The following is a 54904-nucleotide window of genomic DNA, read 5'->3' on the forward strand; positions in this document are numbered from 1 at the left end:
GTACGACAGCGACGCGCTCCCCACGGACGACCCTTCCCAGGTTGATCAACCAGAAGATCATCCCACCGGTCAGCCAACGTGACAGTGCCTCCGCAAGTCCATCCAGGCCATGGCCTCTCGTCTGCCGGACGGCAACGAGCAGAACCTGCAGCAGTTCGTGAACCAGTCCACCTGGGATCCGGTGCCGGTGCGCCGGCGGATCGCCGAGCGGCTGGTGCCGCGGATCGCCCCGGACGCCTGGGCGATCGACGACGTGTCGTTCCCCAAGGACGGAAAAGCCGACACACCGGACTCACCCTCTAGCAGATCCTTGACGCTCTCCAAGACCTGCTGAACTGCTGGACCGGCATCTGTAGCACATGCCACCAACCTCTGACCAGCAGGAAGACACCAAGATCAAGACGGACCTAACGGAGTCCTACTAGTGGTCGGCTCCGGAAGTCCTTCGGGGGTTGACCCGAGTTCAGGCGGATGCTGCTTTGAGGAGGGTTTCGGCCGCAGTGGTGCGGGCGTAGAGGACGGAGCGGCTCGCGCGGTGGGCGCTGACCAGGCCCGCGTTGCGTAGCGCGGTGAGATTTTGGGATACCCCGGCTGGGGAAAGTCCGGTGCGGTGGGCCAACTGTGTGGTGGAGGCCGGGGTTTCGAGTTCGGTCAGCAGTAGGGTTCGCGAGCGGCCGAGTACGGCGGCGAGGGTGTGGGCCCGGGTGGCGGGCCGGACCTGCCATAGTGTGCCGACGCCGCGGGCCGGATAGACGAGTTGCGGTGGATCCGGCAGCGTCGTCCGGGTGCGCAGCCCCGGCCCAGTGAAGGCCGACGGGATCAGCAGCAGTCCTGTCCCTGCCGTCTTGCGGGTCAGCGGCTGCTTTCGGCGCGCCATCCGCAGCGCGTTGTCGTCCCAGCGCACCGAGGTGTGCAGGTCGTTGAAGAGGCGGCCCGCGCCGTGCTCGGCGACCATGCGGGCCCGGTAGAAAATGTCGGCGTCCAGCACTGTCCGCATTCGGTCCCAGTAGGGGGCGAGTGCCAGCTCCCAGTACGTTTCGATCTCTTCGGTGACCTTGGCCAGGCGGGTCTGCGGGTCGCCGTGCAGAGTCCGCAGCCGAGGACCGAGTTTGCCTTGGTGGCGGGCGAGGTGATCGAGGTCCTGGCGCACCCGGTCCACAGGCGAGGCCCGGACCGCATCACACTCTGCCGCCGGTGTGGGGGCCGGCCCTGCGGGGGCCGGGTTGAGGAAGTCGGGGACGTAGCCGGTGGGCGGAATCAGCTCGGACAGCCAGCCACGGTCCAGACCGGCGGCCACCACTCGCGGCCTGACCTGGTCGACCCAGGGCTGGTGGACCGGATGCGCGGCGGCGGACCTCAAGAGCCGAAAGCTGGGCGCCACCTCCCACATCGGGGAGACGGCGAACCGCACCTGCGCCAGATCACTCGCCGAGAACGACAGCTCCGCCAGGATGACCACTCCTCAATGGATTCAGGCATGTGTGAATCAATGGCGGGCCAGCCTACCGTGCCCAGATCATCCTGCCCATGACCTCACAGACGATCAACGCGGCGGCGTCGGGCATCTGGACGCTCGGCGACCGCACGGTCAACCGGATCGGTTTCGGCGCGATGCGCCTGCCCCAGACCGGCGAGGCGTTCGCGGCCGACGCCGTCCCACGCGATCGCGATCAGGCGATAGGGGTGCTGCGCCGGGCGGTCGAACTCGGCGTGAACCACATCGACACCGCCGCGTTCTACTTCTCCCCGCTGCGCAGTGCCAACGAGCTGATCAACCGGGCACTGGCCCCCTACCCAGACGACCTCGTCATCGCCACCAAGGTCGGCCCCGGCCGCGATCCCTCGGGTCAGTGGCTGCCGCACGCCACCCCCGAGCAGCTGCGCGGCCAGGTCGAGGAGAACCTGCGCCAGCTCGGCCGTGACCACCTCGACGTGGTGAACCTGCGCATCGTCGGCACCGATTCGATCGCCGAACGCTTCGGCGCACTCGCCGAACTGCGCGGCGCCGGACTCATCCGTCACCTGGGCCTGTCCAACGTCCGCCCCCACCACCTCGCCGAGGCCCAGGCCATCGCGCCCGTGGTCTGCGTCCAGAACATGTACGGAATCGGCGCATCACCTGAACAGAAAGAGTTCCTGGACCTCTGTGGTGAACAGCGCATCGCGTTCGTGCCGTTCTACTCGATCGCCGGCACCGGACGCACGGCTGGCGCGACCACCGATGACAGCGACGAGATCCTCGCCATCGCCCGCGCCCGCGGGGCGAGCACGGCCCAGATCCGGCTGGCCTGGACACTGCACCAGGGCCCCCACGTCCTGGCCATCCCCGGCACCGGCGACCCCGGCCACCTCGCCCAGAATGTGGCCGCTGGCTCCCTGCTTCTGTCCGAGTACGAACTCACCGCCCTGGACTCCCTTCGCCACGAAACGGTATGAACAAGCTCCTCGGCACTGTGATCCGCTTCCGCTGGTCGGATTGGCTGTCGTGTCTGTTCCTGCCGCGCGTCCAGTAGTGAAGTTTCCCCGTGATGTTGGACACTCGATGCTTACGCTGCGAGGGCGTGTTCTTGCTCGTGTCGCTGCCGGGTCTCCAGCGGGGTGAGGTAGCCCCCCAGACTGGATGCCTGCGCAGCCGCTAGCGGTTGTAGAAGGTCTCGATGAAGGTGAAGATCTCAGCGCGGGCAGTGGTCCGGTCGGGCCAGCGGCGGGTGCCGATCTCCGCTTTCAGCAGCGCGAAGAAGCTCTCGGCGGCGGCATTGTCGTAGCACGAGCCGGTTCGTCCCATGCTCTGCCGCAGCCCCAACCGGCGTATTTCCCGGCGGAGTTCGCCAGCGGTGTACTCCGCTCCGCGGTCCGAGTGCACGATGCATCCGAGCTGGAGGTCGCTGCGGCCGACGGCCATCGTCAGTGCGTCGACCACCAGGGATGCGTGGTGGTGGTCCGCCATCGAGTAGCCGACGATCTCGAGGGTCGCCAGATCCAGCCTGGTCACCAGATACAGCCAGCCCTCGTCGGTGGGGATGTAGGTGATGTCACCGACCAGTTTCCGCCCCGGGGCGGCGGCCGTGAGGTCGCGGCCGATCAGGTCGTGAGCGGGCACCGCCTTCTTCGCCGGACGGGTCAGCGACCGGCGCTTGCGCTGGGCGACCCCGGTGATGTCACGCTCACGCATGATCCGCTCCACTCGCTTGCGGTCGACCCGCCGGTCCAGTCTGCGTAGTTCGGCATGGATGCGCGGCACCCCGTAGGTGCACCGGGAGGCGATGTGCAAGACGGTGATCTCGTGGGCCAGTACGTCGTCGGCGGCCCGGCGGGCGGCGCGGTCCTGCTCGCCGGCCATCCAGGCGTAGAAGGAGGAGCGGGCCACCTTCAGCAGCCGGCACAACAGAGCGACTGGGTGGGTGGTCTTCTCCGCCTCGATGAACGCATACACGTCGCTCATCGATCGCTCTCCTTCACGAAGAAGACCGCCGCTTTCCGCAGCACCTCGATCGTCTCGGCCTGCTCACGGTTCTGCCGCCGCAGCCGACGCAGTTCCTCCCGCTCCGCGCTCGTGAGCCCGCCCGACGCCCCCTGCCCGCGGTCGATCGTGTCCTGCTTGACCCAGTTCCGCAGGCCCTCGGCGCTGACCCCGATCTCCCGGGCCACCTCGGTGACGGTCTTGCCGGAGGAGTTCAAGCGCGACCGCGTCGCGCTTGAACTCCTCCGAGTACCGCCTGCTGCGGTTGCTCTTGCTTCCCACCTGGCACTACTTCCTCTGGAACCTCACGTCCCAGTCTCCAGATGTCCAACATCAAGGGGAAGCTTCAATACCAGGAGTCCTCCGGTTCCAGGTGCAATGGCTGCTTCCCAACCCGCCGGACGTCGCCGAGGACAACTCCCCTGTCGAAGTCGGCGTTGTAGGCACAGATGACCTTCCCCTTGGTGACCTGGCGCAGCCGCGGGAGGATCTTCTGGGAGGGCCGGGCGTCGGCCACCATCGCGTCGGTGATGCCATGGACCCAGCGGGCACCGTCGCTGATCGGCTCGATCGGCTTGACCAGAGTGTCCATCAGCTTCTTCCCGGTGGCCCCGTCGATCACGGCCAGCTCGACGGTCTGCCCGGGCAGGTCGGTCGTCTCGGTGTCGAGGATGACCGCGGCGCCCGGCTCCAGGAGTTCGCGCGCCCGGCGGGTCACCTTGCCCCATGTCGGACACAGAGTGATGCGCGTACGTCGGCGAGCCGATACAGCGCCACGGTGACGGTGCGGTGCCGGCCGACCTCGCGCTCGTAGGTGGCCGCGGGCGTGATCCACCCGGCGGCCTCCACGTACTTCCAGTCGGCCGGGTGCCAAGCCGACGGGTTCGCGGATTCCTGGAGGGGAAATCCAGGAAACCGGAGGGTGGCTGGGCTCCTGGAGGCAGAGTAGCCCGCGGGTTCCGGGCCTCCAACTGGCCTCGACAGCGTGAGGTGATCCCAGCTGTCAGTGGGGTATCGCCGAGAATGGGTCAAAGGGGCGAGTTGCCGACGGGTCGACGCCTGGCTGCGCGAGCGGCGGGTTTGAGCGACCGAGGCAGTCAGGACAGGCGAAGAGGCCGTGACCCTGCCGGGGATGTAGCAGGGGCACGGCTCTCTCGCTGCGGGGGACGGCTGGTCCTGAGGCCGAATCAACCGGCGGGTGTCTCAAAGGAGACCGGTTCACTCCGCGCGTGGATCCCAGCGGAACCGCCGCACCGCCACCACCGCGCCGACCGCGCCCCACAGCAGCAGGACCCCGAGGTCCCGCCAGGGAAGGCCGGTGTGGTCGGTGGTGAACGCGCGGAGGAGGGCATCGTTGAACGGTTTCACCGGCAGCGCGTCGGCGATGCCCTTCAGCAGACCGGAGTGGATCGGCATGTAGGTGCCCGAGATGAACACCAGAGGGAACAGGACGAACTGCACGACCGACGGCGCGGCCTCCGCGTTGCGGATCAGCGATGCCACCGCGACCCCGAGGGCGCAGAAGGCGGCGGCGCCGAACACGAGCGTCAAAACCAGCGCGGGCAGCTGCGAGGAGGCGGGCAGCGAGACGCCGTAGAGCCGGCCGACCACGGTGATGAGCAGGACGTCGACGACGCTCACGACGACGCAGTGCGCCAGGAGTCCCACGAAGTACGCGGAAGCGGGCAGCGGCGTCGCCCGAACCCGTTTCAGGATCCCGTTCTGCCGCCGTGCCGCGAGCACGATCGCCAACTGGCTGTAGCAGGAGCCCAGGACTGACACCGCGGCGATCGTCGACACGTAGTACTGGAGCGCGGACCGGCCGTAGTAGAAATCGCTCTTGCCGATGCCGCCGAACAGACCCCCGAAGATCGCGATGACGACGACCGGGAAGACGAACGTGAAGAACGCGCTCTGCGGATTGCGCCAGAACGTCAGCTGCTCGTAGCGGGTCTGATGCCACAGCAGGGCGAGTCCGCGGCGCCGGACCTGCCGGCCCGCATCGCGGGGAACGGCGATGCTCATGAAGCGCTCCTTTCCAGCATGCGTTCGGGCGCACTCTGGTCCTGGGCGGTCAGGCGCAGATAGACATCCTCCAGGCTCGGCCGGCCGACCGTCAGCCCGGCGAGCACGGTGCCGCGCCTGAGCGCCCAGTCGGTGAGCTGGTGCAGGGTGCCGGTCGGCTCCGCGGACTCCACGGTGACCAGGCCGTCCTCGTCCGGCTCGGCGACCACCGGCAGGTCGGCGACCGTGCTGCCGGGCGGCAGTGCGAAGCGGATCCGGGCCCGCGCGGTGTTACGCCCCCCGAGGGTTGTGGGGGTGCCCTCGGCGACGATCCGTCCGGCGGAGATCACGGCCACCCGGTCGGCCAGCTCCTGCGCCTCCTCCATGTAGTGCGTGGTGAGCAGGATGGTGGTGCCCGCGTCGCGCAGATTCCGCACGAGCTGCCAGGCGCCGCGGCGCGCGTTCGGATCGAATCCGGTGGTCGGCTCGTCGAGGAACAGCAGGCTCGGGTTCCCGATCATCCCCAGCGCCAGGTCCAGGCGCCGCTTCTGGCCGCCGGAGAGCGTGCGGACCTTCTTCTTCTCCTGCCCGGCGAGGTCGACCAGGCCGATCACCTCGTCGACGTCGCGCGGCGCCGGGTAGTAGCCCGCGTTGCGGGCGATGGTCTCGCGGACGGTGAGGTAGGGCTCGACCGCGATGTCCTGCAGCACGAGCCCGATCCGCTCCCGCAGGGTACGTGCCGTGGACCGGTCGCCCGGGTCGAGGCCGAGGACGTCGACGTGCCCGCCGTCCCGGGTGCGGAACCCTTCGAGGATCTCCATCGTGGTGGTCTTGCCGGCGCCGTTGCGACCGAGCAGCGCGAAGATCTCCCCGTGCTCGACAGTGAAGCTCACCCCGCCCACGGCCCGCACCGCGCCGTAGGTCTTGTGCAGGTCTTCGACGACGACCGCGCTAGACATGGCGGTCACCCGCCGTCCGGTGCGCGTACGGCGGCGTCAGGCGTGGACGCACATGACCTCCAACGTCAGGTCGAGATGGCGCCCGGCCATCCCGCGGGCCGCGGTCACACCGAACTCGGTACGGTCGACGCGGGTCGTGGCACGGACGGTGAACGCGTTGGCAGTCACCTGCGCGTGCACGATGGACAGGCTCGCGGGCCGGGAGACCCCGCACGCGGTGAGCGTGCCGGAGACGGACGTGGCGTCCACCCGCTCGGAGACGAACGTGATCAGCGGGTTCCGGTCGGTGTCCAGGAACTTCGCCGACCGTACTTCGCCGTCCCGCTGATCGTTGCCGGAGCTGAAGCTCGCTGCGTCGATCTCCACGCGCAGACGCGACTCCGACAGCGGCTCGGCCACGTCGACCGTACCGCCCCGGATCGCGAACGTGCCGTGCACGGGCATGAGGCCGAAGAGGTGTCTGCTCTTGAACGAGATCGACGAGCGCTTCGTGTCGATCGTGTAGCGACCGAGCCGGGGAGATGTCGTGGTGGGGTTGCCTGTTGCATCCATGCCCTCATTCCACGGCAGCCGGCCCGCCGCGCGGCAGGGCGAGCGGTCGGTTCCCGGAGCGACGAACGGCGGGTCGTCGCGGGCCGCATGCGACTTTCGTAGGGTCCGCACCAGGCGGAGGTACGCGGTTGTCACGGCGCGGACGGGGGGGGTGGCCCAAATGGCCTACGGTAAGCGTCATGACTGACGGACCGTGGCACCGCCGGCACTGGGTGGCCGTGGACGTGGCGATCGCGGCCGGCTTCGCGCTGCTCGACACCGGCACCACGCTGATCGGCGCCAGCTGGTGGCCGGACCGCCCGGACACCCTCGCCTGGGTCATGCTGGGCGTGCAGGCGCTCGCCTGCGCCTCGCTGGCCTTCCGCCGCGTCGCCCCGCTCACCGTCGTCGGCGTGCTCGGCGCGTTCACGATCGCCGTGACGCTGCTGATCTCACCGGCCGGCGTGCTGACGCCCGCAAACGACACCAACGTATGGGCCCCCTACGCGACCCTGGTGGCCGCCTACGGCCCGTTCTTCTTCCAACAGAACCGCCGCACGGCGTTCCTCGTGCTCGCCGCCTTCACCCTCGTCATCATGCGGCCCTGGGAGCCGTCGGTCACCGTCATGACGATCGGGCTGCTGCGCACCGCGGTCGGCCCGCTGCTGGCGCTGTACTTCGACGCCCGCCGGCGCATGGTCTTCGCCCTCGTCGAACGGGTCGAGCGAGCCGAGCGGGAGCGCCACCTGCTCGCCGAACAGGCCCGTGCCGAAGAACGCGCGCGGCTCGCCGGGGAGATGCACGACGTCGTCACGCACCGGGTGAGCCTGATGGTGCTGCAGGCCGGAGCCCTGCGGGTGACGGCGCAGGACGAGGAGACCCGGCAGGCGGCGGAGGAACTGCGCGCCGCGGGCTGCCAGGCCCTGGAGGAACTCCGGGACCTGGTCGGCATCCTGCGCACCACGCCCGAGGGTGACCAGACGCCCTCGGTGGGGGGCTTCGCCGACCTGGTCGCCGAGTCGACGGCGGTGGGCACCCCGACCGAGCTGATCGAGAACGGCGACCCGGCCCTCGCCTCGCCGGTGGTCGGGCGCACCGCCTACCGCGTCCTGCGCGAGGCGCTGACCAACGTCCGCAAGCACGCGCCCGGCGCCCAGGTGACCGTGCGGGTGGAGTACGACGAGACCCAGGTGCGGATCACGGTCCGCAACAGTGCCCCGACCGGCAGAGCGAGCAGCGCCCTCGCGAGCACTGGCTCCGGCATGGGCATCGCGCATCTGCGCCGGCGCATCGAGCTCGTGCACGGCACCCTGCGTGCCGGACCCTGTTCCGACGGCGGGTTCAGCATCGAGGCGACGCTGCCCGCGTACGTCCCGACCGCGGAATCGGCGGTGTGAGCGTGGCCCGAGTAGTGGTGGTGGACGACGAGCCCATGGTGTGCGTGTTCCTGCGCACCATTCTCGACTCGGCCCAGGACTTGGAGGTCGTGGACGTGGCCCACGACGGCGCGGCCGGCATCGAGGCCGTCCGGCGCAGCAGCCCGGACGTCGTCCTGATGGACCTGCGCATGCCGGGCATGGACGGGCTGACCGCGATCGAACGCATCAACGAGCTCGCGGAGCCGCCGAACATCGTGGTGCTGACGACCTTCGACGCCGACCAGTACGTACTGCGTGCCCTGCGGGCCGGCGCGACCGGCTTCCTGGTCAAGTCGACCCCGCCGGAGGAACTGATCGGACTCGTGAGGACGGCCGCGCAGGGGCACACCGTCCTCTCGCCGTCCGCCGCCCGACGGCTCATCGCCGCGTCGACGGACAGCCTCTCCGCCCGCGACCGCGCACGCGACCTGGTCGCCGCGCTGACCGAGCGGGAGGTCCAGGTCCTGGCTGGCCTCGGCGAGGGCCTGTCCAACGCGCAGATCGCGGCCCGGCTCTTCCTCTCCGAGGCCACGATCAAGGGCTACGTCTCACGCATGCTGGACAAATTGAGCTGCGTCAACCGCACCCAAGCCGGCCTCCTCGCTCATGACGCGGGCATCGTCGGCACCCCGTAGGGGGCCCGGTGGCGCTGTCACGTTGGCTGACCGGTGGGATGATCTTCGGGTCGACAGGCTGGGAGGGGTCGTCCGTGGGGAGCGCGGCGCTGTCGTACAAGGGGCACCGGTACCCGGTCGAGGTCATCTCCCACTGCGTGTGGCTGTACCACCGCTTCCCACTGTCCTTCCGCGAGGTCGAGGAACTGATGCTCGAGCGCGGGATCGTCGTCTCCTACGAGACGGGGCGCCGCTGGTGCGCGAAGTTCGGGCAGACCTACGCAGGCGCGCTGCGCCGCCGGCAGCCTCGGCCTGGGGACAAGTGGCACCTGGACGAGGTCTTCATCAAGATCAACGGGCGGTTGCAGTACCTGTGGCGGGCCGTCGACCAGGACGGCAACGTGCTGGACGTCCTGGTGCAGAACCGGCGGGACAAGGCCGCGGCCAGGCGTTTCTTCCGCAGACTTTTGAAGAGGACCGGTGTGGTGCCGCGGGTGGTCGTCACCGACAAGCTCCGCTCATACGGCGCGGCCCACCGCGAGGTCATGCCCTGCGTCGAGCACCGACAGTCGAAGTACCTGAACAACCGGGCGGAGAACAGCCACCAGCCAACCAGGCAACGCGAACGGGCGATGGAAGGCTTCCGCTCCGTGGGCGGGGCCCAGCGGTTCCTCTCCGCGTTCAGCGGCATCTCGCCCCACTTCCGGACCCTCCGCCACCTGATGCCCGCACACGACTACCGCGCCGAGATGACCGTCCGCTTCGCAATCTGGGAGCAGATCACCGGCGTCGCCGGCGTCGCTGCTACGGCCTGAGCACAGCCCGGAACCGGGCTCCACCACGCCACGACGCACCATCAGACACCGCCCACCCAACAACGTGACAGCGCCCCACTGCCCCCTGCTGACCCAGCGCGAAGCCGCCGCGTGCGGCGAGGGCCGTACGATCCGGCGCCGCCGGGAGGCCGGCGAACTGCCCGGGGTCGAACCCCGACAACCCTCAAACGCCATTTACTGTACAGATCCGGAATAATCGCCGGACGCTTGGTCGGAGTCCGGGGCTGGTGCGGCAAGCCTGAGGGTGTCCTTGCGCATGTTGGCGTCGTCGAACTGTTGGATGAGTTCTGTGACACGCGGTTGTGTAGTGGCTTGCGTGCCGAGCTGGCTCTGTGCGCGGAGCAGTTCACCGTAGAGAGCTCCGTAGGTTCCGCAGAGCTTGATGGATTCCTCGACGCGGTCGTGCAGGCCGGTTGCGTAGGGCGCGGCGATGGCCACCGCGGCAAGACAAGACAGCGTGGAGATGACGATCTGGGCGGTGAGGCGGGAGGTGTCGGCCATGAGCGGCCAGACGAGCAGCCCTGTGATGATGCTGAGTGCGGCCGCGGCGATGTTGTACAGACGGGCCCTGTGCAGCAGATGAATTGCTTCTCTCGGGGTTCTTTTCACCCAGTAGCGAGCACGCGCGGCGTTGCCATCGAGCTGGCGCAGGATCGTACCGTCGATATGCGGTGCACCAGCAGGACTTTTCAGTCGCCTGACGAACGTCAACAGCACACCCATGGCGCTCCCACACTCGGCCGGTAGTGATTCCACAGTGACGTCAGTCGAACGCGTTTTTCCAATGCAACGCGCCCGATTCCCAGCCAAAGGACCTTGCAGGCCGCCAATCAGCTGCACGCCCGCGTGTCTTTGCGATCATTACCGGATGGGTGCATAGTGTGAAACACCCCGGCTGGGTGTTTCCAGCTGAAGGAAGTACTCTGCGCCGGAACCCCGGCCCGATTACGGCGGGCCGGGGTCCAGATGACGCATGGGCGGGACTGTCACATCCCACGGTGACTTCTTCGGGGTCGGTCGCTGCCGCGATTCCCTTAGTTGTCGATCACTCGGAAGCTGCCATCGACACCGGCGCCAACCCCGAAGGTGGAGCCCCCAGGCAGGACCACGGCGGCGGGATTGCCATCGTTGCAGTTGGTCCCGTTGAAGAACTCAACGACCCTGTCGGTGTCGTTGGAGATGTTGAAGGTGCCGGTGCCGAGGAAGTTGGTCACGCTGACGCACGCTCCCGGGTTGGCCGAGTACGTCCGCTCGTTGATCTGAATCTGGCCGCCGTCCTTCTTGTATCCGCGGTAGTCCTTGTCCGTCTTGTACTCGTGGTCGCTGTCGCCACCGAGGGGAGCCGAGGCGGGACGGACGGCTTCCCGGGCGGACTGAGCGGAGTCCGCGGAGGCGTAGGTCACGCCAGTGATGGTCATGGCCACGGCTGCCGCGGAGCCGGCGATCAGGGCGGCGGTACGCTTCTGCATTCCAGTCTTCTCCTTCTTTCAGAGAAATCGGCTGAACTGCCGATCTGGAAATGAACCTACTGAGGGAAATTTCCGACGGCACCTCAAAGATCACTAACGTGTGACACGCAGCGGCCAACCGGACGTATACGAGCGCATCGAGCAGGCACTATGGACTCCCCTGATGGGCTGTCAAATCACTGTAACCTCAGGGCGCTTGGCGAGGGGGTTAGGCCGGGCCGGTGAATAAATCGGCGGTCCTTCACCCCGTCGGACCGCCGGAAGCGTGTCGGACATTGACGCCACCCCCGAATCACCCCCTGAACTCTTGTCAAGGACCGCAAGCTGCCTCGTGGGTCGCACTGAAGCTGAGGGACCGGCCATCATCGGCCCGGCCACTACCTTCCGCCGTGCCTCATGACCTGGCCCCGTCCTGCCGTGTGGAGGTGAGTCCTGTGCTGCTCGATCCGCCCGGCAGGCACCAGCTGTGGCAGCACGGAGCGCCGCACTGGCCTTACGTCCAGGCCGTCGACCAGGCCCTTGCCGACCGTGGCATCCCGCCCGGCATCGTCCGGGCCGACGTCGCGCTGCGCGCGTACCACCAGACGGAGCGCCACGACACGATCTACATGACCCTGGTCTGGGATGTGAGCCGCACCGGCGCGCGGGGCGGCGTCCGGCTCGCCTGGGAGGTGGAGACCGGCTGGGTCTACGCCAAGCTGGGCCCCAGCATCAGTGACGTGCTCCTCGAAGCCCCCGTCACCCCGCTCCACCGCGTCTTCGCCCCCCCCGGGCGACGTCGCCGATGTGGCCGAAGGGCTCGTGCGTCACTGGCGCACGCCAGAGGGGGAGTGCGGAGCGGAGTGGGACCGGGCGCGCGAGGTACGCAGGGCGTGTGAGGCTTTCCGCCGCCACCGAGCGTGTTGGCCTTCACCCGAATCTCCCGCCGGCGGCGTCTGGCCCCGCACCGGTGTCATCTAGAGGGTGGGGCGAGTGTTCTGCGCTGCCATGCGGCGGCGCAGTGCGCGGCGCCGGACCGACAGTTCGGGTGAGGGGGCGAGGGTGCGCCCGTCGGGAGGCTGTCGCCGAAGGCGCTCAGTAGACGGTTGAGGCGGTTGGTGGGGGTCTCCGCGATCGCTGGCAGGGGTGGCGGGGAGGACTCGTGTGCTTCTTGCCGGTGCGGCCGGAAGAACGACGGCTCCCCGTCCAGAGCGCGGATGAGAGCACTGACCTCTTCCCAGCTTCCGGGCTTTTCACCGTGGAGGATCCGGCGGACGTCGTGGGCGCTGACGAGTTGTCCCGTGGCCACGGCGAGGCTGTGCGGGGAGGGGCAGGCTGCCCGTTGGTAGAGGGTGCGCAGTGCCGCGGCAAGTGTGGTGCCGGTGTCTGGTTCTTCTGGCGGCGATGGCTGGCGGGAGCGGCGGGGGCGGATGCCGTGGCGGTCGCGTTCGTCCTGCCAGACCTTTCGTATGTCGGCTCCGAGGACCAGGGCGATCTTCTCGGTGAGTACCCAGGTGGGGAACTTCTCGCCGCTGAGCACGCGGGAGAGGTAGGGGGCTGAACACCACGCACCGCGCCGGATCCCCTTCGCGTCCTGCGCGGGCGCGCTCGAGGACGGAGTTGATGAGGTAGGTGGCGTCAGCGGAGGAACGAGCGCGGACTCGCCTGCCATCCCTCGCGCAGCTGTGTCAGGGAGCGGGGCCGCGGCTTGGCGGGGGTGCAGCGCCCCGGCGAGTTCGGCGAAACACCCGCGTCGGCGGGGAGGACCACCGCTACTCAGAAGGCCAGGAAGAAGAACACCACTGAGCACAAGCAGAAGGTCCGTGAGCAGATGCCCGGAGTGCTGGAGCGATACCAGCGACGCACGGCCCGTCTGACCAGGCAAGTCAAGGCTGTGGTCAAGGAGTTAGCGGGCCGGGCGGGATCACGTCTGCTGGCGATACTCGCGGCAGGCCTGTCCCGTCACACAGCCTTGCGCACCCTGCTGCGCATCCCGCTGCCCACCGGGCGAACGCCCCGCGTGATCGGCGTCGACGACTTTGCTCTGCGTCGGCGGCACCGCTATGCCACCGTGGTGATCGATGCCGAGACCCATGAGCGGATCGACGTGCTGCCCGACCGCACCGCCGACACGTTGGAAGCCTGGCTGCGCGATCATCCGGGCGTCGAGGTCGTGTGCCGTGACGGCTCCGCAACCTACGCCGAGGCCATCCGCCGCGCCCTGCCGGACGCGGTGCAGGTCGCGGACAGGTGGCACCTGTGGCACAACCTGTGCGAAGCCGCCCTGAGTGAAGTGAAGGCACACAGCAGCTGCTGGGCCACCGTGCTGGACGCGCCCCTGTACGACGGACCACGCGCGCAGACGACCCTGGAACGCTGGCACCAGGTCCACAGCCTGCTCGAGAAGGGCGTGGGCCTGCTCGAGTGCGCCCGCCGCCTGCAACTGGCCCTGAACACCGTCAAACGCTACGCCCGCGCCGACCGGCCCGAGCGGATGCTCCGCGTCCCCAAATACCGTGCCAGCCTCGTCGATCCCTACCGCGAGCACCTGCGCAAACGCCGGGTTGAGGACCCTGGCATCACGGTCCAACACCTCTTCGAAGAGATCAAGGCCCTCGGCTTCACCGGCTGCCTGAACCTCCTGCACAAGTACATCAACCAGGGCCGCACGGATGCCGACCGCAGCCACATCTCCCCGCGCAGGTTCGCCCGGATGATCCTTACCAGGCCCGACAATCTCAAGACCGAACATCACGACCTCCTGGCCCGGCTCACCGCTGCCTGCCCCGAGATGACCCAACTGGCCGCCGGCATCAGAGGCTTCGCCGAACTCCTGACGCCTTGCGATGGAAATGCCGACGGACTCTCGCGCTGGATCGTCCAAGTCCGCGCAACCGATCTGCCCCATCTGCACTCTTTCACTCGGGGCCTGGAGCGGGACCGCGACGCCGTGATCGCCGCGGTCACGCTTCCGTACAGCAACGGCCCTACCGAGGGCGTCAACACCAAGACCAAGCGGATCGCGCGCCAGATGCACGGACGAGCAGGCTTCACCCTTCTTCGCCACCGCATCCTTCTCGGATGGCGGCACGCTCCGTCACCACCGAATATGAGACAGGGCCGTTCGTTTGACAGACCCACGCTGGCCGGGAGAGGTCGGGTGCTGGCTTGGGGTGTTCGCGGCCCTCGCGGCTCAGCCGCCCAGGAGAGCGCGCACGGCATGCCAGCGGCCCGGCGCACCCTGGAGGCCGCGCACCGAGCATCCGCCCTGGCTGCCGTGCCCCCGTTCACGGGCACTCGGAGGCGCGGTACTCGCTCCCGCTGACGTACTCCACCCGCACGGCTGCGTCCTGCTCTCGCAGCACGTACAGCGTGCCGTCCCAGGGCGCCCAGTACCGCGGCACGAGGAACAGCCGGTCACCGGAGACATGGAACAGCCGCAGTCCCGCGTACCGGTAGCGATAGGGGCTGCCCTTCTCGTCGACGACGGCGACACAGCTGCCGCCGCCGCGGATCAGCAGGTCACGCTCGCTGAACACCACGACTGCGGGGAAGCCGTCGGCCACGGTGGCGGCCGTCTTCTCGGCCCGGCCCCGGCCGACGATCCCGGCGTAGGCGTACACCGCCCAGAACAGCGCGACCACGGCTACCAGCAGGGCGGGCGCCCAGATCCGCGCGGTCGGTGGCCGGGCGGCGGATCCTTCCGGTTCCGGGCGGGTGCGCGCGTACGCACTGAGCAGCACGCCCGCCAGGATCGCCAGTGGGAGGACCAGCCCGAGCAGGCCCGGCGCGACGTAGGAGAGGGGCACGAGCAGCAGGGCCGGCAGCCACGCGTGCCGCAGCCCTCGCAGCACGCGCGCGGCACGCGCCGGTTCGCGCCGCACCCGTTGATGCAACGCCGACGCCGCCATCGAGACGGCGGCCGCCACGAGGACGGGGAGGTAGAGGGCGTCCACGCTGCGCAGCAGGTAGTCGGCTGTGGAGAACCGGAAGAGCGTGTCCCGCAGCCCGAGAGCCTGCGTTTCGGCGTCGGTGCTCGCCCAGCCGAGGTAGAAGAGGATGGCGGTGAAGAGGGAGAGGAACGAGCCGATGGCGCCGACGAGTTCCAGCCAGTTCCGGGGCTCGGGCGGAGGGTACGGGGCCGGTGGGGGAGCGGGCGGTGGGTCGGGTGGCGCCGGTGTGGGCGTGGGATCGGGCGCGGGCGTCGGTTGGGGTGTCGGGTCCGGCGCGCCCGGCGGGCGGCGGAGTCGCGCGCGGGCGCGGGTTAGCACCGTACGGAGGCGGCGCGTCGGGGTGGCGGGGGTCACGGGCTCGCCGACGTGGAACCGGTGGGGCCGGGCGTGCCAGGGGCTACGGCGGTGAAGGCGGCCTTCTTGATCGCGTCGGTTGTGTTGTAGTGGACGCGCACGTCCACCGCCTGGCCGTACTTGCCGTCGAGGGCCGGGACCACGGCGGCCAGCACCAGCTGGTCGCCCGATTCCGACAGGGGGTTCGGCGGTCCCTCCAGCCGCACGGCGCCTATGTACACGCTCCCGTCCCGCAGCAGCTCCGAGTGGTCGAAGTAAGTGCCGCGGACCTCGATCCAGATCGTGTCGCCGGGCGCGGCCTCGCCGTCGCCGCCCACATCCACGGAGCTGATCACGTACTCGCAGGCCCGCGTGCCGCCCGGGGAGTCGGCCAGCTCGACGGTGGCCGAGGGGTAGAGCCGGTGGAAGTCCAGCAGCCCGGCCAGCACGCGATGGGCCGCGCGGCTCTTGCAGGTGTTGACCCGGTTCGCGACGGCGGAATAGTCCTGCGCGGCCTGCGCCCAGCTGCCGCCCAGTCCCTCGACGGCCAGACAGGCGTTGGCCAGCCCGCGCAGCACCTGCCACTCGGTGTCGAGTTCTTGCCGCGAGATCGTGTCGAGGGCCTCCTGGCACCTGGCGGGCGTGCGCAGGACGTCGTAGACGCTCTCCGGGTCCGGCGCGTTCTCGGTGTTGGGCGAGTGCGGGCCGGGCGGGAGCCAGCCGGGACCCTCGATGCGCCCGCCGCCACCGCCGTTCTGCCCGCCCTCGTTGTCCCCACTACCGTTGTCGCCGCCCGCGTTCAGCCCGCCGACGTCGCCCGAACTCCCAGATGCACCGTTCCCGTTGGCCTTTCCTGAACCGTTCGATCCGCCGGACTCGGTCCCACCGGATCCGCTCCCGCCGCCGTCGGTGGGCCGCCAGGTGGGCGTGCTCTCTCCCGAACCGCCGGTCGCGTTACCCTGACCGCCGCCGTTTGAGCCTCCACCCGACGTGCTCGTGCCACTGCTGACCCCGGACGAACCGCCGCCCTCACCGCCCGCACATGCGGCCGCCGTCCCCACCGCCAGAAGCCCCGCGAGGAACAGCCCCGAGATGCGGAGCCCGCGCGATGCCGTCATGACGCCCCCCGATGTCATCGCTCCCGGGCATGCCCGGCCAGCAGCCGTGGCCGGCCCCCAGGAGGTCTCCTCATAATGGGGCCACCCGACACTGTCGGGAAGCGACTTCGCCCAGGCTGCGACAGCAGTCGCCAACCGGTGTGCAGGAGGCGAAGTCCAGCTGGAGGTCTGACGGGACAGCGAAGTGAGCGCCGCCCGTACGACACAGGACGGGCGGCGCCTCCGCATGCTCCGTCACTGGCTCTTCCATGCGAACGAGGGCTTCACAAGGACACGGATGGCGGCCACTTCACTGGCACAGCATGCGTTGCGTGGGGTGTGGCTGAGGCATCATGGGAGTGGTTGGCGCGCCGCTTTCCCCCGTAGCGGCGGGCCCCTTCCTTTTCAGCGGGCGAGGGTGACCTCGATGGGGTTGTTCGGGCAAACGCTGAGGATCTCGGTGAGCACGGTCTGCTCGGCCGGGTCGATCGCGAGTCGCCAGCGGGTTTTGACGGTCACCCAATCGGTGGCGTAGGTGGCTTTGTTCACCGGTTTCGACAGCAGTTGTTCAGTGCTTCGGGAGGCATCCGGGCCGCGGCGTGTTCGATGTTCACGAGAAGCGACAGCACCCGCGCACGCCGATGAGATGTTGCCGGTCCAGGCGGACCCTACGAGCTACTGGATGCTCCAGCGGTGCGGATGGTCGGGATCGGTGGGGCAAGCGAAGACGTTGAGCTCGCCGGAGCGGCCCACGGTGACCTCGGTGGGGGTTGCGGACCGAAAGGCGGGCAGGTCTCGGTCCTAGCGGCCGGCGGTCGGCGTGGCCGTCGGGTGCCACTCGCGGCGGAGGAGGCCGAAGACCCAGGAGTCGGAGACGTCGCCGTTGACGACGCAGTCCTCGCGGAGGGTGCCTTCGCGGACGAAGCCGAGCTTCTCCAGGACCCGGGCGGACGCCACGTTGCGGGTGTCGGTCTCGGCCTGGACGCGGTTCAGGTTCAGGGTGTCGAACGCCCACCGCAGGACGGCGTGCGCGGTCTCCGTGGCGTAGCCGTGGCCCCACGCGGCGGCGTCGAAGACGTAGCCCAGGGACGCGCTGCGGAAGTCCGGGTTCCAGCTGGTCAGGCCGCACCAGCCGATGAACGCGCCGTCGGAGACGCGGTCGACGGCCACCCGCGCTCCCGTGCCTTCCTCTTCGATCGTCCGGCAGGTCGCGATGAAGCGCTGGGCGCGGGCCGGTTCGGTCCACGGCGGGGAGTCCCAGTAACGCAGCACGTGGGCGCTGCTGTGCAGCGCGTAGAGCGGCGCCGCGTCGGCGTCGGTGAACGGCCGCAGTCGCAGGCGGGCGGTGTGCAGCTCGGGGGTAGGCAATGTCATGCGGAGCATCCTGCCGCGTCACGCTCGCCCCCGACCATCCGTTTATCCGGACGGTCGGGGGCGCGTACGTCCCCGGTGACTCCAGACGCGCCGCATGGGCGGTGAGTCCGCAGTACCGTGCCGGCATGGCGAGCAAACGGCGGCCGTACTGACGCACCCTCGGGACGCCGACCAGCCTCGTCCTGTACCGGACCCCGGACGGATGGAGGTACGCCGTCCACTTCACCGGGCCAGTTGCGTTGTTTGTAGGTCTCGCGGTCGAAGGCCGGTGGCCTGCCACCCCTGCTGCCGCGACGCAGCCGGTGGCTCCGCTGGTCCGCCGGGACGGGGATCACTGCCCGGATGCCGCGCTTGCGCAGGTGCTCGCGGATCGCCCGTGAGGGGTACGCCTTGTCGGCCAGGACCACGTCCGGTCTGGTCCGGGGCCGTCCTCTCCGACGGGGAACGCGCAGGCGGGCCATGACGTCGGCGAAGGCCGGTGCGTCGCCGGCCTGTCCTGCGGTGAGAACGGATGCGAGAGGCCGGCAGTTGCCGTCGGCCGCGAGGTGGATCTTCGTGGTCAGTCCGCCGCGGGAGCGGCCGATGGCGTGGTCGGCCGGCTCGCCGACGGAGGCCCCTTTTTGCGAGCCCCGGCCGCGTGCTGGTGAGCTCGCACGATCGTGGAGTCCACGGACACAGCCCAGGCCAGATCCTCCTCGGCATCGGCCTGGGCCATCAGTGCGGTGAACACCCGCTCCCAGGTGCCATCCGCAGCCCACATCCGCAGCCGGTTGTAGACGCCTCGCCAGTTGCCGTACCGCTCCGGCAGATGAACCCACTGCGTTCCGGTCTGGAACTTGAAGACGATCGCGTCGATCACCTCACGGTGATCCCGCCAGCGACCACCCCGCTTCGGCGTCCGGTCCGGGAGCAACGGCTCGATCCGCGCCCACTGCGCATCTGTTAACGGCACACCCGGACCAACCACCGACTGATCCAAACGAAACTGCCTAGCCGCGCGCACTCCGCGCAGCGGGCTGCGCGCACCGGTCGGGCAGCCCGGCCAGCCCTCTCCCCCACTCAACCGCGCCACGTACGGCGCCTTTGTTAGGACCTCTTAGAGGGCATCTGATCTATGTTCACGCCGTTGTGAGTGGGATGTCCGTTTCGATTCGCCAGGTTGATGCTGATTCCCCGGTGAGTTCGCGGGACATTTTGTTAGCCATCGCCCAGTGGATCATCGCCCGGGATCTCTGCGGGAGAGCTTCGTAGTCCCGCACCAGGCGGCGGTGCTGCATCAGCCAGCCGAAGGTCCGCTCGATCACCCACCGCTTCGGCAGCGGCGCGAACCCCTTCACCCTCGGCCGCTGCACCACCTCCACATTGATGCTCAGCCCGGCCCCGTGGTTGAAGATGCTGCTCTGGTAGCCGCCGTCGGCCCAAACCGTGGACACGCTGGGATGGGCAGTGGCCAGGTCCTCGAGCAGCAGCTTGCCGCCCACGGTGTCATGCACGGACGCGGCGGTGACGAGGACGGCCGACACCAGGCCGAGCGTGTCCGTGATCAGGTGCCGTTTGCACCCTTTGATCTTCTTGCCGGCGTCGATGCCCTGGCTGGTCCCAGCCACGTTTGCCGAGGTCTTCACGCTCTGCGCGTCGACCACGGCTGCGGTCGGCTCCGCGCTGCGGCCGTGCGCGCGGCGGGCCTTGTCTCGTAAGAGGTCGTGCACCTACCGGGTCGTACCGTCGGCTTCCCACTTTGCGTAGTAGTCGTAGACGGTCTTGTACGGCGGGAAGTCGTGGGGCAGGTACTCCCACGGAATGCCGGTGCGGTTGACGTAGAGAATCGCGTTGACGATCTCTCGCAGGTCATGCACCGAGCTGCAGTGCCGGGCCCGGTTCGTCTGGCCCGCCAGGTGGTGAAGATCGGTTCTATCAACGCCCACCGGGCATTGGACACGTCACTGCGATACGGACGACGAGCACTCACACACCGTGCAACGACCCTCATCGTCACCGGTCACAAAACCATCCCTAACTACCAACTACATAGATCAGATGCCCTCTAAGCGATCGCGCGGAGGGCGGCCTTGATCAGGCGGTGGTTCTCCGGGGCGCCACCGCCACCGCCCGGGACGAACTGGCGCATGGTGTAGCTGTAGGCGAGGCCGGTATCCGGGTCGGCGAACGACTGGGCTCCGACCGCGCCGCTGTGTCCGAACGCCCGTGGCCCGAGGACCGGGTAGCGCACGCCCTGGGCCTCGAACCCGAGCAGGAAGTGGTCCTCCTCGCCGGTCACCAAGTCGGTGCCCGTCCAGCGGGCCGTGGTGAACTCGGCGACGGTTCCCGGCTCGAGTAGCGGCGGCTGCCCGGCCACCTCGCCGATGGCCGCCGCGTACATCCGGGCCAGGCCACGCGCGTTGCCCACCCCTCCCGACGAGGCGGGACCGAGGGCCCTGGCCCGTCGCGTGTTGGCGAACGTCACCAAGTCGGCCGGCTGGGCAGCATGCTGGTTGAAGGCGATCCCGGCGAGGCTGTCCGGGTTCGGCATCACCTGGGGGCCGTGTGCCGGTCGCACGGGGACGTACCGCGGTTCGAGCGAAGAGGGCAGGCCGAGGTAGAAGTCCAGCCCGTGCGGTGCGCGGATCCGCTCCTCGTACAACTCCTGGATCGACAGTCCGGTCGCCCTGCGCACCACCTCGCCCGAGAGCGCGCCGATCACCCAGGCGTGGTACCCGTACGCGTCGCCGGGCCGCCAGAACGGGCGCTGGCCCGCGAGCCGTTCCGCGAGTGCCCGGTCGTCGGCCAGCTCGTCGAGGGTGAACCCGCCGTCCACCCCGATCACGCCGGACCGGTGCGCCAGCAGCTCGCGCAGGGTCAGTTCACCCTTGCCCTCGGCGGCGAACTCCGGCCAGTAACCGGCAACAGTGCGGTCGAGGTCCAGCACGCCTTCCTGCACCAGCAGCGCAACGACCAGGTGGGCCGCACCCTTGGCAGACGAGTACAGGGCGAGGAGCGAGTCGCCGGTCACCCCCTCGCCCGCCCACAGATCCACAACCTGGCGGCCGTGCCAGTACACCGTGAGCTGGGCGCCCTGGTCCGCCGGCAGGACGGCGGCGAACTCGTCCCGCACGTTCTCAAAGCCGTCGGCGGTGATCCCGTGCACAGGTGTCATCCGTGTCGTTGTCATTGGTCGGCCACGGTCCCCCGCTCGTCGCTGACCAGGTCGCCGAGCGTCACGAAGAAGGCCGCGATGCCCGGCGTATTGGCGCCCCTGGATCGGGAAGCGGCGAGGTCCTCCGGCGAACGCCAGCGGACAATGTCGAGCCACTCGTCACCCGGCAACCGCACCAGTTCAGCGCCCAGAAATCCCTCTCGGTCAGCACTGAAGTCCGCCACCATCCCGGCGCGGGCGGCCAGCATGGCCTGGGTTTTCTCGGACACCACCCGGAAACGGGTCAGTTCCACGGTCGCTGTCATCTTGTCCCCCTCATCTCCCCAACGACCGTACAGTCACCTTTGACGATAATCAAGATAGGTGACTATCATCTTTAGTGACCAATGGGAGGCATCATGAGGCGCAGTGAACGCAAGCGGACGGATCCCGACCTCGGCGTGCTCACCGGCAAGCTGCTCTTCGCCGTCCAGGACGAGCTGTTCGCCACCCTCGCCGAGCAGGACCACCCCCATCTGCGCCCGCAACACGGCGTGGTGCTCGCCTACCTGGATGCCGAAGGCAGCCGCGCCACCGACCTGGCCCGCCGGTCCGGGCAACACAAGCAAGTCGTCGGCAAGCTCATCGACGAGCTTGAGGCCCTCGGCTACGTCGAACGACGCCCCGACCCAGCCGACCGCCGGGCCAAGCTCGTCGTACCGACCGAGCGCGGCCTGGACCAGATGACTCGCTCCGACGCAATCCTGGCTGCCATCGAGCGCCGGCACACCAAGGCCGTCGGCTCCGACGCCTACACGGAGTTCAAGCGTCTCTTCCGCGAAATCACCGACCGCCAACGCGCTTGGCGGACCATCCCGTAGGGCGCTGCCCGCGCGGCGCATCAAGGTCCGCCCGCAGGCTCGCATCGTTCAATCTCAGCGCCGATATGGACGACCGTAGCCATCGCAACAGGTGTTGCGCTATCCCTCGATGGAGTGGCGCAAGCATCTCCTATGTGCGACACCCCGTGAGTTGTCCTGAGCCCCGCTGAGCCTCGGCCACTGTGGCCAGGGGGTACTTCCTTCCGGGTGTCTTGCTGCCGGGTGACGTAACGTCGGGATTCCTGAAGCGCTCTCATCTCCTCCGGCTGATCTGCGGTCGGGCTGAAGGCGAGGAGGCTCGGGTTGGCGCTGGGCTGGGCTGGCCGCCGACGGGAGGTCCCCGTCGTGGTCAGCCGATGAGGGCCTCGGTGATCTGTCGGGTGGTCTGCGCGGCGACGCGGGGGTTGACGGCAGCGTAGGAGGTGTAGGCGTTCAGAGCGGTGGTCAAGGCCCAGCCGCGCCCCCGGGTCCAGGTGGCGTCGTCCACCCCGAGCGCGGCCCGGAAGGCAGCCCGGCTCCCGGCCGACATCAAGGTGAAGGCAATGGTCAGGTCGCAGGCCGGGTCGCCGATGCCGAGCCCGCCGAAGTCGATGACCGCGCTGAGGCGGCCGTCGAGGATCAGCAGGTTGCCGGTGTGGAAGTCGCCGTGGAACCAGACCGGAGGGCGATCCCATCCGGGGGCGCCCAGCGCCGCGTCCCACAGGTCAGTCATGGCCACGGTGTCGAACACCCCGTCGACCTCCGTGATAGCGGCCCGCGTCGCGCGGTCCCGGTCGGCCAGTGGCCGACCGGTGAGGTCCTCGCGGACGTCCCCATCCAGGATGTCCTTGGGCGCGAACTGCTGAAGGGCGGTCAGGAACTCCGCCAGCTCGACGGCGGCCACGGACGAGTCGGCCAACGCCTCGACGGTCGCCACCTCTCCGTCCAGCCAGCGAGACACCGCCCACGGCCACGGACAGCCGAAGGCGGGCTCGCCCACCCCCACCGGTACTGGGATGGACAGCGGCAGGTGCGGAGCGAGCCGGGGCAGCCATTCGGACTCCTTCTTGGCCTGCCCAACGGCCCCGGCATGGCGGGGCATCCGGACGGACAGCTCCTCGCCCAGCCGGTAGATCACATGGTCCGAGCCAGCCGGGTCGAGCAGTTCCAAAGGCAGCTCGGCCCACTGTGGGAACTGCGCATCGACCAGGCGCCTGACCAGTGCCACATCGATCGCCGGATAGATGTCCGCGGTTCTCTCGGTTGCCAAGAGCAGCTCCTGCGGTCGGCCCCCTCCGTGCGACGGGCAGTCGGAGCCATCACAGTGCGCCGCGGGCTCGCCTGTCGACCGGATTTATCGGCTGGGCGTCATCCGCTGGGCGGATACCCGCGCCAGCTTCTCGAAGCCGAGCCCGATCCCGACCCAGTCGCACAGAAGAGCGTCGAGGTTCCACAGCGAGACACCCAGGCCCGCCACCGGGCCTGGGTGTCTCGCTGTGAGACGTCCTGTCAGGGCTTCAGGATCAACTCATTGCCCCTTTGACGCGTATCCGGGTCACACCCCGGGCCCGCTTTCCCCGGTCAGGCGCCCGGCGTGCGGAGGTAGTACCAGGTGTTCGGGCCGACCTTGCCGTCCCGGGCGATGCCCTTACGGCCCTGGAAGGTCTTCACGGCGCTCTCGGTGTCGGCGCCGAAGATGCCGTCGACGCCCGACGATCCGATGGACACGCCGTGGAACCTCAGCAGCGCCTGGATCTCTCGTACCTTGTCGCCCCGGTCCCCTCGGTCGCTGTACGGGTTGGAGACCTCGTAGCCGCAGTACCAGCCGATGAAGTCCCTGACCTGGCACCTCGCCGCGGCGGCCGAGACGGACGCCTCCTGGGCCGTGGCACCGGCCGGGGCCGCGGACGCGCTCGTGGCGCCGGCGAACAGGCCGGAGAGCAGGGCACCCGCCGTGAGTAAGCCGGCGGCCTTGGTGCGAACGTGCATGGAAATTCCCCCTGTACGTGAAGTTTGGCGCCCTCGCGGACGGACCACACCGGCCCCTCGATCGATGAGCGATATCTTGCTACTTCCAGTCGCTGCAGAACCTGTCGTACTTCCGACGTTGCAGAACTCCACCTTCAACCACTTGACGTCGACGTGGGAGTGCTGGGCGTTGGACTTGATCGTGCCTGCGCCGCCCGTCGCGCTGATGAACGTCTTCTCCGCCCAGTGCCATTCGCCCCGATCGTGCCACCAGTAACTCAGGGACACCTTTGGGTAGCGACCGTCGGCGGCTTCAGCGGACCCCCGCACCGGCGGCGCAGCCTCGGCCCCGCGTCGGCTGCGGTTCCCGCTCGAAGACGACCGGGCCCCGTGTGCCATGCCTATTTCCAGGCGCTGCAGTGGGAGGAGCCGCTGCCGATGCCACAGATGCGGACGTTGGCGTAGCGGATCTCGACCTCGTAGTTGGACCAGACCTTCTTTGTGTTCTGGCCGTTTCGCGGGGCGGAGACGAAGTCGCGGTAGGTCGTCTTCCAGGGATCGCCGCTGTACTTGATGCGGTACTGGTACCGGACCTCGATCTCGGCGCTGCGCGAACGGCTGCCGGCGGCCCGGCCATGGAGCTCCACCTCGTAGCCGGACCAGCTGATCGTGACGTCTCCCCATACCCCCGCCCGTTCCAAGTCCACGGACCGCCAGTGGTCCCAGTCCCTGTACTCATTGGTCTTGTACCAGTGGCGGATGGCTTGGGCTGAGGCTGCCTTCTGCGCCGTGATGTCCTGCCGTGCAGCCTGGCCCGCGGCGTTGCCAGGCTGGGTGCTTGCCATGGTCGGGCTCGCCGGCCCGAGGAGCGTAGCCGCCCCTAGGGCTGCTGCGGTGACGCCCATCGCGGCGTGCTTGTGCATGTACCCCATACCTCTCCTTCGACTCACGGGCACGGCTTGTGCCCACGGCCACAGGCTCCCGGATCCCGGGGGCGTGCCGTTCGGGTGGTTCGGCATCGAGTCCACTGGGTTTGGGGTTGTTGCGCAGCCGTGTCCCCGGCGTGAAACAAAGCAGATCACAGGCGTGGGTTGGCGAGATGGTGTCTTTCACGGTGGTGGGGCGCGTGTTGGGATGAGACGCCGCTGCTGGTCACGGAGGCGGTACGGGGGAGGAAGCGATATGGGGCGTCCGGAGGCGGCCCTCGATCCGGGGCGGGGGCCGGTTCAGCGGTTTGCGTTCGAGTTGCGCAAGCTGCGTCAGGAAGCGGGCGGCATCACCTACCGGCAGATGGCCCGGCAGGTGGAGGTCTCGGTCACCACCCTGTCGAGAGCGGCCAAAGGAGAGCAACTGCCCTCCCTGCCGGTGGCCTTGGCCTATGTGCGGGCGTGCGGCGGCGATGAGAAGGCGTGGGAGCGGCGCTGGCGCGAGGCAGTCACAGAACAGGCCCAGGCCGCCGACCTCGTGGCGGACGAGACCGTCCCTTCCCCCTACCGTGGCCTGGCCCGGTTCGACGTGGGCGATGCGGATCTCTTCTTCGGCCGCGACGAGATGACCGATGCGCTGGCCCGCGCGGTGACAGAGCACCGCGTGTTTGCGGTCTTCGGGCCGTCCGGTAGCGGCAAGTCATCCCTGCTGCGGGCGGGGCTGATTCCCCGCCTGCGCAGCCTCGACGGACCGCAGCGGCCGACGGCGGTGCGGATCCTCACTCCGGGCGAGCATCCGCTGCGCACCCACGACACCGTGTGCGCACCAGCCCCGGGCGAGGGGGACACCTGGCTGGTCGTGGACCAGTTCGAGGAGGTCTTCACCCTCTGCCGCGACACCGGCGAGCGGACGGGCTTCCTTGCCCGCCTGCTGGCCGCCGCCGAGCCCGCAAGTCGGCTGCGCGTCGTCCTCGGCGTACGCGCCGACTTCTACGGACGCTGCGCCGAGCACCGCGAGCTCGCCGACGCCCTGCGTGAGGCCAACCTGCTAGTGGGACCGATGAGCCCGGCCGAGCTTCGCGAGGCCGTCGTCAGGCCCGCGCAGTCGGCCGGACTGATCGTCGAGCGCGAGCTGACCGCCCGCCTGGTAGAGGAGGCGCACGGCGAACCGGGCGGACTGCCACTGCTCTCGCACGCCCTGCGGGAGACCTGGCGGCGCCGCCGCGGCCGGGCGCTCACCATGGAGGCATACGAGGCGGCGGGCGGTGTGCACGACGCGATCGCGCAGACCGCCGAGGAGATCTACACCCGCCTCTCCCCCGACCACGCGGAGCTCGCACGGCTGATCCTGCTGCGGCTGATCGCCCCCGGCGAGGGCTCCCAGGACACCCGGCGCCCCGTCGACCGCGCCGAACTGGGGTTCGCGCCCGCCGACGAGGTCACCGTGGTCCTCGACCGCCTCGCCCAGGCCCGTCTCCTCACCCTCGACAACGACACCGTCGACCTGGCCCACGAGGCCCTGATCACCGCCTGGCCCCGCCTGTCCGGCTGGATAGACGAGGCCCGCGAACGCCTGCGCACCCACCGCCGGCTGACCGAGGCGGCACACGCCTGGGACGAATTGGACCGGGACGCGGGGGCACTGTACCGGGGGACGCGGCTGGCGACGGCGGAGGAACACCTCGACGAGGAACAGGTCCTCACCCCTCTGGAACGGGCCTTCCTCACCGCGAGCCGCACCACGCATGCAGGCGAACTCCGTCGCAAGCGCGGCCTGCTCACCGGCCTCGCCGCTCTCCTCGTCCTCGTCCTCATCGCGGGCATCACCGCATGGCAGCAGTCACGGACGAGCGATCGGCGCCATACGGAGGCGGAGGCACGCCGGATCGCCGCGGTGGCGGACAGCGTCCGGTTCGCAGATCCCGTGCGGGCCATGCAACTGAGCGTCGCCGCCTGGCGGTTGGCCGAGACCACGGAGACACGGTCGGCGTTGCTGGGGGCGACGACCCAGCAACAGGAGGACAGGTTCTCCTTCCCCGACACCGCCTCCCAGCCCATCAAGCAGCGGCTGGCCGCCGACGGGCACACCCTGCTCGCCGTGTATCCCGACAGCATCCGTACCTGGGACCTGCGTACCCGCCGCCTCACCCACACTTACCGAGGGCTCGGCGAACTGCTCCACGAGGGTGAGGGGATCGACGAGTGGACCGACACCGTGGAGTTGTCCCCGGACGGCCGCACGCTCGCGCTCGTGCAGGAGAAGGGGGTACTGCTGTGGGACATACGGGCGGAGCGGATCGCGTGGCGCCTGGACGGCGAATCGCTGTCAGAGGTGCGTTTCGGTCCCAGCGGCCGCACCCTGGTGGCGGATGACATCGGCACGTCGCACCGCCTGCGCGTCTGGGATGTGCGCAATCACCGGCTCCGCATCACAGTGGACTTGGGATTCGACGATGCCATGACCACGGGGGAGACGGCGATCAGCCCGGACGACCGTCTGCTGTACGCCTGCAGCGACGACCGTCCGCCGGAGGTCTGGGACATCGCCGAGCGGCGGAAACTGGATCTGCCCCGCCTGGCCGCACTCGGCCGTGACGCCTGCCACGCCCAGGACTTCGCCTTCTCGCCCGACAGCCGCTCACTGGCCATGGCGACCGATACGGGTATCCGCCGCTGGGACCTCCGCTCCGGCCGCGAGCTCCCCCGCCTCGCGGCGGGCTCGCCGTACTGGCTGCGGTTCAGCCCGGACGGCAGGTTCCTCGCGGCCGTGGTCGACGGACACATCCTGGTGTGGCGGCTCTCGGTTCCCGACACCCCCGTGTACCGCCACGTCCTCGTCAACGAACAGCCCGAGGAGTTCGAGTTCGACCTGCCGACGCGTACCCTGCGCTACCGAACCGAGTACAGCACGACGGTGCGAACAGTGAGCCTGGGGCCCGCGGTGACCACACGCTGGCACGACACCGACAACGACTATCCCCTGTCGCAGTTGGCTCCGGACGGCCGCACCCTCGCCCTCTTCCAATCCCCGCTCGGCGGAACGACACGGCTGCGGTTGCAGGACACCCGCAGCGGCCGGGCCCTGGCCACCCCGCCCGTCGACCCGTGCGCCGCCGACGTGCTCGATCCGTCCGACCCGGAGGACATCGACTGCTACGACATGGTGGTCTGGAGCGCGAACAGCCGCTACGTCGCGGTCGGCAGGGTCGGAGAAGACTCCTCCGGCGTCCGCGCGGGACGACAGCGGATCATCGTGTGGGACGTGAGGGCCGGCCGCGCACACGCGACCGTCGACATCCGCCCCCAGGAGGAGGGCTTCTCCGACATCTTCGGCATCGCTCTCAGCCCGGACGGCGACACGCTCCTCGTCGCTCGTGAGCTGCCGCGGGCAGTGACCGAGGTGTGGGACCTGCGCGAGCAGTGCCAGGTCAGGAAGGCCAGGTCCATGACCGGCATCAGCGGACTGGGCATGGTCGTACGCCCCGACATGGGCAAGGTCGTGGACATGAGTGGTGCGGTCGCCGATCCGCGCTCGGGCCGAGTGGTCCAGCGCACGCTGACCGAGGACCAGACCGAGACGCTCGCCTTCAGCGCCGACGGCGCGTATCTCGCGGCCTCGGACAGCGGAGGGCGCGTGACCCTCTGGGACGGCGACGTACACACCCGCCACGACGTGCTCGCCGGCACCTACACCGGGGCTCCGTTCCCCGAGGCCGACAGCAACGTCACCGCGCTGGCCTTCTCACCAGACGGCCGCACCCTTGCGGTCGCCGGCCTCTCCGGCACCCTCCAACTCTGGGACACGGCCTCCCGCAGCCTCCTGGGCTCCGCCCTCCCCACACCGGGCGATCCCATCCTCTCCGTTGCCTTTACCGAGGACGGCGACACGCTCTACACCACGGGCAAGAACGTACGGCTCCAGCGCTACGAGATCGCCCCCGAACGTCTGGTCCGCCAGGCCTGCACCCGGGCCGGCTCCGGCCTCTCCCCGGGGGACTGGAAGACGTACCTCCCCGACATCCCGTACCGCATGACCTGCTGACCCGACGTCTGGCGCAGAGAGCCAATGGACAGTCCCGGGCAGCGGGCGAGGGGATCCGGCGCCGCGCGCCAGCTGATAGACGTCGGAAGCGGAGCGCGCGTCTTCATCTGGGGGCATGGTTGAGGGCACGGGTGAGCTCTCGGTTGGCGGCCCGCGCAGCCTCCAACTCCTCTACTTTCTCGCTGAGTTCACCCTGTTCATTCGCTAGTTCCTGCTCAAGCATGACGACCCGCCGCTGAAGCTGATCAAGGTCGGTTGAAGCCCCCATGCCCGATTCGCTCCAGGCGCTCTCACCCAGCTGCTCGGAGAGGCGCTTCTCGAGCTGGCGAACACGAGCCGCCAGACGCGTGTTCCTGGCGAGCGCGTTGGCGAGGTCGGCTTGGAGTGAGGCGCGACTGACGGCGGCCTGTCGGCTCCCGTCAACCGGCATGGTCGCCGCTGCATGGACGCGTTCGAGAAGGTCGCGGTGCCGGTAGAGGAAGGTGCGATCGACTCGGGCGGCCCTGGCCAGTCCGGAAACCGTAATGTCGTCGCTGGCTCTCAGGGCTGAGTCGAGCGCCTTGATCACACGCTCGCGACGCCGGACGGAATCGGCTCGTTTTCCGTCGATCTTGGTGGATGTCATGCGGGCCTCTCGAGACGGAAGTCGGGCAGGGGCTGGCCGACTCGTGGCATGCCGAGGGAGACGGTCTGCCGGGAACGGCGGATGATGCTCACGGCCTGTTGGATCTCGGCGCGGTCTTCTTCTGTGAGGCTGTCGAGGTCTTCGCGGACACGCTTGATCAGACGCCGGAGGCGAGTGATCTCCTGGTCTGAGGGCATCGCTTCGCTCTTGGCCCAGTCGTCCGCAGTGGCGAATGCGGCGAGTCGCTCACGGTTGCGGAGTAGGTCGGCCAAGTACGCCTCGAGGTCTGGCAGGTAGGACACGTCGGTGCGGAAGTGGCCGCAGCCGACGCAGCGGAAGCGCACCGGGCAGGCGTGTCCGCCGGCTGCAACGTTGGCCGGCTCGGTGCAGACGCCGTAGGGAACCTGGGTCTCGCCGACTGCGCGACGGGCATGCTCCGATTCGAGGACAAACTTCGCCTGCCGCCAGATACGATTCCCCGTGTCGGTCGAATTGCATTGCGGTGACTCGCTCAACTGCTTCGCGTTTCCGTCTTTCGCTGACGCGGTAATAGCGCTGGGTGGTGGCGAGCTGGCGGTGATCCATCAAATCTCTGAGGGCATCGACCGGGACCCCGGCATCCGCATGGCGCTGGGCGTATGTGTGCCGGTAGGCGTAGGGAAAGAGCTTTGTTTTGTCGAAGGGGATCATCTTCCCACATGCCACCGGCCATCGCGTCGAACGCCTCGGTGCGCACCGCATGGTCGCCGTCCGCACGGCCCTTGACGTACAGGGCGGGCCAGCGGGTCTCGGCTCCCGGCGGACAGGCCGCCACCAGAGCCTCGCTCGTGTCGCCGACGACGCGCAGAGCGTGCTCGCTCCACACGCGGCCGGAGCGGTGCACGTCGCGCCGTACCACCGTCTGTCCCGACTCGAAGCTGCGCACTCGTTCCTCCTCCTTCGCCGCGCCCGCCGGTGATCTCCTGCCCCGTCCCTCCGGACGGCTCCAGGTAGCGCTCCCGGCGGCGGTACGCGGCCGGCCTCTCCGTAGAACGGGAGGCGCGCCGCGGGTGACCAGCCGTGGTCGGGGCTGGACGCGGCACGGCCGAGCCGTGGTCGGCGCGGTGGTCCGGCTCACGGTCAGCGTCGTGGTCACGCCGACCCCGGCAGCATCTCAGCGTCGGGTCAGCTTCTGCGAGTTGCGGTCGTGCCAGAGGCCGGTGATGCGGGAGTTCTCAGAAGTCCCGCCGCGACGGTGGTGGCACGGCGCGCGCGCAGGCTGCTGGCCAGACACAGCACTGCACCGAGCGCGAGCCAGGTCACCAGGACGATGACTGGGTGAGTCGCTCCGTGGCCGTCGAAGAAGGCCGTGGAGCGCAGCAACTGGCCACCTGCCCCGGGCGGCAGCAGTTGGCCGAGCGTGCCGGACCAGCCGGGCAGCATCTCGGGTGCGGTCGAATTGCCTGACAGGGGATTGCCGATGAGCATCATGACGACGGCGCCGAGGCCGAATCCGGCGTAGCCGAGCAGTGACTGCAGCCCGATGATGCTCAGAGAGGTGGCCGCCATGGTCAGTGCGATGGCACCGGAGTTGGCAGGATAGGAGCCACCCAGGGAGCCGAGCCAGAACTGCAGGATCGCTGTCACGGCCAGGCCGGCGGTGATCGCGAAGGCGAGCGCCCCTGTGACTCGGCGTGCAGTGCCGCGGACGAGTCTGGTCAGCAGCAGCGCGGCCAGGAGGCTGCCCATGACCAGGGGCAGGGCTCCGGCGGCCAGGCCGGCGCCGCGGGGGTCGTCGGCCGGCGGGGTGACGAGGTCGCGTATGGGGGACGTCCCACTGGTGCCGTGTCCCTGCGCCTGGCTGAGCCCGATCGCGACGCTCTGCAGGGTCTGGGCGACCGCCGCGCCGGCGGCCGAGGCGGTGATGACCTGCGGGGTGCCGGAGCTGACGTCGATCGCCCCGTACACCTCCCGGTCGCGTATCAACTGTTCGGCGGCTGCGGTGCCGGCGACCTCGGTGATCGCGAAGCCGTCCGGCAGACGTTGGTCGAGGGCGGCGCTGACCTGCTCGACTGCGGCGGCCGGCCCGGCGACCGCGATCGGCACATCGTGTACGTACGACCGCACCGACGGCCAGGTAAAGGCCGTGAGCAGCACACTGATGATCAACGTGAGCAGAGCGACCGCCCTGGCCACCGTCGGCCAGGGCGACGGCCGTATGCCGGTTGCGCGCGGGACCGGAGTATCCATGCCTCTCCTCAGTCGAAGCCGACGGCGTCAGCGCAGGGTGAGCGGGGTCTCGGTAGTGACGTGGGTCAGCTTCTCGGGGTTGCGGATGAAGTAGAGCCCGGTGATGCGGGCGTCCTCGACACGAACAGCCATGACGCCGTCGAGCTGGCCGCCCACATATACGGCGAGTGCGGGGCTGCCGTTGACCACGGTGGGCTCCCAGGTGATGGTGGCCTCGACTTTGGCGGAGCCGCCGAGGTAGAAACGGACGATCTTCTCGGCGCCGATGACCGGATGCAGCGCGGCCCTCTTGAAGCCGCCGCCGTCGCTGAGCAGAACGACGTCGGGGGCGAGTACGTCGAGGAGGTCCTGCGGGTTCCCGGTCTCGATGGCGCGCTGGAAGGACTCCAGGGCCGCCCGGGTCTCGCTCAGGGAGGCCGTTCTGCGGGGGCGGCGAGCGCCGACGTGCCGGCGGGCGCGGTGCGCGATCTGGCGGACGGCATCGGGGCTCTTGCCGACAGCCTCGGCGATCTCGTCGTAGCCGACCTCGAAGACCTCGCGCAGTACGAACACCGCCCGCTCGGTCGGGGAAAGGCTTTCGAGGACGAGCATCATCGCCATCGACATGCTCTCGGCGAGTTCGATGTCCTCGGCCACGTCCGGCGTGGTGATCAGCGGTTCGGGCAGCCATTGGCCGACGTATGCCTCACGGCGGCGCTTCATGGTGCGCAGCCGGTTGAGCGCCTGCCGGGTTGTGATCCGCACGAGGTATGCCCGCTGGTCGCTCACCTGTCCCAGGTCGGCCCTGACCCAGCGTAGCCAGGTCTCCTGGAGGACGTCTTCGGCGTCGGCCGCCGATCCGAGCATCTCGTAGGCGACGGTGAACAGCAGGTTGCGGTGGGCGACGAACGCTTCGGTCGATAGGTCGGTGGTGTGGTCGGTCATATCTCGGTCTCTCTCGCTCGAATGCCAGGTCAGGCTGCCCGCCCCGCGTGGCCGACGCCCCGCCGTTTCTTGGCTGCGGCAGTTGCCGGCGGTGCTGTCCCTTGGGCCAGGCGCGCACGATGACATCGGTGTTCTCAGCTATGGACGGCTCCTCCGTTTTCCAGAGGGCGGACCGTCTTATCGATGGACGGAGCGGACCGTCTTATCGATGGACGGATCCGGCGCGGCGGCCAGGCGGCGCTTGCGCTTGGGCAGGCCGAAGGTCGGGTGCGAGGTGCCCCACAGCGCCCCCTTTTCGATGGCCGCCTTGATCCCCGCGGCCTTCCGTCCGCCCATGTACTTCGGCTTTGCCTGCCCTTCGTCGTCGACCGACTGCCAGAGCCCGTCTCGCCGCCCGAGGCTGATGGCGTTGTACAGGTAGACCAGCTTGACGTTCGCGATCTTGCGGCCGGTCAGGCGTCCCACGATCGCCTCGATGGCCTGTCGGCCGGTATAGCCGGCCGAGCCGCAGGACATCGGCAGCGGACGGCCGTTGTCGCCGAGGGCATGGACACTGTCGCCGATGGCGTAGACGTTCGGGTGCGAGACCGACCGCATGGTGCGGTCGACGACGATCCGGCCGTTCCCGGTGACCTCCAGTCCGCAGGCGGCGGCGATGGGGTTGACCGCGAACCCGGCCGTCCACACGGTTGCGTCGGAGGCCAGGGCGGTGCCGTCGGCGCACAGCACCCGCGTTGCTTCGACGGCTTCGACGCTGGTGTGCTCCAGGACGGTGATGCCCAATCGGTCGCACGCCTGGCGCAGGTGGCCGCGGGCTCCGGCGGAGAGCCGGGCGCCCAGCTCACCTCGGGCGATCAGCGCCACCGACAGGCCGGGCCGGGCTTCGGCGATCTCGGTGGCGGTCTCGATGCCGGTCAACCCGTCGCCGACGACCACCACACTCCCGCCTCCGCCCCGCCCGCCCCGCCCGCCCAGGCCGTCCAGGCGCTCGCGCAGACGCAGCGCCGAGGGCCTGGCGGCGACGTCGAAGGCGTGCTCGGCCACGCCGGGGACGCCGTGGTCGTCGCCGTGGCTGCCGAGCGCGTACACAAGCGTGTCGTAGCCGAGGTCGCCGCCGTCGGCGTCGGCCACGGCGACGACCTGGCGCTCGGGGTCGACGGCGGTGACACGGGCCACGCGCAGCCGGATCCCCGTGCCCGCGAAGACATCGGCGAGCTGCGGAGCCTCGATGTCCCGGCCGGCCGCCAGCTGGTTCAGCCGCAGCCGCTGGACGAAGTCCGGCACGGCGTTGACCACGGTGATCTCGGTGTCCGCCGGGGACAGCCGACGGGCCAGGTTCCCGGCCACGTAGGCCCCGGCGTAGCCGGCGCCGAGGACGACGATGCTGTGCTTCATGAGTTGCTCCTGTCGGCTCGCTTGCTTCCGGTGAGTTGAGTGGAACGGCGCCCCGATTGCTGACGGGAACTGACACCTGCGTATCCGCTGCCGATCACGACCGCCTCGATCCTCTCGGTCATGTTGTCTCCTCTGTCTCGAGGGGTTCGGCCTCAAGACACCGCGCGACCGATCGCTGTGACAGCCTGTGAGGCAGATCACTCCACGGGTGTGGGCTCGGCACGCGAAGTCCGCACTCACCTCCACACGGGCCCGCGGCCGGATCGGCAGGCACCGGCCGAAGCTCACCGCGGACCAGGCCGCACTCGCCCAACGGCTCTACGACGAGCGGGAGAAGACCGTCCATCAGATCGCGACATGTTCGGCGTGCCGAGGTCGATGGCGTACGGGCACCTCGGCAAAACCACGACCGCGCCGCGCCAAACGAAGAAGACTGCGGTGACGAAGCCCTGAAAGCTACCGGCGGGTTACCGGACGGTCGCTTCGTAGCGGACCGCGAGTTTGTCGGAGCATGTCGCCACGGCGCGGTGTCTTTTGAGGGCGGTTGATGCCGAAGCGGAAGCGGCCTGAAGGTCCCGGGAAGCCGGGGTAATTCGTAGGCGGCCGTGGTCCACGGCTTCCTACGCTTCCCCCATGCCATCAGAACTACAGCGGATCAACTCGTTCCTGTCGGTCTTCGCCCTCCGCCAGGCGGCGCGCACCGTCGGCCTCACCCATCCCCTCGCAAGGGAGTCGGGCCCTCGGAGCATCCCGGTGAATCCCGTCGCGCCGGAGTTCTTACCGACGGACATGATGAAGGGGCCCACCCAGAAACGACAGGACGAGATCATCGCGGACACTCCACCGCACCGCGGAGCGGGGTTCGTCACCAAGGCCATCCTCCCCGTGGACGGCAGTCTGGGCATGGAGCGTTGACGCGTGCGGAAACCGGGCCTTATCCCGTTGATGGTCAGCATCTTCACTGTCGACCTGGGAACGAGCATGACCGCGGTCGCACTTCCCCTGCTCCTGATCCGCGACTACGGAACCACTTTGGCCGCGGGCCTGACCCTGGCCATCAGGCTGGTTCCCAGCATTGTCGCCGGGCCGATCGTGGGCAGGCTCCTGGCCAGGCGGGATCCACGCCATATCGCCATGATCAGCTCGCTCCTCTCCGCACTGTTCGCCGCGCTCATCCCGGTGTGCGGGGCACTGTGGCAGGTCCAGATCCTCACGCTCGGCATCGGCCTCGCCGCGATGCTCGCGGGCCCGGCCCGGCTCGTCCTGCGTCCCGCGGTGGTGAGCGACGGCGAGGAGCGGCGCGGCAACGGCCTGCTCATGGCCGCTCAGCGGGTGTCCACCCTCTCCGGTCCCCCGCTGGTCGGCGTCATCATCGCCATCGGCTGGCCGCTGTGGATCGCCTTCCTCATCGAGGCAGCGACCGCACTCGTCGCGGCGGTCATGATGCTCCGGGTCCCACCCTTGCCGCCGACCGCAGGCGAGGAAGCCGAGTCCACGGGCGCCATGGACCGCAGGGTGCTCAGGACGGCGTACATCACCAGCACCCGGGCGCTCTTACGCGTCATCTCAGCCGACGCGTTCATCCGCGGCGCGACCCTCACCTCGTTCAGCTATCTCCTGGCCGTGACACTCGGCCGGATGATGCTGGTCGTCATGGGCACGCAGCACTACTCCGACATATCCGGGTTCTACGGCTGGATGCTGGCCGCGATGGGCGTGGGCGGTCTGTGCGGAAGCCTGCTCATAGGGCACTTCAAGCAGAGGAGCACGGGCACCCTCTACGTCGCCGCCATGCTGATCGAGGCAGGGGGGTGGCTGTCCCTGCCGTGGCTGCCGAACTTCTTCGCCGCGATGGCCGTGATGCTCACCATCGGGATCATGGAGTCGGCCGGCTACGTCCTGTACTACGCCGAGGTCCAGGTCCGGATCCCGCGCTCCGTCATGGGCTACTACTACGCCGCCTTGATCCCCGTGGGCGATGCCTGCATGTTCCTGGGGAGCGCCTTCGGCGCATGGCTCGCGGGCACGTCCGTCTCGGCCGCGGCAATGATCGTGGCCAGTGTGATGGGAATTCCGATCCTCCTCACCGCTCGCTGGTACTTCACGCCGCCGCCGGGCGACATCAGCGAGACCGTTTCGATGCGCGACAGCGCGAAATCCGCGGAGAGAAGGGAAGGATCGGCAGCGAGCCGGCCCAGGCCTCGGGAAGCGGGCAGGCCATAGCCGGACAGCATCCAGTAGCCGTGCAGCAGTCCGCGTTCGGCGCGGGTGGCGCCGGTGCGGTCGTGGCGGCGCATCTCCACCTCGCCGTAGTAGAAATCCGCCGCCCCGGCCCAAACAGGAAGCCATCCACACCGTGACACCCGGCGGCGGCACGGCCTGGGCCATGATCTTGGGGCTATCGCAGGCTCCTGAGCAGCTGGCGGACGCATGGCGAGCCGTCCCTCCCAAAGCCGGGCGCCTGCTGTCCGTTCTCTGAGCAACCGAGACCTGCCGACCGCTGCGGCGCCTCCCGAACTGCTGACGAATGCTGTTCCTCGTCGCATACAGGGCCACCTTCAGCGATGCCTCCGCCAGGCGCCGCGATCCGGCCCTGTCTGGCTCTCCGCGAGCTTGACCAGTTGCCTGCAGCGTGCTGCTGTGCTGCGCGAATCCGCCCGCGACCGGCTCAGCTTCGTTCTCGCCGCCGTGCACGACCTGAGCACCCACGACCAGCGCCATCTGCTGCTGGACGACCTCGATCACAGCCGCGCCACTCTCCTCGTGCGCCGCACCGGCAAGCCCGTCCACACTGTCTACCTGGACGAACTCACCTACCGCCTGGCACGGCAGTGGCTGGCGGAACGCCACCGGCGCTGGCCCGCCACCACCAGTCCCTATCTGCTGGTCACCGCCCATACCGCCGCCGACGACACTCAGCCACCGGTGTCACTCCAGGCGATCCACAAGCCCCTGCGCGCTCACGGCCACCAGGCCGGCTGCCTGCGCGTGGACCGCATCCTGGACGAGGCCCAGCAGACCGACGACCCGCTCCACCTCATCCGCCTCTCTCCCCGCACCGCCATGAAGTACATCCACGCCGCGCGCCCACACCGTAGGCAGCCCGACCCGATCACGTCCTGCACAGCACGAGTAGGAGTGTGAGGTACTTGGGCACTCCGACTTGGGACGTTGCGGTGGTTGAGCACGGCCCGACAGTCCTACGGTGCGGGTACTTGGGCAGCGGTCAGGCTGTCCGTCGGCACGAACTGCGCACTCCACTCGCGTGCCTGCGGCCTCGGCGAGTGAGTCGAGCGGCCACCGAGGGGCACTGGCCCTTGTTCCTGCCCACGGTGATGACACGATTCTGGGTGATCTGCGGTACGGGCACCCGGGCGCTCGCCGCGTAGGTTTACGCGGTCGGCCACGCAAGCGGTCGGAGCACCCCGAAGTGAGCCGAGGCGGCCACCTCCGCCCCCGCATCCGCGAATACTTGGCTAGCCACGCGATTACTGCTACGTTAATCATGTGGCCAGCCACATTTTCTCTTGGACTTCCCCCGCAGAACTGAGGAGACCCCATGGGTGTGCCATCAGAGGGGGCCATATTGACCGTGGAGGAGCGACCCCATGTCCCACGAGAACTCTCAAGTGAAGCCTCCGATCAATCAACGCGTGCTGACCCTCGGCATCACCCCTGATGCGCTTTCGCCGGACGATTTTCCGCCGGGTGTTGCGACGCTCGAGGAGCTGCTCGCCATGAGGAAGCGCAGCTGGGCTGCGCTCCAGGCCACAGGCATCGACGGCGAGGAGGGCTATGTCAGCCTGGACCCCGACGAGGCTGAGGCCGAGCTGCGCCGGCTGTTCGACGGGCATTTTTTCGGGGTGGTGCTCATCGGCGGCGGCATCAGGAATGTCCCGGAGTACACCGTCCTGTTCGAACGGATCGTCAACGTGCTCATCGACCTCCAGCCCGACATCCGGCTGAGCTTCAGCTCGCATCCAACGAACGTGCCCGAGGCGCTGCAACGCTGGCTCAAGAGGTCCTGACAAAGTCATCTCACGGAGCCAGGCGTTGGACGTGGCGGTGGGTGATTCTGGGGCGGCCGACGGCGCCGGCCACGGCCGGGACCTTGTCCAGCAGCGGCAGCAACTGCGTGGCGCCGTTGCGGTTTCCTCCGGTCAGCGACACCGCGAGCGGGTGCTCCACCTCTTTCCACTGCCCGTCCAGCAGTAGGCCCCGCAGGTGCACCCCCGCCCCGCCGACGCTGATTCGCCCGTGCGAGCGGCTCGAACACATCGTCGCGAAGTCCTCCAGTCCGCACCGGACTTCAGGTGTCACACACCGGTCAATGGCACAGCCCCGCGACCGGACACGCCACCGACAAACGAACCTCACCAAGCCCTGCCTCTCGTGCGCCAAGCCTTGAACAGGCGGGAGGGGTGTTGACGCATCAACGGTTGAAGTTCGGTGGCACCCCTCCCGCATGCGCCGCCCCGCACAGCGGGAGCTCCCACCACAGAAATGATCAGCCCGATCAGGAGCCACACATGCTTGAAGGATTCGAAGACCGTTATGCCGACGTGAACGGCACCCGGCTCCACTACGTCATCGGCGGCGAAGGCGAGCCACTGGTCCTCATGGACGGGTTTCCGCGCACCTGGCACGGCCTCCACAAGATCATGACCCCCTTGGCCAAACACTTCCGCGTCATCGCCGTGGACTACCGCGGTCAGGGAGAGTCGGACAAGCCCGAGAGCGGCTACGACAAGAAGAACATGGCCAAGGACGTCTACGAACTGGTCCGCGGCCTGGGCCACGAGGAGGTGAACATTGCCGGTGGTGACATCGGTGCGATGGTCGCCTACAGCTTCGCCGCCAACTATCCGCAGGCCACCAAGAAGCTCGCCCTGTGGGAAGGCGCACCCTTCTCGCAGATGTTCCAGGACTTCGCCAAGCCGTTCCCCAGGCCCGGTGATCTGAACCTGTGGATATACCCGTTGAGCCAGGTCGAGGGACTGCCCGCCAAACTTCTCGCGGGGCGGTTTCGGCACGTGATCGACTGGTCGGCCGAACACCTCGCGCTCCACCCGGAACGGATCAGCGAGGAGAGCCGGGCCATCTACGCCCAGGCCTACGACACACCCGAGGCGCTGACCGCGGGCTTCGGCGTATTCCACACCTTCCACCAGGATGTGGCCGAGAACGACTCATATCCCCCGCTGGAGATGCCCGCCTTGGCTATCGCCCATCAGGGCGCCGACTTCATGCGGCCAATGATGGAAGGCAAGGCCAACGACATCCGCTACAGCGGCATCGAGGACAGCGGCCACTTCGTCGCGGAGGAACAGCCGGAGGCCCTGGTAGCTGAACTGGAAAAGTTCTTCGGCTGACTCCCCACCCAGTGAGCGGCTCGAGTCGCAAGCTCCCAGAGCCGGCAAGCTCGTCACCAGCGCCACTGCCTATCCCCGCTCGAGCAGGCGGCCACGGCCCAGCAGGTCAGCGACGCCGGGCACGTGCGGGCAAGCTCGTCCTGACCGCCAACCCGGACCTCGTCGAGCGGCTCCGCGCCGGTGCGCCGCTGAACACCCCCGACCCGGCGACCTTCTACGGCGGCGGAGCGGCCGGCTACACCGACTACCCCACCCACACGGTCTCAGGAACCGAACCATGCCCACCCCCGAACCCCACATCCCCACGACTGCCGGCAGGACCGATGAGCTACGCGATCTTCCAGCTCGCGCGCGCTCACCGCGCCTCCGCCGCCGCCATGCTCCGCGAGATGGACCTGCATCCCGGACAGGAACTGCTCCTGATGCAACTCCTGGACCGGGACGGCCAGACCCAGTCCGAGCTTCTCGAAAGCGTCGGCCTGGCCGCCGGCTCGGCTCACCGGGCTCTTTCCGAAACCGGGGTGCAAGCCGAAGGGAGTTACTCAGACTCTTCCCGCGGTAGCGCGCGGCTGTTGAGCGCGTCGGCGATGGCGTAGGCGGTGCGGACGAAGGACTCCGCCTGCTGCGCCGACAGGTCCTGTGCGGAGGTCTCCTCCAGGGCCCGCCACATGGCCGCCAGGGGCTCGCGCATCGCCCGGCCCTTGTCGGTGAGGTGGACGACCATGACGCGCCGGTCGTGTTCGGCCGGATATGGCGCGCCGCCCCGCTCACTCCGGTACGTCAGGGCGAACGGGCTGAGCGGGGCCTCAGCGTCAGGGGCAAGCGCGAGCTGTCCCGGTGCAGGCAAGCGGAACTCGCCCGGGGGAAAGGGCAACACCCCTCCCACGGGGATGTCGAGCCCTTCCCCGTCGCCAGCCAGGCTCCACATCGAGGACGGCCGCATCACCCGCGTCCCGTCCACCGTCGGCCCCCGCAAGCTCCTGCGGGCCGGCGTTGACCCGCGCCGCGCACCCGCCCACCACAGGCCCGCCCCTTGAGCGCCCCGGGCCGACGGCACCCACGTACCCGGCCACCCCTGCCCCGCCCACCCAATCCCCCACCACTGACCTGATGGAAAGTGAGACCCCCATGACCACCACCTCCCCCGTCCTCGTCGTCGGCGCGACCGGCTCCCTCGGCGGCAAGGTCGTCGACGAACTGCTCAAGCGTGGCAAGAACGTCCGCGCCCTGGTCCGGCCGACCACCGACGCGAGCAGGCTCGAAAGCCGGGGTGTCGAGATCGCCCGCGGCGACATGCTCGACCTCGACTCGCTCGTCGCCGCCATGAACGGCGCCGACGCCGTCATCACCACCGCCGCCGGCTACACCCGCGGCGGCAAGAACGCCCATGACATCGACACCGTCGGCAACGCCAACCTCGCCGAGGCCGCCCACCGCACCGGCATCCGGCGGTTCGTCCTGACCAGCATCCTCACCAGCGACCAGACACCCCAAGTCCCGCACTTCTGGCACAAGAAGGTCGCCGAGGACAAGCTCGAACAGCTCGGCGTCCCCTTCGTCGCCCTGCGCCCGGGTGCCTTCCTCGACCAGATCGCAACCATGGCGGGCAACCCGCTCGACAAGGGCCGCCTGATCTGGATGGCCAAGGCCACCGTCCCGCTGACCTTCGTCCACACCTCCGATCTCGCGGCGTACCTGGCGGCCGCCGTCGACGCCGAGGCCGACAACGGTGAGCGCATCGACATCGGCTGGGACCGTCCGGTCAGCATGCGCGAGATGGCCGACCTGATGGGCAGCCGGGCCGGAAAGAAGATCAAGGTGTGGGCCGTCCCCTCCGCCGTCGTCCGCGCCGCAGGAACCGTCGCCGGCGGCTTCATGCCCCTGGTCAAGGACATGGCCGCGATGTTCGGCTGGTTCGACACCGGACGCTACGTCGCCGACCCCCGCCGCCAGGAGCAGCTGTTCGGCCCCGTCCCCACGGCCGATGACACCCTCCGCCGGTACACCGACGAGCTGGGCACGGCGCAGCACCGGTGACCGGCGCGCATCCCATCCCTCGCCGCCCGGCGGCCTGCCCAGGACGCCTCGGGCCTATCCCTTCTGGTCGAACCACTCCACAACCATTTCCGGCCGAGCCGAACGGGTGACGGGGCGCATGCTCAGGGCTCCCCCAGCCGGGACGAGGGGGCCCGAAGTCCTGCGATGGCGGGGCTTCGCCGAGTGTCCCCCATTGACGATCAGATGTCCGCAACTGACTGAACGATTCGCCGGATGTCGACGGAAGATCGAGAGGTGCTGCGGCGACCACCTCGCTGCGGACCGCAGTGTGGCGACTCTGCGGCTCGTACTCGATACGTAAGGAACTGACATGGACAAGCGTGCAGCGTCCACAGGCGCCCCCTCTGCGGCGATGCGAGCGGTCGTCGTCACTCAGCCCGGCGGCCTGGATGCCCTTCAGGTCACCACGGTGCCGATGCCCGAGCCGCAGCCCGGATGGGTGCGCATCAAGGTGAAGGCGTTCGGCGTCAATGAGTCCGAGGTCACCACCCGAAAGGGTGAGTCGGATGCGGAGGTTACCTACCCGCGGATCCCCGGCATCGAGGGCGTCGGTGTGGTCGATCAGGCCGACGAAGACAGCGGGCTGCGCCCGGGGCAGCAGGTGGCGACCATGATGGGCGGCATGGGCCGGTCCTTCGACGGCTCGTACGCGCAGTACGTGACCGTCCCCGCGGATCAGGTCATCCCGTTCGAGACCGGCCTCCCGTGGGAAGTGGCCGGCGCGCTGCCGGAGATGTTCCAGACCGCCTACGGCTCCCTCGTCACGGGCCTCGGTCTGCAGGCGGGGCAGACCCTGCTGATCCGCGGCGGCACCTCCACGGTCGGGCTGAGCGCGGCCACGATCGCGAAGGACCTCGGAGCCACCGTGCTGTCCACCACCCGCAGCCCGGACCGAGCCGGGGAACTGCGGGGCGTGGGTGTCGACCATCCACTGATCGACAACGGCACCATCGCCGACCAGGTGCGTGAGCTGATACCGGACGGCGTCGACGCCGTACTGGAACTGGTGGGCTGCTCGGTCCTCGCCGACACCTTCCGCATCGTCCGCCGCCACGGCACCGTCTGCTTCACCGGAGCCCTGGCGGGCCAGTGGACGATCCCCGACTTCACCCCGTTCATGATCCCCATCGGGGTACGGCTGACCAGCTACGCGGGCGGGGCCGCCGACCTGCCCGCTCAGGTGTTCCAGGAGCACCTGCAAGCCATCGCCGCCGGGCGGCTCAAAGCCCCGGTCGCGAAGGTCTACCACGGCCTGGAGCAGGTTCGCGAGGCCCAGGCCGACGTCGAGGCCAGCACCACGCCGGGCAAGCACGTGGTGCTGCTCGACGACTGAGAAACACACCCATCCGCGCCGGCCGGAGCCGGCCGACGGCGGCATACACGAAAAGGAGACTGTCATGGGCGTCAACAAGGAAGAAATCAGCAAGACCATCCTGGAACTGGAGAAGTCCTTCAACGAGCGGTTCAGCGTCGGCGACAACCGCGGCTACCTCGACAACTACGCCGAGGAGATCAGCTACTTCGACCCGATCGAAAAGGACCTGGTCGTCGGCCGTGACGCGACCGTCGCCCACATCGAGGCGATCTACTCCAACCCGCACATCGTGCGCAACGAGTACCTCAACCCCGTCGTGCACGTCAGCGACGGCGGTGACTTCGCCCTCCTGGCCTACAACCTGAACACCTACGTGCTCGACGACAGCGGCAACGAGCGCCAGCTGCGCGCCTGGAACGCCACCGAGGCGTACCGGCTGATCGACGGCGAGTGGCGCATCGTGCACTCCAACTGGGCGTTCGCCCAGACCGCGACAGGCGCGATCGCGTCCTGACCGGGGACCCAAGGTGACCACCCCCGGCCAGTGAGCGCGAACGAAGGAGGCGGTCGGCCCTGGCCCGTCCCCCGCTCCGGACGCGATCAAGGCCGAGGCGGCCATGGGGATGCCGGCTTGTGCCGCGCCCGCCTCACATGCCGATCCTGGTTTCGCGGGCCGCGAAGGCGGCCGGGGTGAGACCGGTGTGGCCACGGAAGAAGCGGCCGAAGTTCGCGGGATCGGTGAACCCGAGATGGACGGCCACAGCCCGGGCGTCCCAACCGCCACCTCTCAGCAGGCGCCGGGCTTCGAGCAGCCGCCGCTCGTCGATGACCTCACGCACCCCCTTGCCGGTGACGTCCCGGGCCGCGCGGCTGAGGGTGCGAACCGAACAGCCGAGCAGCCCGGCATAGTCCGCAGCCCGGTGCAGTTCCCGGAAGTGCAGCTCCAGGGCGTCCACGAACCGTGCGTACGTATCCCTGCGTCCCGTGCCGCCCGCCAACGCACCGTCGGAGGTGACGTCCGGGGAGCTGGCAAGGCGCAGCAGCAGCGATTCGAGCAGGCTGCGCCGCAGGGCGTGGTGGACATCGAGCCGGCGCCGCCCCAGTGCACGGTGCTCGTCCAGGAGCTGGAGCGCCGTCTGCCGCAGCCAGGCCGCGTCATCGGGGTGCGGGCTGAGAACGGCAGGGGCCTCGTGCGCGGTGAGCGGGGCGAGCAGGCGGGCGGCGTCGGATGTCAGCACGTCCGGCTCGAACAGGATGAACAAGCCGCGGGCGGCGCCCGGCGGATGCCAGCACTGCGCGTGCCCGGGACGCACCCACAGCCACTGGCCGCACGCGACGATCCGCGTGACGTGGTCGACGTCATGGAGCAGCTCCCCCTCGGTGACGAGGATCAGGTAGTGGAAGGTGGCGCGGCCTGGACGGGGCGGATTCCACGGCCAGTCGTCGTGCTCGGCGAAGAAGTCCTCGACGGTGCTCACCTCCAGGCCGTAGGGAGTGCCGACGGGGGGCTGGAAACCGTACAGCGGAACCGTGGCCTGCTCGGCCTGCCCGCTGCGTCCGACGCGCGGAGACCGCTTGGGGTGTCGCTTTCCGACCATCACGTGTCCGCAGTTTACCGCCCGTCTTGCCCGCGTCGATGGAAAGGATGGGGGCGCGCCCTACGCATCCTTGGCCGACGCCCCTGCCCGCCACCACCCGAGGAAGGAAAAACTCATGAACGGATCGACCCTGCAGACCTTCGCCGCCGAGTGCGCGGAGGAACTTCCCGGAGCCCAGCTGGAGCATCCCTTCGGCCCGGACTGGGAGGTCTTCAAGGTACGAGGCAAGGTGTTCATGCTGATGACCGAGGTCCCCGGGCGCCCCGTCGTGATCCTCAAGGCGGACCCCGGCGAGGCCCACGCTCTCCGAGAACACAACAGCCACATCACTCCCGGCTACCACATGAACAAGAAGCACTGGATCACGCTGGAGGGCGGGACAGACGTCGAAAAGAACCTCGTCAAGGAACTCGTCACCGACTCCTACCTGCTCGTCGTCGCCGGCCTGCCCAAGGCCGAGCAGCCCGTCGACCCGCACACCTACGGCACCAGCACGCGGGCGGCCCGGTGAGCGCGGCCGGTGACCGCCTCCAGGACACCGCCCGCAAGGCGGCCCTCGCCCTGCCCGACGTCAGTCGCGGCCGCCCCTTCACCCCCGGACTCGACGTGTACAAGGTCGCGGACAAGGTGTTCCTGATCGTCACCGACGACCCGGACGAACAGATCATCACGGTCAAGTGCGAGCCCGAGCACGCGCGGGCACTGAAGCGCGGCTACGCCTCGATCACCCCGGGCCGCTATCTCGACAAGAGGCACTGGATCTCGCTGGGGCCCGGGCGGGGCATCACGAAGCAGCTGACCAACGATGCGGTCGAACACTCCTACGACCTGGTCATCGACAGTCTGTCAAAGAGCGAGCGCCCGCAGCGAGCCGGGCCGCCCGGTCAGTCATCCGCACCACCACGGTGACCGAGCGCGCCGCCTGCTCACACGACCGCAGCCGGTCCGCGGCTCCGCGGCCAGCCACAGAGCCGCGGACCGGACCTCGAAGCCGTCGAGAACATCCTCGGCGAAGTCGGCCCGGGCACTGATGGTCGCCGCTGCACGGCCCGGCACGGCGATCCGCTGGTCCACTCCCTGCGCGCGTTCCCGCAGCGCACGGCCGGGCCGTCCCAGGATCCGCAGCACCGTGGCTCCGGGCAGCACGGTCAGCTGCCCGATCGTCCGCATTCCCAGGGCACGACGCGTCTTGGCCTGGGAATGCCGGATCCCGTACAACTCGCCGACCGGAAGTGGCCAAGGACGTCCGCGGTGTCGGACGCCGGCACGTGAAGGACGCCGCTCGCCCCCGTACGCGAGGACGCCATGGCGGCAACGCTCCAGGAAGAGCCGATCCCCACGACCATGCCCAGGCTGAACGAAGCAGCCGTCTGAAGCCCAGCCGCTGCGCCAGACCGACCGGGCCGACACCGAACAGCCACAGAGCGCCGCCTACCTGGGCAACGGCCGCCGACGGTGCCAACGACTGGGCGAGCGGGGTAACCCGCTCGATCACCTCCATGAGCTCCCCGAGCCCTTCGCCCTGGCGAAGCCTCACGTGGAAGAAGACCGCCTCCTTCACCACACCCTCCCGAGCACAGGCCGTACGAGTCCCTGCTGCCTACTGCTGGTGGCCCCAACGGCCGTGACGGTCTGACTTACCGCTCGTCAGGGTGATGGTGCTCCCGGTTCCAGGGCGCGCGGCAGCGAGGGCTCGCTACGAAGAGTCACGACCTGTTCGTGCTCTTCGCCAAGGAGCCGCCGTGCGCCCTGCCCTCAACGTCCTGGCCGCCGTCCTGCTCGCCGTACTGCCCGCAGCGATCGCTCCGGCCGCCCAGGCCGCGCCGGCTGCCGACACCCGCATGGAGCCCCTGCTCGAAGAAGCGATCGAACCGTCAACGGTCACCGGCCGGTGCACCCTGGCCGGGGGCCGCTGGTACTCCTGGTACGACGACACTTCATCGACGGCCCCCGCGGCATCGACGTCGACCACCTGGTCACACTGCCCGAAGCCTGGGACTCCGGAGCCTCCGCCTGGACCAAGCAGCGCCGTGTCACGTACGCCAACTACCTCGGCGACGAGCGGCACCTCGAGGCAGTCAGCGCCGGCTCCAACCGGCAAAAGGCCGACCAAGACCCGACCACGTGGCTCGTGCCCGACAACCCCGCCGAACGCTGCCACTACCTGCCAACTGGACCGCCGTGAAACTCCAGTGGGGCCTCACCGCGGACCCGGCCGAGCAGAACACGCTGACCTGGGGTGCCGCTGAGTGCGCTGGCACCGAGGTCACCGTCAACCCCGTCCCCTGACACGCCGGCGGCGGTTTCCCGCACCGGAAGAGCGCGGGAACCCGCCGCAAGCGTTTCAGCCGGCGCAGCAGCGCCCGGCCAGGGACCGGCGAGAGGCAGCCCACACGGCGCAGGAGCCGACTCGCAGCACAGTTCAGCTCAAAGACGTTGGCCGCCTAGGGGGCGGGACGGCCCGCAGCAGCTCCCACAACGGCCGTGAGCCCGACGCCCACACAGCCAGCGTCTGACGGTCCACCACGTGCAGCCGCTGCTGCTCGGCGAAGTCCACGGCCGGTGCGGTCACCCTGCCGTTCGTCACGATCACCGCGACGTCCGCCCCGTGCACAGGCCGGGCCGTCCCGTTGAGCACCTGCAGATCCGGCGTGCCCACCGCCGAGCCCCGCACCCCGTGACGGCGGTGCTTGCACTGGATCACCCAGCGCCGCCCGAGCGGGTCCGTGGCCTTCACGTCCGCGCCCAGGTCGCCGCCCCCGCCCACCCGCCGCGCGTCCCGGCAGCCGTCCCGGCGCATCAGGTCCCGGACCGCCTCTTCGAATTTGGCGTGATGCAGCGCGTCCAGTTCGTGCAGTCCGTAGCGCAGGGCCTGCGTGCGGACAGCTTCCCAGCGGGCCTGTTGCTGTCGGTTGTAGAGCCACCCGACGCCCGCGAGCACGGCGAGCACCAAGGCTACGAGGAGCATCCACCAGTGGGCCAGCAGCCAGTTGACCACCATCACCACCAGGCCGATGACCGCCGTCGCCACGACAGCAAAGGCGATCAGCTGGGCGTCCCTGTGCTGCTGCCGCCTGCTCGGGCGCCGCGTGCGCCGCCGCGCCGGTGGTCGTCGGCGCGTCACCGGTTCCCCTCCGTCTCCCCGAACCGGATCGGATATTGCACGGTCGACTGCGGCCGCGGAGCCGCCCCTCCGCTCCCCGCCGACGCGTTGCCGTTGCCTAACGCCACCACGGCTAACGCGAACCCGGCAAAGATCGTCATTTCTCGTCTCGCGCCCTGGGCCCACCGCGGGTGCCCCCGAACCGGCGTCCCATCAGAGCGCACATAGTCCCGTACCCAAGGCATACAAGCCTCCCCCTCGAAGCGAACACCAGGACCGCCCATGGTGACAGCAGGCACTGACAACCGGTCAGGACGGCACCACATGCGGTGATCAAGGAAGATCCGAACAGGACAGGCCCTACTCACGTAGCGGCGGTTGCGGCGGCATCACCGAGAGGTCGCGGTCCCACGACGCGGCATCCGTGCGCGTTATGCCCCGTACGCATAGCTCCAGCAGCAGGGCGCCACCGAGAGATCGAACAGTCGTGTCATTCAGGTCGTATCCTGCGGTCGAGGCGACCGGTGCCGACCGCCGCCCAGAACAGGACACGCCACGATGACGACTCCCGTGCCGCCGGTCACAGGGCCAGCCCCCTCCGCCCTGACCTGCCCGGGCGACCAGGTCGGCCCGTGCGCCACCTGCCAGCGCAAAACCCACAAGTACAGCCGCGGCGGCTGCCCTCTGTGCCAGTGACGAGGAAGCCGGCGTACCGTCCATCAGCACAGGGCTTGTTGTAGGCATGCTGATCTGATCCCCGTGAGCACTCCACAAGGGGCGCTCGGCTTGTTTTACAGCCTCCGTCGTTGACCGTCACGGGGCGCGGCTGCTCCGTCACCGGGCGACGCTGACATCATGCTGCATGCCGCTCGCACCGGTGTGGACGACCTGTCCACCCCGGTGGCGCTTCCCACCGCCCACCTTCAGAAAGGTTCGCGTGAGAAGAACGGCACGACCACCGGATTACCCCTCGTCATCGGCACCGTGATGCTCGGGTCCGCCTACTCGGGCGGCCTCGACCATGCTGATGAGGTCCTGGAGGCTGCGGCCGTAGCGGTCGAGCGAGGGGATCACGAGGGTGTCTCCGGCGTTGAGGAAGGCGTGGCACGCCTTCAGCTCCGGGGACAGGTCGGTCCTGCCGAACTTCTTGCCGGAGAAGATCTTGCGGGACCCGGCGGCGGTGAGGGCGTCGAGCTGCCGCTCGAGCTTCTGCCCGCCGGGGCCTGCGCGTATCCGATCTTGATCTCGGTACGGACGAGGTGTTCGGCGACGAGGAGTTCGGGGTGGCCGGCTGCCCCGGAAGGTCACTCATGACCCCGGTCCATGTCAGAAAACGGTGGTCCGGAGTTCTTGGACCACCCAGGTTTTTGAAGGGTTTTCTGAAGGCTCAGCGGGACCGCCCGGCCCCCTGCCCAGCGTCGGGCGGTGCGGCTGAGCTTCGGCGACAGGCGGAGCGAAGGCGCCCGGGTGCGGGTTGAGCAAGGTCGAGAAGGAGAGTGCAGGAGCGAAGGCCTCACGTGCTGGGCGCCCGATTCCAGAAGCCCTGACAAAACTCCCTTGCCAAATGGTCAAGAAGTGTTGACCATTTGGGCATGCCCACCGATGACATTCCCGAGACGTTCCACGTCACCACTGACGAGCAGCTACGCGCCGTTTCCAATCTCACGCGTCACCGGATCATGGCCGTGCTCCGCTTCGAGCCCGCCACGATTACGCAGATCGCCGAGCGAGTGGGCCTTGCGAAGGGGAGTTCCAGCTACCACGTACGGCTGCTGGAGCGGGCCGGCCTGGTGAAGGTGGTACGGACGCGGAAGGTCCGGGGGGTCACCGAGCGGTACTACGCAATGGCCGCGCGGGCGATCGTGCTGCCGGATCCGGGCGAGGGAGGGCCGGATGTGCTGATGCGGCATGCGGTGGCGGACCTGGAGGCAGCGCCGGCGGACGGCGAGCGACACGTACGAATGGCGCATCTGCGGCTCACCGAGGAGCAGTTCGCGGAGCTGGGGGCGCGGCTGCAAGCACTGGCGGACGAGTACCGGGAGCTGTCCGATCCGTCGCTGCCGGATGCGTCACTCGTCTTCGCACTGTTCCACCCGACACCACACGAGCAGGCCGAAGGGGACGCCAAGTGACCTCAGACGTTCGGAAGTTGCCGACCGGGTTCGGACGGCTGTGGACCGCGCAGACGGTGTCCTCGCTCGGTGACGGGGTGTCGCATGCCGCGCTGCCGCTGCTCGCGTTGACGTTGACGCGGGATCCGGTGGCGCTCGCCGTCGTCACGGCCGCCGGAACGTTGCCGTGGCTGCTCTTCGGGGTGCTCGGCGGTGCGCTGGTGGACCGCTGGGACCGCCGGCGCACGATGTGGGTCATGGACGCGGCGCGTGCGGTGCTGCTCGCGATACCGGCGGCAGCGGCCGCGCTCGACGCGCTGAGCATTCCACTGCTCGCGGCCGTCGCCTTCCTGCTCGGCCTCGGCGGACTCTTATTCGACACGGCCGCCACGGCCTATCTGCCGGATCTGCTCGGCCGCGACCCCGCGCTCCTGGAGCGCGCCAACGCCCGCCTGCGCGGCACCCAGACCGCCGCGTCCGGCTTCGCGGGGCCGCCTGCGGGCAGTGCCCTGCTCGCGCTCGGGCGGGCGGTTCCGCTGCTCGCCGACGCGGTGTCGTTCGCGCTCTCCGCACTGCTGGTACGGTCGCTGCCTGCTGCACCCCGGCCCGTACCGCAGACCCGTGAGTCGCTGCTGCGGCAGGCGCGGGCCGGCGCCTCGTACGTATTCCGGGATCAGTTGCTGCTCGGGCTCGCGCTGCGTCCGGCGGTCGGGAACATCGCCTTCCTCGCCGTGGAGACCATACTCGCCCTCTTCGCGCACGATCGTCTCGGCATCGACACCTTCGGCTTCGGCCTGCTCCTCACGGCGGAGGCCACCGGCGGTCTGCTCGGCGCGGGCATCGCCTCCTTCCTCGGCCGACGACTCGGCACCGGCACCGCGCTGACCTGCACGGCCGCAGTCGAGGGACTCGCCATCCTGGGCCTTGCCGCCGCCCCGAACCCGTACGTCGCCGGCCTCGCACTCGCCGTCTGCGGCGCGGGCATGGGCGCCACGATGGTGCTCGGCCCCTCCCTCCGACAAGCGATCGTCCCCGCCCACCTCATGGGCCGGGTCGCCTCCACCTCCCGCATGCTCGCCATGTGCGCCGCCCCGTTCGGCGCCTTCCTCGGCGGCTGGCTGGCCGCCGCCTACGACGTACGCACCCCGCTCTACACCGCCGCCGGCCTCCTCCTCACCATGACCACCGTCACCGCGACCATGACCAGCAACCGCCGGGTTGAGGCGGCGCTGCGTGCCGCCGCCCCGGCCGATGATCCAGATCACCCGGAATCCCGGGATCCCGTTCAGGAGCGTGCCACTTAGGGCTCCGCGAGGTCGACGCCGCTTCCCGGCTGGACTGGCCCCACTGCGTGGTCGACTCTTCCCACGTCAGGGCGTCAGAAGGAGGCAGCACACGGGCCCGTCGCCGGTCGACCGGGGCTGGGCCGGGTCGAAACACCACTTGATCACCGATGAACACGGCGCCCCCCCGCTGGCGGTCTTGCTGACCGGCGGCAACCGCAACGACGTCACGCAGCTCCTGCCGCTGCTCGACTCGATCCCGCCGATCCGCGGCCGTTGGGGAACTCCCGGGCGGCCAGCGCGATTACGTCGGTGGCCGAGCGTCGGCGGCCGGGTGCAAAGTGCTCAGTGACGGAAATCAGCTCCTGGTTGGGGCGTGCGGTCCAGCCCGGCTCAGATGCTCAAGCGCCAGATGTTCGGCCGTGCAGGTTTCGCCCTGCTCCGCAAACGTGTCCTGCTGTCCTGACGGTGCTGGGAAGTTCGGCTACAGCCCAGCCGCTCGACGGTTGGGCAGAGCGCATGCCGCAGTACCTCCTGGCATGCGGTGACGATTGTTCGCGACGAGTCGGTACACACCGTGGGCAGCCCACCGTATGGGAGGCAGCATGAGCAACGCACCCGCCAGCGCCCACCCTCCGCCTGCACTCAAGAGCGCCTTCGCAACAGCCTGGGCGCCTCCATACACAACGCCTCTGGGAGTCACCCACAAAACTTCATGCTCGGCTCGTGTTGAGGTGACACCCAGAGCTTCCAAGTCCGCGAACTGCCAAGGAATGGTCTCGCAACGAGGCTGTAGGCGTCGCTCAGCGAACCTCACCGACGTAGAGCAAAAGCCGCAATCTCCATCAAAAACAAGTACAGGCTGATTCCGCATGACCGCATCATGCCGTGCCTACCGCAGGGTGGCCGCTTCACCGACGGACACAGGCCACGGAGCGTCATCGAGCACGGAAGCTGTGCCAGAACCCGAGTTCGGGAGGCGGCCCTGACTGAGTTCGGCATGACACCTCAAACCTGCGACCTCACTAGCCGCCCCCCCCGGGCCGGACCGAACGCCAAGCCTCACCCCGTGCGATTCTCCGCATCGCCACCAGCGCTGGGAGCGTTGCGCTCCACCCGGTCCAGCGCAAGCGCCAAACCGCCAGCGATGCTGGCAACGGCAAGTGCGGCCGCCGCGCGAACATTGCTCCCGCCAGCCCAGTCATCGCCTATGTAAACGAGGGCCCAGAGGACCAGGAACAGGGCGGAAATGGAGCCGCGACCGGCGGCGGCCAGATCGCCACGCAGTAGTGGGCGGATCGCCGCAGCGGGCATCACCACGAAGAAGGCGGCGAGCACCAACGAGAAGGTCGCGACGCCGAAGACCGCGGAACCGGTGCGCGAGAACGATGGGAGGGACCACGTCAACAGCGAGGTCACCGCGGCCCACAGCAGGGAGATCACTCCGAGGCACCAAGCGCCTCGCCGGAGGGTTGTCGGCGCCGACGGAGGCGTCGCCGCATCGTCGCCAGACGCGGAATGATCTCGCTCGCGCCGATCCGCGAGGAGACGCTGTATCCCACTCGCCGCCAGCGCGCCGACGGCCAGGCCCGCCACGAGCCAGGGCCATCCGTCCGCGTCGCCGGCTACCACAGCATGGCCGCCACCGGCGACCATCATGATCCCTAACGGAGCGGATAATGCACGGGTTTTGGAGTTGATCATGCGTCCCCCCGTATCCCAAAGGCCGTGACTACGAGTGTGCTGTACCGGCACGGCCTGGTCCATGCTCTTGGCCTGACGCAGGCTCTTGAGTAGCCGGCGGGCGCATGGCGAACCGCCCCTCGCGCCAGCAGTGCGAGCCAGGGCCCAGAATTTGCCCCGAACATCGGCCGCCAGGCCCGTGATCCGCCAGCTGGTGATCACTGCACGAATCGAGTCCCCCACCGCCCGTTCATGATCAACGATCAAGGAGCTCGACGTCTTAACGCAAACGATGCACGAGCTCGTCAGGCGGCATCGTGGATGACGAGCTTGAACTCGGCGAGGGTCAAAAGACGCGGGCTGGCGTCGTTGTGCGTGACACGGAGCGCAACCGGGGTGCCAGGGTCGACGAAGACGCCGTGGTTCTTGACGTAGAACTGGCCGCCGGGCGTCGGCGTGCGGTGCTCGGTGGCCGTGGTGTCGTTGGGGTTGGGCGTCAGGCCCAGCGGGTCACGTACGTACTGGTCGCGCAGCTCGCTGTAGCCGCCCGTGCCGCTGGCGGCCTCCCACTGGATCATCGCGTGCAGGTGGCCCCAGCCGGCTTTGGACGGCCAGATCAGGCCGCTACGGTCGTCTGTCGCCCAGTCACTCACCACGTAGCCGTCCGGCTGGACGGCCTGGTGCATCTCGAATCGGTCCGTCGGCTCCGCCACGCCGAAGGGGAAACGGACGATCTTGTACGCGGTCCCCGGCGCGATCAGCTGCGGCGTATCAACCTTGAGAGAGCAGATCTGCACGCCGGGCGCAACGCCACCATCCGTAGCCATGGTTCAGAACTGCCCACTGCCGGCCGGCGACATGCCCACGCCGGAACGCCGCGATGCGCCACGCGCCCTCCTCAAGCCCCTGGCACTGATCAGCACCGCATGGTCCACCTGGTCAAGCCATAGCGGACCTGAGGGATAGATCGCTTCGGCCCGATTCAGGAGCCCGGCCAGCGGCGCAGCAGCTCGGCAGGCGTGGTCGCGCCCTCGTCATGGTGCGGGTCCCTTCCATGGTGGTGTGCCTGGAGAACCGGGTGCTCTTCAGGGCGGCGTCATCGTGGGGGCAGGCCGAACAGGGCCGGGCCCCAGGCTTCGGCGGTCCGGTGGAGCAGTCCAGGTCGGTGGTGCCGAAGGCGGCGCGGAGCCGGTTGCGTGCCCAGTGCTTGAGGTCGCCGACGCGGTAGAGGAGTACGACGCCACACTTGACGACCGAGACCGGGAAGCTCGGGGCGTTGGCGCGGGCCCAACGCAACGCTTCGAGGCCGTGAACCCCCTGCAAGTGCTGCTCGAACGCACAGCCCCACGGGTGATCGTCGTCAACCGGGGCCGAGTTCGCCCGCGACATCGCCGTGGCGGTGTCGGCGGGGTCGGCGGCCTGGGGTGTGATGTTCCAGGCGTCGGTGAGGAAATCGCTGGCATCGGCCCCCGGGGCCTGCTTCGGGGACAGCCCTGGACGGGAAGGCCGGGGTTTTGTTCCAGGCGTCGGTGAGGAAGTCGGCGGCCGGGAGGTGGGGCGGGCGGCTTCTGCAACTGCACCAGGCCTGGTTGGGGCAGTACACCGGCGCGGTCCTTCTCGACGATGCCCGGGCCGATGACCGGCCAGTCTTCCCGGCCCGGCGAGCCGTAGCGGCAGACGCCGCAGCACTGCGGCTTCAGTCCTCGCCCCTCCATCCAGGTACTGCCCAGGCCAGCACATAGCCGAAGCCGTTGACGGCCCAGTGCAGCGCCGCAGGCGCCAGCAGACTTCCGGACCGGCGCCGCAGCTCGCACAGGACGACCCCTGCTGCGGTCGTGGCGACAACGGCGGCCGCGACCGACAGCGCGCTGCCTGCCGGTCCCGTGCCCAGGACCGCTGCGGCCGCGTTGGCCCGGCTCAGCCCGCGCGAGGGAAGTACATGCCAGAGCCCGAACAGCAACGACGACACAGCCGTGGCCCACGCAGCACCACGCCGACGCCGCACCATGGCCCACAAGACACCGCGGAAGGCGACCTCCTCCAGCAGCACGGTGCCGACCGGCACCCGGATCAGCACCCGCCACAGCAGCTGCCCAAGGGTCAGGCCCGCGGCGCGCTCGTCCTCGAACGCCTCCCTCGTAGCCGGCAGAGCAAGCCCGACCAAGAGGACGGCAAGAACCGCGCCCACCAGGACCGATGCCCACCGCAGCCCCCGGTACAAGGCGACCGTGTCGAGCCCGAGATCGGCGCGG

55 protein-coding genes and 9 pseudogenes (1 of these 64 cut by a window edge) are annotated in these 54904 nt (G+C 69.1%); 26 read left to right on the top strand and 38 right to left on the bottom strand.

Annotated features, from left to right (window positions below; all coding sequences use genetic code 11):
• Positions 1-91: 91 nt before the first annotated feature.
• Positions 92-277 (top strand): annotated as a pseudogene (locus ACZ6TU_RS33400) (transposase); the annotation flags it as partial.
• Between the two features lie 186 nt (positions 278-463).
• On the opposite strand, the gene ACZ6TU_RS33405 reads toward ACZ6TU_RS33400, so the two are convergent.
• Positions 464-1453, bottom strand: a complete 990-nt coding sequence (locus tag ACZ6TU_RS33405; RefSeq protein ID WP_469552810.1) for a winged helix-turn-helix domain-containing protein — start codon at positions 1451-1453, stop codon at positions 464-466.
• A 74-nt stretch (positions 1454-1527) separates the two neighbouring features.
• Here ACZ6TU_RS33405 and ACZ6TU_RS33410 point away from each other — a divergent pair, with 74 nt between their 5' ends.
• Positions 1528-2436 carry an aldo/keto reductase gene (locus ACZ6TU_RS33410; protein ID WP_469552637.1) on the top strand — a complete coding sequence of 303 codons (909 nt, stop codon included), beginning with the start codon at positions 1528-1530 and terminating at the stop codon, positions 2434-2436.
• Between the two features lie 199 nt (positions 2437-2635).
• Here ACZ6TU_RS33410 and ACZ6TU_RS33415 read toward each other — a convergent pair whose 3' ends face one another.
• The 6 genes from ACZ6TU_RS33415 to ACZ6TU_RS33440 all read right to left on the bottom strand — a co-directional run bounded on the left by ACZ6TU_RS33415 (position 2636) and on the right by ACZ6TU_RS33440 (position 6975).
• Positions 2636-3442 carry an IS3 family transposase gene (locus ACZ6TU_RS33415; protein WP_469552638.1) on the bottom strand — a complete coding sequence of 269 codons (807 nt, stop codon included), beginning with the start codon at positions 3440-3442 and terminating at the stop codon, positions 2636-2638.
• Complete coding sequence (locus tag ACZ6TU_RS33420; RefSeq protein WP_467679487.1) at positions 3439-3678, bottom strand: transposase; 240 nt, start codon at positions 3676-3678, stop codon at positions 3439-3441. Before ACZ6TU_RS33420 ends, ACZ6TU_RS33415 begins: the two co-directional genes overlap by 4 nt.
• 128 nt (positions 3679-3806) lie before the next feature.
• Positions 3807-4178 carry a 3'-5' exonuclease gene (locus tag ACZ6TU_RS33425; protein WP_469552640.1) on the bottom strand — a complete coding sequence of 124 codons (372 nt, stop codon included), beginning with the start codon at positions 4176-4178 and terminating at the stop codon, positions 3807-3809.
• Positions 4179-4678: 500 nt separating this feature from the next.
• Complete coding sequence (locus ACZ6TU_RS33430) at positions 4679-5485, bottom strand: ABC transporter permease (RefSeq protein ID WP_469552641.1); 807 nt, start codon at positions 5483-5485, stop codon at positions 4679-4681.
• Positions 5482-6423 (bottom strand): ABC transporter ATP-binding protein, encoded by a 942-nt coding sequence (locus ACZ6TU_RS33435; protein WP_469552643.1) that lies wholly within the window; start codon positions 6421-6423, stop codon positions 5482-5484. Before ACZ6TU_RS33435 ends, ACZ6TU_RS33430 begins: the two co-directional genes overlap by 4 nt.
• Before the next feature lie 36 nt (positions 6424-6459).
• A complete protein-coding gene (locus ACZ6TU_RS33440; RefSeq protein WP_469552644.1) occupies positions 6460-6975 on the bottom strand; it encodes a YceI family protein in 516 nt (171 codons plus the stop codon).
• A gap of 179 nt (positions 6976-7154) precedes the next feature.
• On the opposite strand from ACZ6TU_RS33440, the gene ACZ6TU_RS33445 reads away from it, so the two are divergent.
• From ACZ6TU_RS33445 to ACZ6TU_RS33455, 3 genes are read left to right on the top strand one after another with little or no spacing between them, the layout of a single operon-like run.
• Positions 7155-8351: a sensor histidine kinase gene (locus ACZ6TU_RS33445; protein WP_469552646.1), complete on the top strand. Its 1197-nt coding sequence runs from the start codon at positions 7155-7157 to the stop codon at positions 8349-8351.
• Complete coding sequence (locus tag ACZ6TU_RS33450; protein WP_467679499.1) at positions 8348-9007, top strand: response regulator; 660 nt, start codon at positions 8348-8350, stop codon at positions 9005-9007. Before ACZ6TU_RS33445 ends, ACZ6TU_RS33450 begins: the two co-directional genes overlap by 4 nt.
• Positions 9008-9045: 38 nt before the next feature.
• Positions 9046-9801 carry an IS6 family transposase gene (locus ACZ6TU_RS33455; protein ID WP_467679822.1) on the top strand — a complete coding sequence of 252 codons (756 nt, stop codon included), beginning with the start codon at positions 9046-9048 and terminating at the stop codon, positions 9799-9801.
• Positions 9802-9996: 195 nt separating this feature from the next.
• Here the strand turns inward: ACZ6TU_RS33455 and ACZ6TU_RS33460 are convergent, their stop codons facing one another.
• Both ACZ6TU_RS33460 and ACZ6TU_RS33465 read right to left on the bottom strand, forming a co-directional pair.
• The gene (locus ACZ6TU_RS33460; protein ID WP_467679501.1) at positions 9997-10545 is read right to left on the bottom strand and encodes a hypothetical protein; all 549 of its coding nucleotides are present in this window, start codon (positions 10543-10545) and stop codon (positions 9997-9999) included.
• A 311-nt stretch (positions 10546-10856) separates the two neighbouring features.
• On the bottom strand, positions 10857-11291 hold the full coding sequence (locus ACZ6TU_RS33465) for a hypothetical protein (RefSeq protein ID WP_467679503.1): 435 nt from the start codon (positions 11289-11291) through the stop codon (positions 10857-10859).
• A 425-nt stretch (positions 11292-11716) separates the two neighbouring features.
• Here ACZ6TU_RS33465 and ACZ6TU_RS33470 point away from each other — a divergent pair, with 425 nt between their 5' ends.
• Positions 11717-12169 (top strand): hypothetical protein, encoded by a 453-nt coding sequence (locus ACZ6TU_RS33470; RefSeq protein ID WP_467679505.1) that lies wholly within the window; start codon positions 11717-11719, stop codon positions 12167-12169.
• 74 nt (positions 12170-12243) lie between these two features.
• Here ACZ6TU_RS33470 and ACZ6TU_RS33475 read toward each other — a convergent pair whose 3' ends face one another.
• Positions 12244-12810, bottom strand: a complete 567-nt coding sequence (locus ACZ6TU_RS33475; protein ID WP_469552648.1) for a hypothetical protein — start codon at positions 12808-12810, stop codon at positions 12244-12246.
• 237 nt (positions 12811-13047) lie between these two features.
• Between ACZ6TU_RS33475 and ACZ6TU_RS33480 the strand changes: the two are divergent.
• Positions 13048-14352 (top strand): annotated as a pseudogene (locus ACZ6TU_RS33480) (ISL3 family transposase); the annotation flags it as partial.
• Positions 14353-14557: 205 nt separating this feature from the next.
• On the opposite strand, the gene ACZ6TU_RS33485 reads toward ACZ6TU_RS33480, so the two are convergent.
• The 8 genes and pseudogenes from ACZ6TU_RS33485 to ACZ6TU_RS33520 form a co-directional block, all read right to left on the bottom strand.
• Complete coding sequence (locus ACZ6TU_RS33485) at positions 14558-15577, bottom strand: hypothetical protein (RefSeq protein ID WP_467679507.1); 1020 nt, start codon at positions 15575-15577, stop codon at positions 14558-14560.
• The gene (locus tag ACZ6TU_RS33490; RefSeq protein ID WP_467679508.1) at positions 15574-16674 is read right to left on the bottom strand and encodes a hypothetical protein; all 1101 of its coding nucleotides are present in this window, start codon (positions 16672-16674) and stop codon (positions 15574-15576) included. The genes ACZ6TU_RS33485 and ACZ6TU_RS33490 overlap by 4 nt, the downstream gene beginning before the upstream one ends.
• A gap of 384 nt (positions 16675-17058) precedes the next feature.
• On the bottom strand, positions 17059-17202 hold the full coding sequence (locus tag ACZ6TU_RS33495) for a hypothetical protein (RefSeq protein WP_467679510.1): 144 nt from the start codon (positions 17200-17202) through the stop codon (positions 17059-17061).
• Positions 17203-17454: 252 nt separating this feature from the next.
• Positions 17455-18027 (bottom strand): GNAT family N-acetyltransferase, encoded by a 573-nt coding sequence (locus ACZ6TU_RS33500; RefSeq protein WP_467679512.1) that lies wholly within the window; start codon positions 18025-18027, stop codon positions 17455-17457.
• Positions 18028-18260: 233 nt separating this feature from the next.
• A pseudogene (locus tag ACZ6TU_RS33505) lies at positions 18261-18994 on the bottom strand (IS5 family transposase); the annotation flags it as partial.
• A gap of 151 nt (positions 18995-19145) precedes the next feature.
• A pseudogene (locus ACZ6TU_RS33510) lies at positions 19146-19996 on the bottom strand (IS5 family transposase).
• Between the two features lie 75 nt (positions 19997-20071).
• The gene (locus tag ACZ6TU_RS33515) at positions 20072-21181 is read right to left on the bottom strand and encodes a serine hydrolase domain-containing protein (protein WP_467679513.1); all 1110 of its coding nucleotides are present in this window, start codon (positions 21179-21181) and stop codon (positions 20072-20074) included.
• A gap of 11 nt (positions 21182-21192) precedes the next feature.
• Entirely contained in the window at positions 21193-21486 is a 294-nt protein-coding gene (locus tag ACZ6TU_RS33520; protein WP_467679515.1) for an antibiotic biosynthesis monooxygenase, read from the bottom strand.
• A 93-nt stretch (positions 21487-21579) separates the two neighbouring features.
• Here ACZ6TU_RS33520 and ACZ6TU_RS33525 point away from each other — a divergent pair, with 93 nt between their 5' ends.
• Entirely contained in the window at positions 21580-22041 is a 462-nt protein-coding gene (locus ACZ6TU_RS33525; RefSeq protein ID WP_467679516.1) for a MarR family winged helix-turn-helix transcriptional regulator, read from the top strand.
• A gap of 349 nt (positions 22042-22390) precedes the next feature.
• Here the strand turns inward: ACZ6TU_RS33525 and ACZ6TU_RS33530 are convergent, their stop codons facing one another.
• From ACZ6TU_RS33530 to ACZ6TU_RS33545, 4 genes are all read right to left on the bottom strand, one after another.
• Positions 22391-23290 carry an aminoglycoside phosphotransferase family protein gene (locus ACZ6TU_RS33530; protein ID WP_467679518.1) on the bottom strand — a complete coding sequence of 300 codons (900 nt, stop codon included), beginning with the start codon at positions 23288-23290 and terminating at the stop codon, positions 22391-22393.
• Positions 23291-23374: 84 nt separating this feature from the next.
• A complete protein-coding gene (locus ACZ6TU_RS33535) occupies positions 23375-23497 on the bottom strand; it encodes a hypothetical protein (RefSeq protein ID WP_467679520.1) in 123 nt (40 codons plus the stop codon).
• Between the two features lie 104 nt (positions 23498-23601).
• The gene (locus tag ACZ6TU_RS33540; protein WP_467679522.1) at positions 23602-24009 is read right to left on the bottom strand and encodes a peptidoglycan-binding domain-containing protein; all 408 of its coding nucleotides are present in this window, start codon (positions 24007-24009) and stop codon (positions 23602-23604) included.
• Positions 24010-24389: 380 nt separating this feature from the next.
• A complete protein-coding gene (locus ACZ6TU_RS33545; RefSeq protein ID WP_469552653.1) occupies positions 24390-24920 on the bottom strand; it encodes a hypothetical protein in 531 nt (176 codons plus the stop codon).
• Between the two features lie 250 nt (positions 24921-25170).
• Here ACZ6TU_RS33545 and ACZ6TU_RS33550 point away from each other — a divergent pair, with 250 nt between their 5' ends.
• Positions 25171-28956, top strand: coding sequence for an nSTAND1 domain-containing NTPase (locus tag ACZ6TU_RS33550; protein ID WP_469552655.1), 3786 nt, complete (start codon positions 25171-25173; stop codon positions 28954-28956).
• Positions 28957-29059: 103 nt separating this feature from the next.
• Here the strand turns inward: ACZ6TU_RS33550 and ACZ6TU_RS33555 are convergent, their stop codons facing one another.
• From ACZ6TU_RS33555 to ACZ6TU_RS33580, 6 genes and pseudogenes are all read right to left on the bottom strand, one after another.
• Complete coding sequence (locus ACZ6TU_RS33555) at positions 29060-29581, bottom strand: DUF6262 family protein (RefSeq protein ID WP_467679528.1); 522 nt, start codon at positions 29579-29581, stop codon at positions 29060-29062.
• Positions 29578-30096, bottom strand: coding sequence for a hypothetical protein (locus ACZ6TU_RS33560; RefSeq protein WP_467679530.1), 519 nt, complete (start codon positions 30094-30096; stop codon positions 29578-29580). The genes ACZ6TU_RS33555 and ACZ6TU_RS33560 overlap by 4 nt, the downstream gene beginning before the upstream one ends.
• Positions 30097-30175: 79 nt before the next feature.
• Positions 30176-30322, bottom strand: a pseudogene (locus ACZ6TU_RS33565) (hypothetical protein); the annotation flags it as partial.
• 423 nt (positions 30323-30745) lie between these two features.
• Entirely contained in the window at positions 30746-31810 is a 1065-nt protein-coding gene (locus ACZ6TU_RS33570) for a hypothetical protein (protein WP_467679532.1), read from the bottom strand.
• Positions 31811-31837: 27 nt separating this feature from the next.
• A complete protein-coding gene (locus tag ACZ6TU_RS33575) occupies positions 31838-32734 on the bottom strand; it encodes an RNA polymerase sigma-70 factor (RefSeq protein WP_469552658.1) in 897 nt (298 codons plus the stop codon).
• Between the two features lie 177 nt (positions 32735-32911).
• Positions 32912-34129, bottom strand: a complete 1218-nt coding sequence (locus tag ACZ6TU_RS33580; RefSeq protein WP_467679535.1) for an NAD(P)/FAD-dependent oxidoreductase — start codon at positions 34127-34129, stop codon at positions 32912-32914.
• 633 nt (positions 34130-34762) lie between these two features.
• Here ACZ6TU_RS33580 and ACZ6TU_RS33585 point away from each other — a divergent pair.
• Together ACZ6TU_RS33585 and ACZ6TU_RS33590 are read left to right on the top strand one after the other, a co-directional pair.
• A complete protein-coding gene (locus ACZ6TU_RS33585; protein ID WP_467679537.1) occupies positions 34763-35044 on the top strand; it encodes a hypothetical protein in 282 nt (93 codons plus the stop codon).
• A gap of 30 nt (positions 35045-35074) precedes the next feature.
• Positions 35075-36352, top strand: coding sequence for an MFS transporter (locus ACZ6TU_RS33590; RefSeq protein ID WP_467679539.1), 1278 nt, complete (start codon positions 35075-35077; stop codon positions 36350-36352).
• Here the strand turns inward: ACZ6TU_RS33590 and ACZ6TU_RS33595 are convergent.
• Positions 36310-36459 (bottom strand): annotated as a pseudogene (locus ACZ6TU_RS33595) (pentapeptide repeat-containing protein); the annotation flags it as partial. The gene ACZ6TU_RS33590 and the pseudogene ACZ6TU_RS33595 overlap by 43 nt on opposite strands.
• 310 nt (positions 36460-36769) lie before the next feature.
• Here ACZ6TU_RS33595 and ACZ6TU_RS33600 point away from each other — a divergent pair.
• Together ACZ6TU_RS33600 and ACZ6TU_RS33605 are read left to right on the top strand one after the other, a co-directional pair.
• Positions 36770-37273, top strand: coding sequence for a site-specific integrase (locus tag ACZ6TU_RS33600; protein ID WP_467679541.1), 504 nt, complete (start codon positions 36770-36772; stop codon positions 37271-37273).
• 464 nt (positions 37274-37737) lie between these two features.
• Positions 37738-38157: a hypothetical protein gene (locus tag ACZ6TU_RS33605; RefSeq protein ID WP_467679543.1), complete on the top strand. Its 420-nt coding sequence runs from the start codon at positions 37738-37740 to the stop codon at positions 38155-38157.
• Between the two features lie 46 nt (positions 38158-38203).
• Here the strand turns inward: ACZ6TU_RS33605 and ACZ6TU_RS33610 are convergent.
• A pseudogene (locus ACZ6TU_RS33610) lies at positions 38204-38308 on the bottom strand (IS5/IS1182 family transposase); the annotation flags it as partial.
• A 350-nt stretch (positions 38309-38658) separates the two neighbouring features.
• On the opposite strand from ACZ6TU_RS33610, the gene ACZ6TU_RS33615 reads away from it, so the two are divergent.
• From ACZ6TU_RS33615 to ACZ6TU_RS33625, 3 genes and pseudogenes are all read left to right on the top strand, one after another.
• Complete coding sequence (locus ACZ6TU_RS33615; protein ID WP_467679545.1) at positions 38659-39501, top strand: alpha/beta fold hydrolase; 843 nt, start codon at positions 38659-38661, stop codon at positions 39499-39501.
• Positions 39502-39629: 128 nt separating this feature from the next.
• Positions 39630-39761: pseudogene (locus ACZ6TU_RS33620) on the top strand (alkene reductase); the annotation flags it as partial.
• Between the two features lie 63 nt (positions 39762-39824).
• Positions 39825-40097 (top strand): hypothetical protein, encoded by a 273-nt coding sequence (locus tag ACZ6TU_RS33625; protein ID WP_467679841.1) that lies wholly within the window; start codon positions 39825-39827, stop codon positions 40095-40097.
• Here ACZ6TU_RS33625 and ACZ6TU_RS33630 read toward each other — a convergent pair.
• Positions 40040-40348, bottom strand: a complete 309-nt coding sequence (locus ACZ6TU_RS33630) for a hypothetical protein (protein WP_467679547.1) — start codon at positions 40346-40348, stop codon at positions 40040-40042. The genes ACZ6TU_RS33625 and ACZ6TU_RS33630 overlap by 58 nt on opposite strands.
• A gap of 281 nt (positions 40349-40629) precedes the next feature.
• Between ACZ6TU_RS33630 and ACZ6TU_RS33635 the strand changes: the two genes are divergently transcribed.
• The 3 genes from ACZ6TU_RS33635 to ACZ6TU_RS33645 all read left to right on the top strand — a co-directional run bounded on the left by ACZ6TU_RS33635 (position 40630) and on the right by ACZ6TU_RS33645 (position 43388).
• Entirely contained in the window at positions 40630-41538 is a 909-nt protein-coding gene (locus ACZ6TU_RS33635; RefSeq protein WP_467679549.1) for an SDR family oxidoreductase, read from the top strand.
• Positions 41539-41911: 373 nt separating this feature from the next.
• Positions 41912-42892: an alcohol dehydrogenase catalytic domain-containing protein gene (locus ACZ6TU_RS33640; protein WP_469552813.1), complete on the top strand. Its 981-nt coding sequence runs from the start codon at positions 41912-41914 to the stop codon at positions 42890-42892.
• Between the two features lie 64 nt (positions 42893-42956).
• Positions 42957-43388: a YybH family protein gene (locus tag ACZ6TU_RS33645; protein ID WP_469552661.1), complete on the top strand. Its 432-nt coding sequence runs from the start codon at positions 42957-42959 to the stop codon at positions 43386-43388.
• A gap of 133 nt (positions 43389-43521) precedes the next feature.
• Here ACZ6TU_RS33645 and ACZ6TU_RS33650 read toward each other — a convergent pair whose 3' ends face one another.
• The gene (locus tag ACZ6TU_RS33650; protein ID WP_467679552.1) at positions 43522-44475 is read right to left on the bottom strand and encodes a helix-turn-helix domain-containing protein; all 954 of its coding nucleotides are present in this window, start codon (positions 44473-44475) and stop codon (positions 43522-43524) included.
• 112 nt (positions 44476-44587) lie between these two features.
• On the opposite strand from ACZ6TU_RS33650, the gene ACZ6TU_RS33655 reads away from it, so the two are divergent.
• Together ACZ6TU_RS33655 and ACZ6TU_RS33660 are read left to right on the top strand one after the other, a co-directional pair.
• A complete protein-coding gene (locus ACZ6TU_RS33655; protein ID WP_469552662.1) occupies positions 44588-44983 on the top strand; it encodes an MmcQ/YjbR family DNA-binding protein in 396 nt (131 codons plus the stop codon).
• Positions 44980-45381, top strand: a complete 402-nt coding sequence (locus ACZ6TU_RS33660; protein WP_467679555.1) for an MmcQ/YjbR family DNA-binding protein — start codon at positions 44980-44982, stop codon at positions 45379-45381. Before ACZ6TU_RS33655 ends, ACZ6TU_RS33660 begins: the two co-directional genes overlap by 4 nt.
• On the opposite strand, the gene ACZ6TU_RS33665 is transcribed toward ACZ6TU_RS33660, so the two are convergent.
• On the bottom strand, positions 45361-45642 hold the full coding sequence (locus tag ACZ6TU_RS33665) for a hypothetical protein (RefSeq protein ID WP_467679557.1): 282 nt from the start codon (positions 45640-45642) through the stop codon (positions 45361-45363). The genes ACZ6TU_RS33660 and ACZ6TU_RS33665 overlap by 21 nt on opposite strands.
• A gap of 721 nt (positions 45643-46363) precedes the next feature.
• Between ACZ6TU_RS33665 and ACZ6TU_RS33670 the strand changes: the two genes are divergently transcribed.
• Positions 46364-46657, top strand: a complete 294-nt coding sequence (locus ACZ6TU_RS33670; protein WP_469552664.1) for a hypothetical protein — start codon at positions 46364-46366, stop codon at positions 46655-46657.
• Between the two features lie 237 nt (positions 46658-46894).
• Here the strand turns inward: ACZ6TU_RS33670 and ACZ6TU_RS33675 are convergent, their stop codons facing one another.
• Complete coding sequence (locus ACZ6TU_RS33675) at positions 46895-47596, bottom strand: restriction endonuclease (protein ID WP_467679559.1); 702 nt, start codon at positions 47594-47596, stop codon at positions 46895-46897.
• A gap of 834 nt (positions 47597-48430) precedes the next feature.
• On the opposite strand from ACZ6TU_RS33675, the gene ACZ6TU_RS33680 reads away from it, so the two are divergent.
• From ACZ6TU_RS33680 to ACZ6TU_RS33695, 4 genes and pseudogenes are all read left to right on the top strand, one after another.
• Complete coding sequence (locus ACZ6TU_RS33680) at positions 48431-48889, top strand: hypothetical protein (RefSeq protein WP_469552666.1); 459 nt, start codon at positions 48431-48433, stop codon at positions 48887-48889.
• 278 nt (positions 48890-49167) lie between these two features.
• Positions 49168-49707, top strand: a complete 540-nt coding sequence (locus tag ACZ6TU_RS33685) for an ArsR/SmtB family transcription factor (RefSeq protein ID WP_467679562.1) — start codon at positions 49168-49170, stop codon at positions 49705-49707.
• The gene (locus ACZ6TU_RS33690; RefSeq protein ID WP_469552668.1) at positions 49704-50990 is read left to right on the top strand and encodes an MFS transporter; all 1287 of its coding nucleotides are present in this window, start codon (positions 49704-49706) and stop codon (positions 50988-50990) included. The genes ACZ6TU_RS33685 and ACZ6TU_RS33690 overlap by 4 nt, the downstream gene beginning before the upstream one ends.
• A gap of 8 nt (positions 50991-50998) precedes the next feature.
• A pseudogene (locus ACZ6TU_RS33695) lies at positions 50999-51264 on the top strand (transposase); the annotation flags it as partial.
• Positions 51265-51453: 189 nt separating this feature from the next.
• Here ACZ6TU_RS33695 and ACZ6TU_RS33700 read toward each other — a convergent pair.
• From ACZ6TU_RS33700 to ACZ6TU_RS33715, 4 genes are all read right to left on the bottom strand, one after another.
• Positions 51454-51843, bottom strand: a complete 390-nt coding sequence (locus ACZ6TU_RS33700) for a thiol-disulfide oxidoreductase DCC family protein (protein WP_467679565.1) — start codon at positions 51841-51843, stop codon at positions 51454-51456.
• A 188-nt stretch (positions 51844-52031) separates the two neighbouring features.
• On the bottom strand, positions 52032-52673 hold the full coding sequence (locus ACZ6TU_RS33705) for a hypothetical protein (RefSeq protein ID WP_469552670.1): 642 nt from the start codon (positions 52671-52673) through the stop codon (positions 52032-52034).
• A gap of 284 nt (positions 52674-52957) precedes the next feature.
• Positions 52958-53479 (bottom strand): hypothetical protein, encoded by a 522-nt coding sequence (locus ACZ6TU_RS33710; RefSeq protein WP_469552672.1) that lies wholly within the window; start codon positions 53477-53479, stop codon positions 52958-52960.
• 869 nt (positions 53480-54348) lie between these two features.
• Positions 54349-54904: the 3' portion of a lysostaphin resistance A-like protein gene (locus ACZ6TU_RS33715; RefSeq protein WP_469552673.1), read on the bottom strand. The gene runs 137 nt beyond the window's last position; 556 of the gene's 693 nt are visible here — the last part of the coding sequence; its start codon lies beyond the right edge, outside the window; it ends in the stop codon at positions 54349-54351.

This window comes from Streptomyces sp. NPDC052064 (genome assembly GCF_055585925.1).

Excerpts from the sequence above, each read along its gene's own strand:
- ACZ6TU_RS33430 (WP_469552641.1), bottom strand. The coding sequence starts at position 5,485 with ATGAGCATCGCCGTTCCCCGCGATGCGGGCCGGCAGGTCCGGCGCCGC.
- ACZ6TU_RS33705 (WP_469552670.1), bottom strand. The coding sequence starts at position 52,673 with ATGATCAACTCCAAAACCCGTGCATTATCCGCTCCGTTAGGGATCATG.
- ACZ6TU_RS33615 (WP_467679545.1), top strand. The coding sequence starts at position 38,659 with ATGCTTGAAGGATTCGAAGACCGTTATGCCGACGTGAACGGCACCCGG.
- ACZ6TU_RS33415 (WP_469552638.1), bottom strand. The coding sequence starts at position 3,442 with ATGAGCGACGTGTATGCGTTCATCGAGGCGGAGAAGACCACCCACCCA.
- ACZ6TU_RS33655 (WP_469552662.1), top strand. The coding sequence starts at position 44,588 with ATGAACGGATCGACCCTGCAGACCTTCGCCGCCGAGTGCGCGGAGGAA.
- ACZ6TU_RS33545 (WP_469552653.1), bottom strand. The coding sequence starts at position 24,920 with ATGGGGTACATGCACAAGCACGCCGCGATGGGCGTCACCGCAGCAGCC.
- ACZ6TU_RS33540 (WP_467679522.1), bottom strand. The coding sequence starts at position 24,009 with ATGCACGTTCGCACCAAGGCCGCCGGCTTACTCACGGCGGGTGCCCTG.
- ACZ6TU_RS33525 (WP_467679516.1), top strand. The coding sequence starts at position 21,580 with ATGAGGCGCAGTGAACGCAAGCGGACGGATCCCGACCTCGGCGTGCTC.
- ACZ6TU_RS33605 (WP_467679543.1), top strand. The coding sequence starts at position 37,738 with ATGTCCCACGAGAACTCTCAAGTGAAGCCTCCGATCAATCAACGCGTG.
- ACZ6TU_RS33640 (WP_469552813.1), top strand. The coding sequence starts at position 41,912 with ATGCGAGCGGTCGTCGTCACTCAGCCCGGCGGCCTGGATGCCCTTCAG.
- ACZ6TU_RS33490 (WP_467679508.1), bottom strand. The coding sequence starts at position 16,674 with ATGACGGCATCGCGCGGGCTCCGCATCTCGGGGCTGTTCCTCGCGGGG.
- ACZ6TU_RS33635 (WP_467679549.1), top strand. The coding sequence starts at position 40,630 with ATGACCACCACCTCCCCCGTCCTCGTCGTCGGCGCGACCGGCTCCCTC.
- ACZ6TU_RS33625 (WP_467679841.1), top strand. The coding sequence starts at position 39,825 with ATGAGCTACGCGATCTTCCAGCTCGCGCGCGCTCACCGCGCCTCCGCC.
- ACZ6TU_RS33460 (WP_467679501.1), bottom strand. The coding sequence starts at position 10,545 with ATGGGTGTGCTGTTGACGTTCGTCAGGCGACTGAAAAGTCCTGCTGGT.
- ACZ6TU_RS33645 (WP_469552661.1), top strand. The coding sequence starts at position 42,957 with ATGGGCGTCAACAAGGAAGAAATCAGCAAGACCATCCTGGAACTGGAG.
- ACZ6TU_RS33445 (WP_469552646.1), top strand. The coding sequence starts at position 7,155 with ATGACTGACGGACCGTGGCACCGCCGGCACTGGGTGGCCGTGGACGTG.
- ACZ6TU_RS33520 (WP_467679515.1), bottom strand. The coding sequence starts at position 21,486 with ATGACAGCGACCGTGGAACTGACCCGTTTCCGGGTGGTGTCCGAGAAA.
- ACZ6TU_RS33515 (WP_467679513.1), bottom strand. The coding sequence starts at position 21,181 with ATGACACCTGTGCACGGGATCACCGCCGACGGCTTTGAGAACGTGCGG.
- ACZ6TU_RS33700 (WP_467679565.1), bottom strand. The coding sequence starts at position 51,843 with ATGCGGAATCAGCCTGTACTTGTTTTTGATGGAGATTGCGGCTTTTGC.
- ACZ6TU_RS33710 (WP_469552672.1), bottom strand. The coding sequence starts at position 53,479 with ATGGCTACGGATGGTGGCGTTGCGCCCGGCGTGCAGATCTGCTCTCTC.
- ACZ6TU_RS33685 (WP_467679562.1), top strand. The coding sequence starts at position 49,168 with ATGCCCACCGATGACATTCCCGAGACGTTCCACGTCACCACTGACGAG.
- ACZ6TU_RS33550 (WP_469552655.1), top strand. The coding sequence starts at position 25,171 with ATGGGGCGTCCGGAGGCGGCCCTCGATCCGGGGCGGGGGCCGGTTCAG.
- ACZ6TU_RS33570 (WP_467679532.1), bottom strand. The coding sequence starts at position 31,810 with ATGGATACTCCGGTCCCGCGCGCAACCGGCATACGGCCGTCGCCCTGG.
- ACZ6TU_RS33580 (WP_467679535.1), bottom strand. The coding sequence starts at position 34,129 with ATGAAGCACAGCATCGTCGTCCTCGGCGCCGGCTACGCCGGGGCCTAC.
- ACZ6TU_RS33455 (WP_467679822.1), top strand. The coding sequence starts at position 9,046 with ATGATCTTCGGGTCGACAGGCTGGGAGGGGTCGTCCGTGGGGAGCGCG.
- ACZ6TU_RS33410 (WP_469552637.1), top strand. The coding sequence starts at position 1,528 with ATGACCTCACAGACGATCAACGCGGCGGCGTCGGGCATCTGGACGCTC.
- ACZ6TU_RS33435 (WP_469552643.1), bottom strand. The coding sequence starts at position 6,423 with ATGTCTAGCGCGGTCGTCGTCGAAGACCTGCACAAGACCTACGGCGCG.
- ACZ6TU_RS33585 (WP_467679537.1), top strand. The coding sequence starts at position 34,763 with ATGCCATCAGAACTACAGCGGATCAACTCGTTCCTGTCGGTCTTCGCC.
- ACZ6TU_RS33440 (WP_469552644.1), bottom strand. The coding sequence starts at position 6,975 with ATGGATGCAACAGGCAACCCCACCACGACATCTCCCCGGCTCGGTCGC.
- ACZ6TU_RS33680 (WP_469552666.1), top strand. The coding sequence starts at position 48,431 with ATGCTGCATGCCGCTCGCACCGGTGTGGACGACCTGTCCACCCCGGTG.
- ACZ6TU_RS33555 (WP_467679528.1), bottom strand. The coding sequence starts at position 29,581 with ATGACATCCACCAAGATCGACGGAAAACGAGCCGATTCCGTCCGGCGT.
- ACZ6TU_RS33665 (WP_467679557.1), bottom strand. The coding sequence starts at position 45,642 with ATGCGGACGATCGGGCAGCTGACCGTGCTGCCCGGAGCCACGGTGCTG.
- ACZ6TU_RS33500 (WP_467679512.1), bottom strand. The coding sequence starts at position 18,027 with ATGACATTGCCTACCCCCGAGCTGCACACCGCCCGCCTGCGACTGCGG.
- ACZ6TU_RS33575 (WP_469552658.1), bottom strand. The coding sequence starts at position 32,734 with ATGACCGACCACACCACCGACCTATCGACCGAAGCGTTCGTCGCCCAC.
- ACZ6TU_RS33465 (WP_467679503.1), bottom strand. The coding sequence starts at position 11,291 with ATGCAGAAGCGTACCGCCGCCCTGATCGCCGGCTCCGCGGCAGCCGTG.
- ACZ6TU_RS33590 (WP_467679539.1), top strand. The coding sequence starts at position 35,075 with ATGGTCAGCATCTTCACTGTCGACCTGGGAACGAGCATGACCGCGGTC.